A 57142-nucleotide genomic window follows, 5' to 3' on the forward strand; every position below is an offset into this window, starting at 1 on the left:
GCTGCTGACCTGGTGTCAGCCACGATGTCCGCCCACGAGCACAGAGTGCCCGGTCGGACAGCGCAGAAGCAAAGTCATCGTCATCCCCGTTTGGCGGCGTGGACGGGTGGCAGTCACTGCGGTGGTGGGTACGGACCGTATCCTCCCGGCGGTCCTTGCTGACCGGGGGGTCCCGGTGGGTAACCGGACTGACCGGCTGGGTAACCGGGTTGCCCCTGCGGATAGCCCGGCTGAGCAGGTGGATAACCGTCCTGCGGCCCCGGGTACGGCGCCTGTCCGGCAGCCCCAGGCCCACCAGCCATCGGCCCGCCCGACCCCGGCATCCCGCCTCCCGGACCCATCGGCGCACCCGGACCCATCGGCGCACCTGGACCAAACGGTGCACCCGGACCCAGCGGCGCGCCAGGCCCGCCCGGACCCATCGGTGCGCCAGGTGGGAAGGAGCCGCCCGCGTACTGCGGCGCAGCCTGAGCAAACGCCGGCATCGGCGGGAACGGCACGCTCGGCCGTCGCTCCCGCAGCTCGTCGAGCAGCTGCTTCTCCGTCTGCAATGCGTCCGGCCCGATCACCTGTCGGACGATCTTGTCTCGCAGGTACGCCAGTTCGGTCGCGTTGTGCTGGAACGCCTTCGCTGCCGCTTCCGCCTGCGGACCGTACCGCCGCGCGTTCTGCCGCAGCGCCTTGCGCCCGCGCAGCGTCGCTATCAACGGCACGTCCTGTGGCACCAGCCACCCGAACCGAACATAGTCATACAGCCGAGACGCGATCATCTGCCCCTCCCGTGATCGCATCACCAGCGCGAACACGACCAGGCAGATGAACAACGGCACCATCAGGCACAGGTACGCGACGATGAAGCCCCCGCCGCCCGCCCAACTCGCGGAGGCGTTCCATGACGCGTGTGCCAGCACCGCCGCCAGGTACCCGACGACGGGCGCGAGGAAGCGTACGACGGTACTTCGGTGTCGTATGGCGACACCTATCCCGATCGCGGTGAACGACGTGAAGAGTGGATGCGCGAACGGCGAGATCACGCCGCGGATGATGAACAGTGCGAACGCCCCACGCAGGCCCGCGTCGCTACCGGACTCCTCGGAGAGCGTGTTGAAGACGCGGCCGTAGTACAGGATGTTCTCGGTGAAGGCGAAGCCGACGCCCACCATCCCGGCATACACGAGGCCGTCGATGATGCCGTCGAACTCCTTCCGCCGGACCAGCGCCAGCAGAAGGATCACGGAGCCCTTGGCGAACTCCTCCACCGGCGGCGCGACGAAGACCGCGGACCGGTCGCCGCCGACGCCGGTCTCGGCCAGCCGGTGCGACACCTCGGTGTTGATGAAGATCGCGGCCAGCGTCGCGATGAAGGCGCCCCAGCAGAGCGCGAACACGATGTACTTGGTCGGCTCCGGCTCGTACCGATCCAGCCAGAGATAGAGCGCGATCACCGGGATGACCGGGACGAACGCGAACACCAGGCCCCAGGTGAAGCCGCCCGCGCCGGTCGACTTGGCCACGATGCCGAAGATCACCAGACCCGCGATCGCGAACACCACCGCGATCACGATCCCGATCAGCACGCCTTGGTTGCGCCGCTGGCCGGGGACCGGATGGCCGCCGAGAACGTTCGGCTGCGGGTACGGTCCGGCGGCCGAGTACGCCGACCCCGCCGCGGGTTGCGGCGCGCCTGCCGGGCCTGGTGAGGGGTAACTCATGCCCCGAAGCCTAGTTGGGGTCCCGACCAACCGGCAGAACCACCCACTCAGCGTTACCGGGATGGAACGACAACCCTGTACTTCGCTCCCACTCGAACCGCCGTGATTCCTAACCCGGAGGCGCGATCACCCGCTCATCTGAGAGACTCTTCCGTGCCGTACGCCCCCGTAGCTCAGCTGGATAGAGCGTCGGACTTCTAATCCGTTGGTCGCAGGTTCGAGTCCTGCCGGGGGCGCTGCGCAGCTGGCCAGGTCACACGCTGGACCGTTTCTGGGTGATCAGTACGTCGATGCCGTCCAGGATCCGGTCGAGGCCGAAGGTCACGTCCGCGTCGTGGATCTCGTCGCTGTATTCGTTGCCGGCCATCATGGACGCCAGGATCGAATATCCCAGTTCCTGCAGCCGAGGCTCGAGGAATCGGGTCACCGCGGCAGGCTGGACCGAGGTCGTGGCGCTGTCGCGCACATCGCGACGCGCGCTGGCGATCCGCCGGGCATAACCGTCCAGCAGCAACGCGCAGGCCAGGCCTTCGGAGGGACTCAGCCCGGCGCCGGTCAGCACCTTCAGAATCGCCTCTGCCCAGCCGAGCAGATTCGGCGTCATCGGCGCCCCGCGGATGGGTAGGTCGCAGAGCCAGGGGTGTACGTCGCATCGATCGACCATCGCCTGCGTCCAAATGGCCGCAGCGGCTCGCCAGTCCGGCGCATCGGCGACGCGGTCCGGTGGTGCACCCCAGGCTGCGTCACCGATGAGCACCAGCAGCTCGTCCCGGGACCGGACGTACCTGTAGATCGCGTTGGCGGTCAGCCCGATCTTCTGGGCGAGCTTGGGCATCGACAAGGCGGCGAATCCGTCGGCATCGGCCAGCTCGAGGGCCGCGTCGACGATCTGCTCGACGCTCTGCGTCGGCTTCCGTCCGAGCCGGTTCGACTTGGCGGGCGCGCCCCACGCCAAGGCGAGTCCCGGGGGCAGGTGCGCATCGTCGGTCAACGACATCAGGTCGACTCCTCGGACAACTGGTTTGACTTCGTGTGCACCTTACACTTTATATTAGTGGGACCCACACACAAATATAACTGAGGATGCGATATGAAGCAGCGACGCCCGTGGATCAACCGTTCTCGCCGGCTCGGAGTACTGCTGACCGCGGCGTTGCTCTCGAGCTCGGCGGCAGCCTGCGGAGGAGCGGCCGAGGCCGGCACAAACGACCGCGGTACGCCGGAGACGCCCGCGAAGACCGTGGTCTCGACCGACGCCGGCGCAGTACGCGGCACGCTCACCGCGGATGCCCGGCTCTTCCAAGGAATCCCGTACGCCGCACCGCCGGTCGGGCAGCTCCGCTGGGCATCGCCGCAACGGACCGCGTCATGGAGTGGCATCCGGGACGCCACCAAGCCCGGGAATCGCTGTGCCCAAGCCGAAGGGCTGATCGATCCGGCCAGTACTACTGAGGACTGTCTCTATCTCAACGTCGCGACGCCACGCGACAGCGGCGTACACAAACTGCCGGTCATGGTGTGGATCCACGGCAACGGCTTCATCAGCGGAGCCGGCAGCCTGTACGACGCGCAGCGGCTGGCGGACAGCGGTCAGGTCATCGTGGTCAGCCCCAACTATCGGCTGGGGATCTTCGGCTTCCTTGCGCATCCGGCTCTCGACCACGGCCAGGCGAAGCAACTCTCCGGGAACTTCGGCCTCGAAGACCAGCAGGCCGCGTTGCAGTGGGTCAAGCGCAACGCCGCGGCGTTCGGCGGCGATCCGGGCAATGTCACGATCTTTGGTGAGTCCGCTGGAGGCACCAGCGTCTGTTCCCACCTGGTCGCGCCAGGATCAGCAGGACTGTTCCAAAAGGCGATCCTCCAGAGCGCCCAATGCACCGGCCAGAAGTGGTCGCCTGGACCGCCGACCTGGTTCCCGCTGCCACGGTCCGAGCGCGAGCAGCATGGCCTCGAGGTCGCGGCCAAGGTCGGCTGCTCCAAACCGGCCACCGCTGCAGCCTGCCTGCGGGCCAAACCCACGGCCGAGCTCGCCAAGTGGTCTGACGACGGGGTCGGATCAGGACCCACCGTCGGTAGTGGCCTACTACCTCTCAGCCCGGATCGAGCCTTCGCAACCGGCCGCTACAACCACGTGCCGATCATCCAAGGGACCACGCGGGACGAGCATCGCCTGTTCACCGCGGCGATCGAAACAGCAACCGGTGAGGTGACGACCCCGGCCAGCTACAGCGAACAAATCCACACACTGTTCGACCAGTCGGACGCGGCCCGGGTCCTGGCCCGCTACCCCGTCGCGAGCTTCCATTCGGCCGGCGAGGCCTTGTCGGCCGTCGTCACCGACTGGGCGTGGGGCTGCACGGTTCTCGACCGAGATCGCGCACTCGCCGCGCAGACTCCGCTGTATGCGTACGAGTTCGCCGACGAGACCGCTCCGTGGTTCACCACGCTGCCGAAACCCAACTTCCCGACCGGCGCGTTCCACGGCGCCGAACTGCAGTACCTCTTCACCGACGCGCAACTCCCCGGCCCGAGCACACCGGCACAGAAACAACTCTCCGCGACGATGATGAGCTACTGGACCCAGTTCGCCCACACCGGCAACCCGAACGGCCCCGGCCTACCCCAGTGGCAGCCCTTCCAGAACAAGTCCCACGTCCAGTCCCTCGCCCCCACAAAGATCACCCCAGCCAACCTCGCCCAAGAACACCAGTGCACCTTCTGGAACTCAATAGCCAGCTGAGGCTCTCAGGGAGTTCCTAGCGACTTCTCAGTTCGTTCTCGGGGCGATCCGTCCTTCCCGTTCGTCCAACCGGTACGTACGGGAAGGACGGGTCGCTTATGCATTCAGCGGTTGTTGAGGGTGTGTTGCGGGGGCGGGAGTTGCGGTATGCGGTTGAGGCGGTGGTGGTGTTGGCGGGGGTGCCGGGGGCTGGGAAGAGTACGTTTTTGCGGCGGGTGTTTGCGGGTGGCGACGGCGTGCGGGTGTTCGACTCAGCGCACGTTCGTGAGCGGTGGATGCCTGTGCTGGGAGTGGTTCCTTATGTCTTGTGGCGGCCGTTGGTGCATCTCGTGTACTACGTGAGGCTGCTGAGCGGGATGCGTCGCGGGCTTGGGCCGATGGTTGTGCACGATTGCGCCACTCGGCCGTGGGCGCGGCGGCTGATTGGGTGGCGGGCTCGGCGGGCCGGGCTGCCGTTGCATCTGATCCTGCTCGATGTGCCCGGCGACGTGGCGCGGTCGGGGCAGTGGAAGCGCGGACGCGTCGTACGGCAGGGCAGCATGGCGATGCATTGCCGAAGATGGCCAGAGCTCGTCGCGAAGGCGGTCGACGATCCTGGGTACGTCGTACCTGGAGCCGAATCTGCTCTGGTTCTGAGTCGTGGGGAGGCCGATCGGATCGCCCGGATCAGCTTCGGATCAGGAATTGTCGGTGGCTGCTGATTGAGTCGATGCTCTTGATGGGGAGGAGTGCGGATGAAGGTACGAGTCGAGCGTGAGGTGCTGGCCGAGGCGATCGGATGGGTGGCGCGGCGGTTGCCCAGTCGGCCGAGTGTGCCGATCCTTGCCGGGATGGTGGTGGACGCGGCCGACGGGCAGGTGACGTTGTCCGGGTTCGATTACGAGAGCTCGGCGCAGGTGAGCGTTCCGGCGGAGGTGGCCGACGAGGGTCGGGTCCTGGTGTCCGGGCGGCTGCTGTCGGACATCTGCCGGAGCATGCCTGGGGATTCGGTGGATCTGAGTGGCGAGGCGGCTCGGGTTCAGGTGAGCAGCGGGAGTTCGCGGTTCGTGCTGCAGACGTTGCCCCTCGACGAGTATCCGGCCTTGCCCGCGATGCCGCAGGCGAGCGGAGTGGTCGACGGGGACGCGTTCGCGCGAGCGGTCGCTCAGGTGGCGAGCGCGTCCGGTCGGGACGACACGCTGCCGGTGTTCACCGGGATCCGGATCGAGATCCGCGGGGCGACGATCTCCCTGCTGGCGACAGACCGGTATCGGCTTGCCGTACGGACGCTGCCGTGGGAGCCGATCGATCCCGCCGCGGAGACCAACGTGCTCGTCCCGGCGAAGCTGCTGGGCGACGTGGCCAAATCGATGAGCGGTCACGAGCTCACGTTGTCGCTCGGCTCGACCCGGACTGGGGACGGCTTGATCGGGTTCGAGGGCGGCGGGCTGCATGTGACCAGCCGGCTGATCGACGGCGAGTTCCCGAAGGTTCGCAGTCTGATCCCGGCCGAGAATGCGATCACCAGCACGGTGACTGTCGACACCGCCGCGCTCGTCGAGGCGGTCAAGCGGGTCGCGCTGGTGGCCGAACGATCAGCGCCCGTGCGGATCACGTTCGCCGACGCTACGGCGACACTCGACGCCGGCAACGGTGAAGAAGCACAGGCCTCGGAGTCCGTCGAGGTCACGCTCACGGGCGACCCGGTGACGACCGGCTTCAAGGCCGGCTACCTGCTCGATGGGCTGGCCTCGCTGGGCACACCTATTGCGCACTTCGCCTTCACTGTGCCGACGAAACCGGCCAACCTGATCGGTCTTCGCTCCCCCGACGAGACACCCACGGCAGAGTCCGCCTACATCCTGATGCCCATGCGTCTGCCCACCTGAGCATGGATGAGGACCTGATTGCGGCGTACCTCGCGCGGCGAGATCCGGTCGAGCGGCCGGTGGACCGGATCGTGCTGATGGGGTCCGCCGTCGTCGAATCGATTGGGGTCGCCGCAGAGGCATACCGCGCGTACAACAAGCCGCTCATCGTGAGTGGCGGGATCGGGCACTCGACGCACTACCTCGAGGACGCGGTCCGACGGCGCGGACTGGACGTCCAACTCGGTCGCCCGGAGTCGCACGTGTTCCGCGACCTGCTGATCGAGGCCGGCGTTCCACAGCACGACATCGTGGTCGAGGACCAGTCCACCAACTGCGGCGAGAACGCGGAGTTCACTCGCCGGCTGATCGACAGTCCGCAGGCGCTGCTGCTGATCCAGGACCCGACGATGCAGCGTCGTACGCATGCCTGCTTCGAGCGTTCCTTCAGCACGCTGCCAGGGACAACCTTGATCAGCCACGCTCCAGTCATCCCTTGGATCAGTCCCGACCACGTGAGCGCCGGACCGGAGGCACCCGAGATCTGGAGCCGCGAGCGCTTCCGATCACTCCTCCTCGGCGAGATCCATCGTCTCAGTCCAGACGTGTACGGCCCACGCGGCCGCAACTTCATCGATCACGTCGAGGTCCCCGCCGAGATCGTTGCCTCGTACAACCGTCTGGTCGCGGCGGGCAGCGTTACTCGCTGAGGAAGTACTCCGTCAGCACTCGAGCCATCGTCTCCGGCGGGAGAGTGTGGAACGTGCCGTCATGCCCCTCCGCCTGCGCGTTCGGCAACGCGGCCGCGGTCTGCTTGACCGAATCCTTCAGCCACTCCGGACTGGTGTTGCTGTACAGGGCAAGCGTTGGCACGTCGATCGAGGACAGCAGTTTTGTCGGTACGGCGCTGTCGCCCAGCTGCAGACCGTCGTATACCAAGGTGTGCGCGATCGCCTCCATTCCGGCCCACATCGGCGTCTGCCGGATCTGGTCGACCACCTCCTTCGGCTGCCCCACGGCCTCGACCATGAACAGCTCGGCCGCTCCGCCAGGGTTGCCCGCGTCGACGAACTCCTGCAGTCGCTCGATATACCGGTCCGGCGCCGGCGGTGCTCCCTCGACCCGGAACGGCGGCTCCAGCACCGCCTGCTTCTCGAACGGCAGGCCGGCCTGAAACAGGACCATCGACCCGGAGGAGTACGCGCAAGCGAACCGCGCGCCGGTCGCCGAGCGAACCGCCTCGAGGTCCTCCCACTCACGCTCGATGGCATACGGCAACGTGTCTCCCGAGTCGCCACGACCCCGCCGGTCGTAGTTCACCACCGTGAACGTAGACGCCAGCGCCTCGGCGTCGGCGACGTACCGAGACCGCTCCGTGAATCCACCAGCGACCAGCACCAAGCCCGGGCCGCTCCCGTAGACGTCGTACGCGAGCTCGGTCCCGTCCTTGGACACAACCTTCTCCATCACAGCTCCTTTGTCAGAGAGATCTCTGCCCATCCGTCGAACGGATCCGCGCCCGACAGACACCCTGTGACTCACATCACAACACGCCGAGATCTTCCAGCGAGCACCGCAGCTCACTACAGTTGGTTTATGTATACAGACGACTGCACACCGGACCGGATTCGTTGATGCTGCTCCGACAGCTGGAGTACCTCGTCGCCCTCGCCCGGGAGAAGCATTTCGCCCGGGCCGCGGATGCCTGCTACGTCTCGCAGCCGTCGTTGTCCGCCGCGATCCGCAAGCTCGAGCAGGAGCTCGACGTACCGATCGTGCGCCGCGGCCGCCGGTTCGAGGGCCTGACGCCCGAAGGTGAGCGAGTACTCCTCTGGGCCCAGCGCATCCTGGCCGAACAAGATGCGCTCCGCCACGAGTTGTCAGTGATGCGCGGCGGCCTGAACGGCACGCTCCGGCTCGGCGCGATCCCGACCGCGATGCCAGTGGTCTCGCTGCTCACCACACCGTTCTGCGCGCGCCACACGAACGCCCGAGTCACCCTCGAGTCGCTGTCGTCGCGCGATATCACCCACAAGCTCGCCGAGTTCGAGCTCGACGTCGCGATGACGTACCTCGACGACGACACCCTCGGCCAGGTCCGCAAGACCCCGCTGTACGAGGAGCGCTATCTGCTGCTCACCCCGAAGCACTCCGAGCTGGCCGACGTACCGATGGCGACGTGGGCACAAGTCGCCGAGCTGCCGCTCTGCCTGCTCTCCCCCGACATGCGCAACCGCCGGATCATGAACGGCTACTTCACCGACGACGGTGTGACCGCGACGCCGGCGATCGAGAGCGACACGGTCTCCGGGCTGTACAGCCACTTGCACGGCAACCATTGGTCGACGGTGATCTCGCACGCGTGGCTGCACATGTTCGGCGTACCGGACGGGATGCGCGTCGTACCGCTGAAGGGTCCCGACCATGGGCCGCGGGTTGGTCTGGTGATCGCCGCGCGCAGTCCCGAGCCGGTGCTCGCGCGTGCGCTGCTCGATGTCGCGCGGCAGGCCGGCGTACACAAAGCTCTCGACGATCTACTCGATGTGCACTTGATGGGTTCTGGCTATCTCGACATAGCGAGCAAGTCTTTGACCGTCGGTCCTTGACCCGGCGATGGTGGAAATCCGTTCAGGACAAGGAGATTCTCCATCATGGCAAAGATTGTGTGTGTGCTGTACGACGACCCGACGACGGGCTTCCCGACGTCGTACGCCCGTGACGACATCCCCACCATCGAGAGCTACCCCGGCGGTCAGACCGCGCCGTCGCCGAAGGCTGTCGACTTCAAGCCGGGCGCCCTGCTCGGCAGCGTGTCCGGTGAGCTCGGCCTCCGGCGATTCCTGGAGGAGCAGGGGCACACGCTGGTCGTCACGTCCGACAAGGAGGGTCCTGACTCGGTGCTCGATCGCGAACTCCCGGATGCCGATGTGGTGATCTCGCAACCATTCTGGCCGGCGTACCTGACCGCCGAGCGGATCGCGAAGGCGCCGAAGCTCAAGCTCGCGATCACCGCCGGCATCGGCTCGGACCACGTCGATCTGGACGCGGCGATCGCGAACGGCATGACAGTTGCCGAGGTCACCTATTCGAACAGCATCAGCGTTGCCGAGCACGTGGTGATGATGATCCTCGGACTGGTGCGCAACTACATTCCGTCGTACCAGGTCGTCGTCGACGGCGGGTGGAACATCGCGGACTGCGTCGAGCGCTCGTACGACCTCGAGGGGATGAATGTCGGCACGGTCGCGGCCGGCCGGATCGGGACCGCCGTACTGAGGCGGCTCGCGCCGTTCGACGTGAAGCTGCACTACACCGACCGACACCGGCTGCCGGAATCGGTCGAGCGCGAACTCAACCTGACCTTCCACCCGAGCGCCGCCGACATGGTCCCGCACTGCGACGTGGTCACGATCAACGCGCCGCTGCACCCGGAGACCGAGGGACTGTTCGGGGATGAGCTCCTCGCGACCATGAAGCACGGGAGCTACCTGATCAACACCGCGCGGGGCAAGATCGCCGACCGGGACGCGATCGTCCGGGCGCTGGAGAGCGGGCAGCTGGCCGGGTACGCCGGCGACGTCTGGTACCCGCAACCCGCGCCGGCCGACCACCCGTGGCGGACCATGCCGCACCACGGCATGACCCCGCACATCTCCGGCTCGTCGCTGTCCGCCCAGACCCGGTACGCCGCCGGCACCCGGGAGATCCTGGAATCGTGGCTGGGCGGTACGCCGATCCGCGACGAGTACCTGATCGTCGACGGCGGACGGCTCGCCGGGACCGGGGCGCACAGCTACTCGACCCGGGTGTAAGCGGGATCACGTGAGACGCGGGCATAACCGGTGAGTACGCCTGGTTGAATGTATACAGAAGCCAGAATTCAAGGAAGGGTTGACATGATCTTCACACGTAGGTTCGGTGCTCTGGCGGCTCGCCCGCAGTTCCCGGATGCCCCGGAGCTGCAGCAGGAGCTGAACACCCCGGTCGACCTGGACGCGGAGCTCGCCAAACTCACAGACGAAACCGACCCCGTTCACGCCGACGAGTCGGCCGCCTGATCCAGCCAAAACATGGCACTTGGTAGACTGTCTACCAAGTGCCATGCTGTATCGGGAAGGGACCTCATGACGACGATCAGTGCAGGGCCAGGGGCGGGTGCGGAACCGGCCGGCGTGCGGCATGTCAAGCGGCCGACGCCGTTGCGGGAGTCGGTCTACGAGGCCCTCACCGAGATGATCATCGACGGTACGCTCGAGCGCGGCCGCCACCTGGTCGAGGTCGAGCTGGCCGGCCTGCTGGGCGTCTCCCGGCAGCCAGTCCGCGAGGCCCTGCAGCGGCTCAACAACGAGGGCTGGGTAGACCTGCGACCCGGTTTCGGCGCGATGGTGCACGTGCCGGCCGAGGACGAGGTCGACCAACTGCTCGCGGCCCGTGCGGCCCTCGAGTCCGAGTCCGCGCGACTCGCAGCCCGGCACGCGACGAAGGACGACGTCGCGAAACTACGGGAGCTCTGCAAGGTCGGTACGGCGTACCAGGAATCCGGTGACATCGACGGCACCGTGCGTACGAACGCCGAGCTGCACAGCTTCATCACCCAGATGTCCGGCAACAGGTTCCTGGTCGACTTCGCAGCCCAGGTGGATCGACGGGTCCGCTGGTACTACACGCCGGTCGCCCCGGTCCGCGGCGCCGCGTCCTGGCGCGAACACAACCGCCTGGTCAAGGCGATCAGCGACGGCGACGAGGACAAGGCCGCCCAGATCATGCGCGAACACACCGAACACACCCGCAAGGCCTACCACGACCTCCAGGCCGCCGCAGCCCCCACCGAGCCCACCGAGGACACAGCTCCCCGCCGCCGACGCCGTACGACCTGACCACCACCCGAAAGCATTCGAGGGGATATCCCTTCGAACTGTGCCTTCTCCTCTGGTAGACCAAGGGAGAAGGCACAAGCTCAACGGATATCCCCTCGAACGTCAGGCGACGCGCTTCTTGCGGGCTCGGCCGGTGGCGGCCTTGCGGGCTTCTAGGGATGCCGCCAGGTGGACGTACTGCTCCACCGTGCGGCGGGCGTATTCGTTGCGGTCGAGGATGCGGGGCCACCAGTGGCGGCCTAGTTGTTCGTGCATCCAGAGGAAGCCGATCGCGAAGCCCATGCTGAGCAAGGCCCGGAACGCGAGGAACTTCCACGGTTCCGGCGGTAGGCCCGGCGTACCGGCCACTACCCATTCGGTCACGACCGCGTGCACCATCAGGGCGAGCGGGAACCCGATCACCCAGTAGACCGCCGCCGGCGCGAACACTCCGGCGGGGACTTTCCGGAGTGCGACCAGTACGGCGTACCCGGCACCGAACAGCATCAGCGGTACGCCGAGTCCGAGACCGGTCAGCACTGCCCAACCGACAGGCTGGCCGACGAACGCGCCCAGTCCGCCGGCGATGAGCCCGGCCGCGGCACCGACCGAGATGGCCGGAACCGAGAACTCTGCAAGCTGCTTCGGGTCTGCCACCTCAACCCACCGCCACGCCGAAGCGGAACAGGCAGTAGAACAACATGCCGAGATAGAACACCGCACCGAATCCGATGATCACGTTCCGCACCGGACCCGGCCGGATCTTCTTGGGCAGCAGCATGTTGTTGGTCAGCAGCAACACAATGCAGTACGCACCCATCGCGAACGTGGACAGGAACGCGAGCGTGTCCAGGATCCCGGCCGGACCGTCGGCCGGGCCGAAGAGCAGGATCAGGATGCCGAACAGGATCACGCCCCACAGGAACCCGGCGTACAGACGCGACATCGAGAACCGTTTGGCGCCCGGTACGAAGTAGTACGTCATGTCCGCCTGGCCGCGGGAGAACGAGTCGAACAGACCCAGGGTCGCGTTCAGCCCGATCAGCGCGATGAAGGCGAAGAACAACGTCCCGAGGATCGGCGAGCCGGCCGATGCGAACGCGTCCGACATCGCCTTCAGCGCCGCATCCCGGTCACCACCCTCGATCAGCGAAGCCACGTTCGGGTTCTGCCGGGCCGCCGACATGGCCAGCACGGTGAACGAGATCGTCACCAGCATGGTGATGCCCCAGAAGAGCAGGATCGCGTCGAACGTGACCCACTTGCGCCAGCCCTTCCACTTCGCCATCTCGGCCGGGTCCTCGGTGTCGAACATGAACCCGCGCGACGGCATCGTCTCCGCCTCGCCCTCGGTCCGCAGACCCCGGATGTTCGGGATGTGCGCACCCATACCGGCGCCGCTGTCGCGCAACTGCAGCGTGTACCACATCTGCTGCATACCGGATGGTCCGGCGAACGCGATCGAACCGACCACGACCGGGAACCAGGTCGACGTCATCGCCTCGTGCGGGAAGTACCCGAACGCGAACATCCCGGACAGCGTCCGGCCGAGGTCGTCCCAGTTGCCGACGATCGCCGCGATCACCGACGTACCGACGACCAGCACGCCGATCAGCAGACCGAGCAGTTTCTCGAGGAAGTTGTAGATCACCGACAGCAGACTGAACAGCACACCGACGAACACCAGAGCCACGCACGCGGTGACCTGCCAGGGTATGCCGGTGATCTCCTCGAACGCGGCCGCGCCGGCGGACAGATGGCCCGGCCACATGTAGATCAGGATCGCCGCCGCGTAGAAGAACCACATCAGCGGTTTGAAGACCCGGGCCGCGCCGAAGAAGATGCTCTCCCCGGTGGCCATCGCGTACCGCGCCATCTCCAGCAGCACGAACGCCTGCAGCGTGACTCCGACCATGAACAACCAGCGGATGTCCGGCCCGAACACCAGGACGAGCCGGGGCCACATGTACGACTCCCCCATGCCCACGCCCAGTGCGACCAGGAAGACGGTCGGACCGAGGATGTGCATGGACGGTGGTGCGTCCGGAAGCTTCCGGATCGGCATCGGTTCGAGCCTGCCCGCTTTCCAGACCTTCTCGGTCACGGCTGCCGCGGCCGGCTCTTCGGGAACTTCTGAGGTCTTGCTTGTGACGTCCAAGGCGGACTCCTTAGTTCGACGCCAACTAGCGGATCAACATCCCCCGCAGACTGCTTCCTCCAATCAACTGAGGCCGAGCGGACCGGCGTTCCTGGCCCAGCGGTACTTCGCACCGAGGACCTGGACCGGGGTCTCGGTGGTGTACGGATACGCGACCACACCGTGGTCGAACAGGTACTGACTCGCTTCCTCGACCTCGACGTCACCGGACAGCGAGGCCACCACCGGCTTGTCGATGCCCTTGGCCCGGAACTCCTCGACCACCTCGGCGACCAGCTTCGCGAACACCATCGGCGGCGTCACGATCGTGTGCCAGTAGCCCAGGATCAGGGCGTGGATGCGCTCGTCGGACAGCCCGAGCGCGACCGTGTTCCGGTACGTCGACGGCGGCTCGCCACCGGTGATGTCGACCGGGTTGCCGGCGGCACCGAACGGCGGGATGAACTTCCGGAACGCCGCGTCCAGATCGTCCGGGATGTCCATCAACGTCAGGCCGTTGTCCACGCAGGCGTCCGACAGCAGTACGCCGGAACCGCCGGCGCCGGTGATGATCACGACGTTCTCGCCCTTGGGTGTCGGCAGCAACGGAATGCCGCGGGCGTACTGGAGCATCTCGTTCAGTCCCGGCGCCCGGACCACCCCGCTCTGCCGCAGGATGTCGTCGTACACCTTGTCGTCGCCGGCCAGCGCGCCGGTGTGCGAGCTGGCCGCGCGGGCGCCCATGGAGGTACGGCCGGCCTTCAGTACGACGACCGGCTTCTGCTTGGACACCCGGGCCGCCGTCTCGGCGAAGGCCCGGCCGTCTTTGAGGTCCTCAAGGTGCATGGCGATCAGATTGGTGTTGTCGTCGTGCTCGAAGAACGTCAGGAGGTCATCCTCGTCGATGTCGGCCTTGTTGCCTACCCCAACGATCGCGGAGACCCCCATCCGGCTGGACCGGCTGAAGCCGAGGATCGCCATCCCGATCCCGCCCGACTGCGAGGACAGGGCAACGGAACCACGGACGTCGTACGGCGTGCAGAACGTCGCGCAGAGGCTCTCGGGCAGGTAGTAGTAGCCGTAGATGTTCGGTCCCAGGATGCGGACGTTGTGTTTGCGGGCGATCGCGACGACCTCGTCCTGCAGCGCCTGCTCGCCGGTCTCGGCAAACCCGGACGGGATCAGGATCGCGCCCGCGACGCCCTTCTGCCCGCACTGCTCGAGCGCCCCGGCGACGAACTTGGCAGGTACGGCGAACACCGCGACATCCACGTCGCCCGGTACGTCGGTGATGCTGGGGAACGCCTTCAGCCCGAGGACCTCGCCGCCCTTCGGGTTGATCGGGTAGATGTCCCCGGCGTACCCGCCGTTGACGAGGTTCTTCATCACCGAGTTGCCGATCTTGCCGTCCTCGTTGGACGCTCCGATCACCGCCACCGCGCGCGGCTTCATGATCCGGGTCATCGCGGTCAGGATCTCCTCCTGGCTGTACCGCTCGACCGGCTTGCCGGCCTCGGCGTCCACGATGATCCGGAAGTCCACCGCAGTGGCGCCGTCCGGGCCGGCCAGCACCGGGTTCAGGTCGACCTCGGCGAACTGCGGGAAGTCCGTGACCAGGTCCGACAGCCGCTTGATCAGATCGCCGACCGCGTCCTTGTCGACCGGCTTCGCACCGCGGACGCCTTCGAGCATCTCGTGCGCGCTGATCCCGTCGACCATCGCACGGGCCTCGTCGGCGGTCAGCGGAGCAAGGCGGAACGTGACGTCCTTGAGTACTTCGACCAGGACGCCACCCAGTCCGAACGCGACCACCTTGCCGAACGTCGGGTCGGTGACCGAACCGACGATGACCTCCTGCACGTCGCCGCCGGTGACCAGCATCTTCTGGACCTGAATGCCGACAATCTCCGCATCCGACTTGTAGGCCTTCGCATTGTCGACAATCCTGTTGTACGCCGCCTTCGCGGCATCGGCGCTGTCCACGCCAACCACCACACCGCCGGCCTCGGTCTTGTGCAGGATGTCCGGCGAGACGATCTTCAGTACGACGGGGAAACCGATCTCGGTCGCGAGGCCGGCGGCTCCCTCGGCAGTCGTGGCCAGCCCCTCGCCCGGCGTCGGGATGCCGTACGCATCGGCGACCTGCTTGGCCTCCGGCGCACTCAGCGACGTACGGCCGTCCGCCAGAGCCTGGTCGAGGATGGCCCGGACTGCTGCCTTGTCATAGGTCATTGCAGTGGTCATTGCGGGGGCTCCACTTCAGATCACGCCGCTGGCTTTGAGTTCGGAGAGCTCGGCGGTGTCGATGCCGAGCGAGCCGTAGATGACCGAGTTGTGCTCGCCGAGCCCGGGTGAGGTCTGTACGTCGACCGGCGAGTCGGACAGCTTGATCGGGCAGCCGACAGTCTTGAAGCTGCCGCGCTGCGGATGCTCCACCTCGACCACCGCACCGAGGTCGGCGAGCGTCTCGTCCGCGATCAGCTCGGCCGTCGACATGATCGGCCCACACGGCACGTTCAGCGCGTTGAGCTTGTCCATCACCTCGAACTTGCTGTGCTGCTCGGTCCACTGCTCGATCAGCGCGAACATCTTGTCGAGCTTGTCCAGCCGCGCGGCCGGCGTCGCCCAGTCCGGGTCCTCGGCCAACTCAGGCTTGCCGATCAGCTCGGCGATCGGCGCCCACCCTGGCGGCTGGACGATCACGTAGATGTAGTCGTTAGGCCCGCCCGGTGCGCACCTCAGCGCCCAGCCGGGCTGACCGCCGCCGGAGGCGTTCCCGGACCGCGGCACCTCGCCGTTGAAGTTGTCGTTCGGGTACTCGGGCAGCGGTCCGTGGGTCAGTCGCTGCTGGTCACGTAGCTTGACCCTGGTCAGGTTGAGCACGGCCTCCTGCATGGCCACCGTCACGCGCTGGCCCTTGCCGGTGCTGGTCCGCTGGAACAGCGCGGCGAGGATGCCCGCGACCAGGTGGATCCCGGTGCCGGAGTCCCCGATCTGCGCACCCGTCGCGGTAGGCGGTCCGTCCTCGAACCCCGTCGTACTCATCGCGCCGCCCATCGCCTGGGCGACGACCTCGTAGGCCTTGAAGTTCTCGTACCGGCCGGGTCCGAAGCCTTTGATCGAGGCGAAGACCAGTCGCGGGTTGATCTCCTGCAGGCGTTCCCAGGTGAAGCCCATCCGGTCGATGGCGCCGGGGGCGAAGTTCTCGACCAGGACGTCGGAGTTCTTCACCAGGTCGATGAAGATCTCCTTGCCGCGCTCGGACTTCATGTTCAGCGTGATGCTGCGCTTGTTGCAGTTGAGCATGGTGAAATAGAGGCTGTCGACGTCGGGGACGTCGCGCAGCTGCTGGCGGGTGATGTCACCGGTCGGCGCCTCGAGCTTGACCACATCGGCGCCGAGCCAGGCGAGGATCTGGGTGCAGGACGGTCCGGACTGCACGTGGGTCATGTCCAACACGCGAACACCATCGAGGGCCTGAGACATGGCGGGGTCCTCTCACTTGTACATGGTCTGGTTCATGGTTCCGGGGGCATAGGCGTCCGGGTCGACCCAGACGTTGATCAGCGACGGCAGCCCCGATTCGCGGGCGCGCTGCATGGCCGGCCCGATGTCCTTCGGGTCGCGGACCTCCTCGCCGTACCCGCCGAGCATCCGGGCGAACTCGTCGTACTTCACGTCGCCGAGGGTGTTGCCGATCCGGCCGCGGTCGTGGCCGTACTTCGCTTCTTGGCCGTAGCGGATCTGGTTCATCGAGGAGTTGTTGCCGACGACACCGACAAAGGGAAGCTTGAAGCGGACCAGCGTCTCGAAGTCCCAACCAGTCAAGGAGAAAGCGCCGTCGCCGAACAGTGCGACGACTTCCTTGTCGGGTCGCGCGTACTTCGCCGCGAGTACGAACGGGATGCCGACGCCGAGCGTGCCGAGCGGTCCGGGGTCCATCCAGTGGCCAGGTGATTTGGGTTGTACGACGCCACCGGAGAACGTGACGATGTCGCCGCCGTCGCCGATGTAGATCGAGTCCTCAGTGAGGAACTCGTTGATCTCGTGTGCGAGCCGCAGCGGGTGGATCGGGTTCGCGTCGGACAGCTGCCGCGGCAGCCGCTTCTGGTACGCCGCGTCTTCTTCGGCACGCAGTTCCGCGAACCAGGCCTTGCGATCCGTCTTCTGCAACCGACCGGAAGCTGCCTGGGTGACCGCGGCCAGGATCGCACCCGGGTCGCCCACCAGGCCGAGGTCGATGTCGCGGTTCTTGCCGACGGTGCGGTAGTCGAGGTCGATCTGGACGACGGTCGCGCTCTTCGGCAGCCGGCGCCCATACCCCATCCGGAAGTCGAACGGCGTACCGACGATCAGGATCAGGTCGGCGTTGTTGAAGCCGTACCGCCTGGACAGGTGGAAGTGGTGCGGGTCGCCGGGCGGCAACGTGCCGCGGGCCGAGCCGTTCATGAAGGCCGGGATGTCGAGCGTGCGGACGAAGTCGACGGCCGCGTCGCTTCCGCGGGACGTCCAGACCTGCGTGCCGAGCAGTACGACGGGCTTCTCGGCCCGGACCAGTAGGTCGGCCAGCGCCTCGACGCTCGCCGGGTCGCCGATGCTCTTCGTCGATGCCCGGTAGCGGCCGGACTCCGGCACCGTCGCGGACTCTACCGGGACCGAGTTGTCCAGGATGTCGCGCGGGATCTCCAGGAACGACGGGCCGGGTGCGCCGTTCAGCGCCTCGCGGAATGCCATCGACACCATGTCCGCGACCCGGGCGGTGTGCGGCACGGTCGCGGCGAACTTGGTGATCGGCGCCATCATGTCGACATGCGGCAGGTCCTGCAGGGATCCCATCTTGTGCTGGTTCAACGCGCCCTGGCCGCCGATCAGCAGCATCGGGCTCTCGGCGCGGAACGCGTTCGCGACGCCGGTGACAGCGTCCGTGGTGCCCGGGCCGGCCGTGACGACGGCGCAGCCGGGCTTGCCGGTGACCCGCGCGTACCCGTCGGCCGCGTGCGCCGCGACCTGCTCGTGGCGGACGTCGACCACTGCGATGCCCTCGTCCACGCAGCCGTCGTAGATGTCGATGATGTGCCCGCCGCAGAGGGTGAAGATCACGTCGATTCCCTCGGCCTTCAAGGCTTTCGCGACGAGGTGACCACCGGAGATCGTCTCCGGCTCCTTCACGTGGGCGGCGGGCTGGGTCTCCGACACTGTCTGCGCCATCTGCAGTCATCTCCTCGGAAGGCCGTCGTACGGCTTGGTCTGTAGATTGCATACCGTATGGTGTAGTCGTAGTCTTATCCCACGCGACCGTGGTTGTCCAGAGTTCGCGTCGAGGAGAAATCCCTTATGGCGTTGAGGAAACGCACGCTGCCAGGCACTGCTTCACCAGGCTCCTCAGCTGTACGTCGCTTGCTGCCCGGGCCGTGACTGCGACGGCTTCGGCCGCATGTTCTGTCGCGACGAAGGTTCGATAGAACGGCTCGCCCAGCACCGGCAACCAGAACCGAGCTGCTCCCCCGGGTCGCCTCTCCGAACCAAGGAGGTGCAGCGCGGTCCGATGTGCGGCGGCTAGTCGGTGCAGCTCGTCGCCGGTGAGCTCACCGCTCGCCAACGCTGTAGACACGCAGAGCGCGACCAGACGAGCGGAGTGCTCGAAGCCCGCTGCGCTCGTGTTCATAAACTGTGGCGCCAGCGGTAGTAACTCCCGGCGGCCGGCAGGGCTGCTGTGGTCGTGCGCTGCCCGTGCGACCGCACTGAGCACTGGATGCACGCTCGCAGGACGGTCGGTCCACGGTTCGCCGGCCAGGCGCGACACCAGCTCCATCACGCATGGGTCGGCCCGTTGGACCTTCGCGTAGCCGTTCACTCGCCCGACACCGGCGTACCGAGTTGCGGCCGCACGGGGAGGGCTGGGCGGCCGGGTTGTTTGAGTAGCCGCACACTCAGCGCGGTCAGTACGCCGAGCAGGCCGGCGCCGAGAAACAACGGTCGATAGCCGAAAGCGGCCACTACCGATGCGGCGACTCCGATGCCGACCAGGCCGCCCGCGGCCTTTGCGGAGTACAGGATCGCCTGGTTCTGCAGGAGGCTGTTGTCGCCGAAGAACTCGAGGACGAGGTTCGCCATGATCGCGTAGAACGCACCGCCGCCGAGCCCGGCGAACATCGCGCACACCACGAACGCCCAGCCCGCATCGGCGATCACCAGGCCGACGTGCGCGAAGCCTTCGATCATCAGTACGGCGGCCAGCACCCGACGCCGGCCGAACCGGTCCGACAGGTGACCGGCGACCGACCGACCGAGACCGTTGACCGCGGCAAGCATTCCGGCGGCTGAGGCAGCCACGCCTATCCCCAGCCCGGTACTGACCCCGTAGCTGACCACGAACCCGATGCCGAACAGCGACAACGCCGCACTGATTGCCAGGAGCAACCACATCAGCGGCAGCGCGCCGGTCCGCATCGCCTCGCCGGGACGGTACTGCCGGACCGCGGGCGCGTTGTGCGGGATGCTGCGGTTCAGCTTCCGGTCGATCGCCCACGCCTGCGCGTCGATGTCCGCGGGCCACCAGTGCTGCGGCGGATCCTTCAGCATGCCGCCGGCCACCAGCACCACCAGGACTGCGACCAGGGCAGTCAGATCGAAGACAATCGGCTGATTTGATCTGAGGATTGTCAACAATGCGATGCTCGGTACGGCGCCAACCGCGAAGCCGCCCGTGACGAACCCGATCGTGGCGGTCCGCCGATCCGGGAACCACCGGGCCGACGTAGTGATGCAAGCGGCGTACACAAGTCCCGCGCCGATGCCGCCCAGGAGTGAGTAGCCGAGGACGACCGCGGGATAGCTGTCCGCGTGGGCGAGCGCGACGAGGCCGACTGCCGCGAGCAACCCGCCCGCGATGACGAGCTGCGTCGGCGTGGCCCGTCGTACCCGCTGGATCCAAGCCGCGGGGATCGCGATCAGGGCCTGGCAGGCGACGAAGATCGCCAGCAACCACAGGGTTTGCGCGGTACCCCAGCCTCGGCCGAAGCCGAGGGCGGCCGTGCCGAACGAGTACTGCAACGGGCTGATCGCGACCATGCAGGCCCAGGCCGCCCAGAGCTGCCGGCGCCGCGAGTGCCCGGTCAGTTCACGGGCGTCCTCACCGATTCGGTACCGCCGGCCGTAGACGTCACGTACATCCCGGGGCGTGGAATTCATGTCGCCTCCTGACTACTGCATACCGTATGAGATCTGTGGTACCTCGCTCAGTCGGCGCTGTCCAGACCTGAGGTGTTGCGGACTGACTCTTGTGACCAGATTGCATACCGCATACAGTCGTCTGCAGACTTGAAGGAGGCGGACGTGGATCTGATGGAGTACCAAGCCAAGGAGCTCTTCGCCCGGCACGGCGTCCCGGTGACGCTCGGGCGGGTGATCGATGATTCCGCTGACGCGGCGGCCGCAGCTGCGGAGCTCGGTGGTCGCGTGGTGGTGAAGGCGCAGGTGAAGACCGGCGGCCGCGGTAAGGCCGGCGGCGTGAAGCTTGCCGCCACGCCGGATGAGGCGGTGGCAAAGGCGAGCGAGATCCTCGGGATGGACATCAAGGGGCACACCGTGCGCCGCGTGCTGCTCGCGCCGGCCGCGGACATCGCTGACGAGTACTACTTGTCGTTCCTGATCGATCGCGCCAACCGCGAGTACCTCTGTATCTCGAGCACCGAGGGCGGTGTGGAGATCGAGGAGGTCGCGCACACCAACCCAGACGCGATCGCGAAGGTGCCCATCGATCCGGTGGTCGGTGTCGACGAGGCGAAGGCCGCCGAGATCGTTGCGGCGGCTGGGTTTCCGGCCGAGGCAACCTCGGTCGTACGGCGCCTGTGGGACGTGTTCATCGCGGAGGATGCTTCGTTGGTGGAGGTGAATCCGCTGGTCCGGCTGAGCGATGGGTCGTTGGAAGCTCTCGACGGCAAGGTCACGCTCGACGACAACGCGGCGTACCGGCATCCGGATCATGCCGGGTTCACGGATCACGCTGCTGGTGATCCGCTGGAGGCCGCGGCGTTCGAGAAGGGCTTGAACTACGTCAAGCTGGACGGATCGGTCGGCATCATCGGCAACGGTGCGGGACTGGTGATGTCGACGCTCGACGTGGTCGCGTACGCGGGTTCGCAGTACGGCGTGAAGCCGGCGAACTTCCTCGACATCGGCGGCGGTGCTTCGGCCGAGGTGATGGCGAACGGGCTCGGGATCATCCTGTCCGATCCGCAGGTCCGCAGTGTGTTCGTGAATGTGTTCGGCGGGATCACCGCCTGCGACGCGGTCTCGAACGGCATCGTCCAGGCGCTCGAACTCCTCGGCTCGCGGGCCGACAAACCGTTGGTCGTCCGGCTGGACGGGAACAACGTCGAGGAAGGTCGCAAGATCCTTGCCCAGGCCAACCATCCGCTGGTGACCGTGGTCGACACGATGGACGGCGCCGCCGCGCTGGCTGCGGAGAAGGGACTCTAGAGATGGCCATCTTCCTGACGGAGAAGAGCCGGGTCGTCATTCAGGGCATGACCGGGTCCGAAGGACAGAAGCACACCAGTCGGATGCTTGCCGCCGGCACCGAGGTGGTCGGCGGCGTGACGCCCGGCAAGGGCGGTCAGTCGGTCGACTTCGCGAAGCGCTCGATCCCGGTCTACGGATCGTGTGCCGACGCGGTGAACGCAACGGGCGCGGACGTGTCGGTGGTGTTCGTGCCGCCGCGGTTTACAAAAGGCGCGGTTCTGGAGGCTGTCGATGCCGGCATACCGCTGGTTGTAGTGATCACCGAGGGCGTGCCGGTGCACGACACCGCCGCGTTCTTCGCCGCCGCGGAGGCCAACGGGACGCGCGTCATCGGCCCGAACTGTCCGGGCATCATCAGCCCGGGCCTCGCGAACGCGGGCATCATCCCCGCGGACATCGCGGGACCGGGGCGGATCGGTCTGGTGTCGAAGTCGGGCACGCTGACGTATCAGATGATGTACGAGTTGCGGGACTTCGGGTTCTCGAGCGCGATCGGGATCGGCGGCGATCCCATCATTGGGACCACCCACATCGACGCGCTGCAGGCGTTCCAGGACGACCCGGACACCGACGCGATCGTGATGATCGGTGAGATCGGTGGTGACGCCGAGGAGCGGGCGGCCTCGTTCATCAAGGAGAACGTGACCAAGCCGGTCGTCGGGTACGTCGCCGGCTTCACCGCACCGGAGGGCAAGACGATGGGCCACGCCGGCGCGATCGTCTCCGGCTCGTCCGGGACAGCAGCAGCCAAACAGGAAGCCCTGGAAGCCGCCGGCGTACGCGTCGGCAAAACCCCCACCGAAACCGCCGACCTACTCCGCACCGTCCTGACACCGACCCCATCCGCTCCCCCGACCGTCGCCTCGCTCCCCTAACGCCGGCCCGTCCCGCCCCACCTCCCCTGTCCGCCTGAGGGGTCAACCCCTGAGTTGGTCGGTTGCGGACGCAGAATCTGCCTCCGCAAGCGACCAGGTGCGGGGTTGACCCCTGAAACGGACAGGGGCGGGCGGCTCAGACGGGGCGGGGGCGGGTCAGGTGGAGCGGGGTGGGGCGGTGCTGTGGCGGATTACTAGTTCGGTGGGGATGGCGATGGGGGCAGGGTGAGGGTCTGGGTCGTCGAGGTCCGCGAGGAGGGCGTTGACGCTCCGGTGCCCGATCTCCGCGAACGTCTGCCGCACAGTGGTGAGAGGCGGCCAGAAGCACGCCGCCTCTTCCATGTCGTCGAAGCCGACCACACTGACGTCGTCCGGCACCGTACGGCCGCATTCGTGCAGCGCGCGCAGAAGACCAAGAGCCATCTGGTCGTTGGCCACGAAGACCGCCGTCACCTTGTCGTTCGCCGCAAGCTCGCGGCCCACCTCATAGCCGGACGTCGGCGACCAGTCCCCCACTAGTACTGGCGGTACGTCGCAGCCGCGCTCGATCAACGTCTGCTCCCAGGACCGCCGGCGTCGGTCTGCGGAGTACGACGTGCGCGGACCGGCGAGATGCCAAACGGTCTCGTGTCCCAGCTCGAGCAGGTGTTCAGTGGCGAGCCGCGCGCCTTGGGTCTGGTCGGCGTCGACCACCGGGTAGCCGTAGTGAGAGCTCGCGTCGAGTACTACTACCGGCAGGCTGGTCGGCAGCTGTACGTCGTCCAGCACATGCGCCTCGTTCAGTACGACGACGCCGTCGACGGCCTGCTCACTCAGCCGGTTGAACGCCTCGGTCACGGCACTCTGACTGGCCTCTAGAACGGGCCGCAGGTTGACGGAGTAGCCGCGGGCGGTCGCTGCGGTGGCGATCGCGTCCAGCGTGCGCGTCGTACCGAAGGTGGAGAGCTCGAAGACGATCACGCCGATACTGCGGAACTGGCCACTGCGGAGTGCGCGCGCCGCGCCGTTCGGGCGGTAGCCGAGCTGCCGCATCGCGTCCTGGACTCGGGCACGCGTGACTTCGTCCACGTTCTGCCGGCCGTTCGCCACCCGGGACACCGTCTGCCCGGACACCCCGGCCAACTGCGCCACATCGGCCATCGACGGACCCCGCCGTCGCCGCCCTACCGATCCTTCCACCGGCATTGCCGCCACCTCCCGTATGGCTCGCAGTTTATGCATGTTTGCGTCAACACAGGTGCGAATCCGGCGGGTTGAGTAGTGCTTTTGGCCAGACCCACCTGGGTCAGGAGGTGACGCCGACCTTTTGGGAGAGCAGGTCGGTGACTGCGTGGACGGCGCGCAAGGTGGGCGCCGGGGTGCCGGTCAGGTCGGCGAGTTCGACTACCGCGGCGAGGATGACGTCGAGTTCGAGTGGCTTGTCCTTCTCGAGGTCCTGGAGCATCGACGTCTTGTGCTCGCCGACGCGTTCGGCGCCGTCGAGCCGTTTGTCCACGGAGATGTCCGGGTGGCATCCGAGGGCGGCGGCGATCGCGAGCGACTCCTCCATCATCATCCGGACCATCTGGCGAGTGCCCTGGTGGGTAGCGATCTCGACCATCGTCGCCCGGGCCAGCGCGCTGATCGGGTTGAACGCCGCGTTACCGAGCAGCTTGATCCAGATGTCGTTGCGGACGTCCGCCTCGACCGGGCACTTCAGCCCGCCCGCGATCATCGCCGTACTGAAGTCTTCGCACCGCTGCGACGGGCCACCCGCCGGCTCGCCGATCGAGAAGCGGGTGCCTTCCAGATGCCGTACGACGCCTGGGCTTTCCAACTCGGTCGAGCAGTAGACCACGCAGCCGACCGCCCGGTCGAGGTCGATCACCCGGGTGACCGAGCCGTCCGGGTCGACCGATTCGATCCGGCGGCCTTCGTACGGGCCTTTCAGACCGTGGAAGTACCACCAGGGGATGCCGTTCTGCGCCGCCACGACGACCGTGCGGTCGTGCAGTAGCGGCTGGAGCAGTGGGCCGGCGCTCGAGTAGGAGTTCGCCTTGAGCCCGAGGAAGACGTAGTCGACCGGACCGATCTCGGCCGGGTCGTCCGTGGCCGGCGTACGGGCCTCGAAATCACCGCGTGGACTGAGCACCTGCACGCCGTTCGACCGGATCGCCTCCAGGTGCGCGCCGCGGGCCACCAGGTGGACCTCGGTCCCGCCACGGTGCAGCGCAGCACCGACGTACGCACCGATCGCACCGGCGCCGAGAACCGCAACTCTCATGGGAGCCCTGCCTTCCGAGGAGGCTTGGTATACGGCATACAGTAGGCCGAGGCCTAGATGGGGTCAAGATCACAGAAGTTCGGTCAGCACCGATGAATCGGGGCCGGCCCGGCAGTAAGTACGGGTGTGAATCACTCGACCGAAGGAGCAGAGACCATGGGCCACGTCATCGTCACCGGATTCGTCAGCCTCGACGGCATCGTCACCGACCCCGACGGCGCCGGCGGCACACCGGCCGGCGGCTGGATGTTCCGGCACGGCCCCGAGACCGTCGCCGGGGACAAGTTCAGGATGGGTGAGCTGATGGACAGCGGCGTACTGCTGCTCGGCCGGACAACCTGGGAGCTGTTCAGCCGGCTCTGGCCGAACCGCACCGACGAGTTCTCGACCCAGATGAACAAGATGGCCAAGGTGGTCGCGTCGCACTCGCTGACCGATCTCTCGGCCTTCCCCAACTCGACGCTGATGAAGGGCTCGCTGACCGGCTACGTGCGGTCGGAGCCGCGGACGGTCGTGGTCACCGGCAGCCTGAGCGTGATTCGGGAGCTGCAGGCAGCCGACCTGGTCGACGAGTACCGGCTGATGACGATGCCGTCGATCCTCGGCAACGGCGAGAGGATGTTCGGGCCGTCGGACACACCGGTCGACCTGCGGCTGGCCTCGGCCGTGCAGACCGGCGGTGCGTCACTGGCGACGTACGTGCGTTGACCCTGGGCTTGGCAGGATGGCCGGATGATGGTCTGGATCGGCGGGGCGCCAGGGGCTGGGAAGTCGACGATTGCGCGGGGGCTTGCGCGGCGGGGTGACCTGCCGCTGCACCCGATCGATCTGTGGACCTACGCGCACCTGGACCGGATGCCGCCGATGCGGCCGCTGGCTGAGGATCTGGCCGAGGGTCCGGAGTACGCCGCCGAGGCCTTCGTCCGGATCGCGCGGTTGCGACTCAAGCTGCTGGTCGCGGACGTGCAGGAGCGCTCGCTGGGCGACGTACCCGCGCTGGTCGAGGGGCCGCAGCTCTTCCCGTCGATGGCGGACGGTGTCGAGGCTGCGGTGTGGTTGGTGCCTGACGGCGAGCAGACCCGGCGAGCGCGGGAGGAACGGCTGGCACGGGTCGAGGATCCGGCCGGTCGCGCTCGATTGGAGGGCCTGCTCGCGCGGGACGCCGTACTCGCTGATCGGGTACGGCGGGAAGCCGCCGAGCGGGACCGGGTCGTCATCGAGGTTCCGGCCGATCCGGATTGGGCGGCCATCACGCAGGCGGTCGAGGATGCGTTGGGTCCGCTACCCGGGCTGCAGCCGGGTGAGGAATTGAGTCGGCAGCGTCAGTACGAGAACCTCGCCGCGTGCCGGCAGGGGCGGTTGTGGCAGGCGGACATCGGGCTGGCCGAGTTGCCGGCGTACCCGTTCGCTTGTGAGTGCGGCACGTCCGGGTGCGAGGTCACCTGGTCGGGGACGCCTGACGAGTACGACATACGGCGTGGCGATGGGTGGCTGAGGGGTCATTCAGCGTGCTAGGCTCAACGACGGTTGCAGTTTTGCAGTTCCACGTTCGTGTCGAAGCGCCCGCGGATTGTAATCCGCCGGGCGTTTTGTCGTATCAGGAGAAGAAAAAATGGCTTTGGGAACAGTTAAGTGGTTCAACGGCGAGAAGGGCTTCGGCTTCATCTCCCAGGAGGACGGCGGCGCCGACGTTTTCGTGCACTACTCGGCGATCCAGACGCAGGGCTTCCGCTCCCTGGACGAGAACCAGAAGGTTGAGTTCGAGATCGCTCAGGGTCCGAAGGGCCTCCAGGCGGAGAACGTCCGCCCGGTCTGAGTCACCTGACTGCAGGCCCGGCCAGTCACTGGTCCGGGCCTGTTGTCACGTGGTCCACAGGTACTCACCGTCGGCCAGCTCGTCCGTTCGGTGCAGACCTATCGCGGTCGCGACAGCGGCCGAAGCAGTGTGTTCCGGGTTGATGTGCGCGATGATCCGCTCGACCCGCTGGGTCCGTAACCAGGTGAAGAGTCCCTGGGCGGCCTCCTTCGCATAACCCCGGCGTTGCCACGCGGCGCCGATGACCCAGGCGATTTCCGCCGTACCGTCGATGATCGTCGCTTGGACGTAGCCGATCAGTTCGTCGTCGTGCTGGATCACCCAGTTGAGCCAGTGCTCGTTCGCACGGCCTGGTCCGGCCAGTTGGCGCGCGTACCGCGCTTCCAGAGCCTCCTTGGTCGGCGGCTCGCCACCGGTGAACGTGTAGAGGCTCGGGTCGGCGAGGACCTTCGCCATCACCCCGGCGTACTCCACCTGCAGCGGCAGCATGACGAGGCGGTCCGTGCGGTACTTCGCAATCACCGCGCAAAGGTAACGCCGTTTGCCGGTCCGGCAACATCACGTGGGATGGCCCGGTCGCTGGGACCAGACTGTCGGCATGATCGAGATCGATTGGGCTGAAGAGGCGGGGCGGTTGCGGGCGTCGGCCGCGGGTGAGGCCGACTGGAACGCAGCAGTGGCCCGCAGTCTGGTGCGGGACGGCGACAAGGTGCTGGCTGACATCGGCTGCGGTGGCGGTGGGATGGCCAAGGCACTGGCGGAGGCTCTGCCGGGTGCGACTGTGGTCGGTGTCGACGCGGATCCCGACGTACTTGAGCAAGCACAACAGCACACTGCTGGACTGGTTCGGTGTGAGCTGGCGTCGATGGACGACGGTGCGAAACCGTTGCGTCGGGCAATCGACGCACCGGCCGACCTGATCTGGGCGTCGGCGTCTGTGCACCACGCTGCTGACCAGCAGGCCGCTGTGGACGTACTGGCGTCGTTGCTGGCACCAGGTGGTCGATTGGCGCTCGCTGAAGGCGGACTGCCGACTCGGCACCTGCCGTGGGACCTCGGGATCGGCGAGCCCGGGCTGGAGCTCCGGCTGGACCTGGCGCAGGACCGGTGGTTCAAAGTGATGCGGGAGTCGCTGCCGGGGTCGGTGCCGATGCCGTACGGGTGGACCGAGGCGTTGACCCGGGCCGGGCTGAGCGACGTGACCACGCGGAGCGTACTGACCGAGACGCCGGCGCCGCTGTCGACGGAACGGCTCGACGGGGTCGTGCGTGGGTTCCGGACGCGGATCGAGCGGATGAGTGGTGCGGGACACGGTCATGGTCACGTTGTTGCTGGGGATGGGGAGTGGCTGGATCCGGAGGACCTGGCGGTCTGGAAGGAGCTGCTCGACCCGGACGGTCCGCATTTCCTCGGACGGCGCCGCGACCTCGCCGTACTGTCCGTCCGCAGTGTTCATCTGGGGCACGCGCCGCGCTGACAGGGCACGCCGCCGCAGGACTGTCGGCGGCTCGCCGTAGGGTGGGTGCCCATGAACGACCGGCTGGTGTGGATCGACTGCGAGATGACCGGCCTCGACCTGGCCAACGACGCCTTGATCGAGGTTGCGGTTCTGGTCACCGACTACGAGTTGAACGTGCTCGGAGACGGGATCGACCTGGTGATCGCGCCACCACCGGCCGCGCTCGAACAGATGGGTGACTTCGTCCGCGACATGCATACCGCGTCCGGGCTGCTCGAGGAGCTCGCCAACGGCATCCCGCTGGCCGATGCGGAGCAACAGGTGCTCGACTTCATCACGTCGTACGTGAAGGAGCCCCGCAAGGCTGCCCTCGCGGGGAACTCGGTGGGCACCGACCGGACGTTCCTGGTGCGCGACATGCCGCTGGTCGAGTCCCACCTGCACTACCGCAACGTCGATGTGAGCTCGATCAAGGAACTGGTCCGGCGCTGGTACCCGCGCGTGTACTACGCGACGCCGCCGAAGACCGGCAACCACCGTGCGCTGGCCGACATCACCGAGAGCATCGCCGAACTGCGGTACTACCGGGAGACGGTCTTCGTGCCGCAGCCGGGGCCTGATTCGAGTACCGCTCGGGCGGCTGCCAGCCTCATCGCAGCGCCGGTGTCGGACAGTCCAACGGGCGCCTGACCTGCGGATCGGGACTCGATTTCTGGTCCCGAGAGTTCATCGCTATGATTGCTCAGCCGTCGCGGTTCGGACGGCAATGGTGGGTGTAGCTCAGCTGGTAGAGCACCTGGTTGTGGTCCAGGTGGTCGCGGGTTCAAGTCCCGTCACTCACCCGAAGGCGATAGGCGACGTGTGCCCACGGAAAGCGTGGGCCTCGTCGCCTTCGGCATTTTGTGCGGCTGCGCTTCGCTTGCCGCGGGCGGGGGCTCCGCCACCCGCACCCCCCTTCTGCCTTCGCTTCGCTCGGCGTCCGTGGGCTGGGTCCGCTAGTTGGCTCGGCTGCGGTGGCTGGGTTTGGCGGTTGGCTTGGGGCTCGGGGGCTGTTGGGGGATGGGAGGATGCTTTCGTGAAGGGTTCTGGGAGTATGTGGTTTGGGTATGGCGTCGTTGTTGTGGTGACGTTTGGGGTGGGGTTTTTGGGGTTTGCGGTTTGGGTGTTGGCGAAGGTGTTCTGATCCTTCTGTGACCTGGGCTGTCTGTCGGTGCGTCTCTTGGGGTGAGGCATCGACGAGAGGGTGTGGATGAGATCTACGGAGGAGTTCGAGGAGTTCGCGCGAGCCGGGATACCACGTTTGTATCGGACCGCCTGGTTGCTGACTGGGGATCGGCATCATGCCGAGGATCTCGTGCAGGACACGCTCGCCAACTTGCTGCGGACCTGGCAGCGGATCGACAACCCGGCTGCTTATGCGCGGACCGCGCTGGTGCGGACGTACATCTCTCAGCGTCGCCGGAAGAGTTGGTCCGAGCGGCCTACCGGCGAGCTTCCTGAAGTAGTGGAGCGGCCGGGAGATCCCGAGTTGCGGATGGCGCTGCAGAGCGCCCTGGCCGAACTGGCGCCGCTGGATCGCGCTGTGCTGGTGCTGCGGTTCTTCGAAGATCGCAGCGTCGAGCAAGTGGCGCTCGATCTTGGCAAGAACACCAGTGCGATCACCACTCGCACCGCCCGGGCCCTGGACCGCCTCCGCGCGGTTCTCGGCGATGGCGCCGCCCAGCTGATCGCGCTCTGAAACCGAGGAGAACCCCATGAACACGCAGTTGACCAACCTGATGCAGCAGGCCACCGAGAACCTCGAGCCGGTCACGCCGGACCTGCTGGAGCGCAGCGTCGCCCAGGGTCTCCGGCAGCGCCGCCGCCGTACGACGCTGCTCACCGCGACCGGTGCCGGCGCCGTGCTGGCCACCGCCGGCCTGATCGCCGGCGGGATCCACCTGCTCGGCTCCCCCGCGGATGCCGCGGCCGCAGGCACCCCGGTGCCGCTCACCAAGCCGTCCGCGTCCATCAAGCCATCGGCCAAGACTCCCCCGGCCAACGCCGGTCAGGTCACCCCGAAGCAGACGCTCGCCACGCTCCGGACCCTCCTCGAGGCCTCCCACCTCAGCCTGTCGAAGTCCGAGACGTGGGGCGGTGGCGACTTCGTCGGCGCGGCGTACGTGGCCAACGACGGCAAGGGCGCCGCTCGCGTCGACGTCATGATCTCGGGCGGCGGCGAAGGCAACCCCTGCGTGCCGGTCCGCCAGGGCTGCACCACCCTGTCCGACGGCTCGGTCCTGTTCACCTCGAAGAACAACCCCGAGTACTCCGACGGCCGCCAGGCGCAGTACGGCGTGGTCAGCAACTACGTCGTCCTGTTCCGTCGTGACGGCCGCAACATCAACCTGACCAGCTACAACGCCCCGGCCGAGAAGGGCCAGCAGCACACTCGGCCCAAGCCGATCCTGTCCGTCGACGAACTCACCACGCTCGCCAAGAGCAAGGCGTGGAAGCTCCCGCCGGTCTCAGCCGCCAAGCCCACCACCAAGTAGTGCACGCGTGATGCCGTGCGCCCCGGGGGTGCACGGCATCACCCATGTCCGGCTTACTTCACCGCGAGTACGCCGTGAGTCACGAGCTCGACTCCGATCGCCAGGGTCAGGAAGCCGATGATGCGGCTGAGCGCACCCAGGCCCGTCGGCCCCAGCTTGTCGACCAACGGCGTACCGAAGCGGAGCAGAAGCGCGATCAGGCCGGCGATCACCACCGACGCGACGATCACGCTCAACCGGTTGGTGATCCCGGGATGGCGCGCGGTCAGTGCGATCACCACGCCGATCGCGCCCGGACCGGCGATCAGCGGCAGCGCCATCGGTGAGAACGACACGTCCGGCTTCGCCACTCCGTGCGTCTTCTCGTCGTCGGTCAGCGTCTGACGGGCCACGATCATCCCGAAGCCGGAGTGCGCGACCACCAGACCGCCGGCGATCTGGAGCGCGGGCAGGCCGATGCCGAGCCCCTCCAGAACCAGCGTGCCGAGCAGCGCGAATACGGCCAGGATCCCCAGCACGTAGACACCTGTCATCAGCGCTTGGCGGTTCATCGCGGCGCGGTCGACGCCGCCGGTCATGCCGGCGAAGGTGGCCAGCGCTCCGATCGGATTCGTGATCGGCAACAATGCAGCCAGCGCCGAAACCGCAACGTGTACGGGCTCCACGGTCGGGAGCGTACACCTCCCGACCGGCCACGAAAGTACGCCCTCTAAGCCGGCGGCTCGACGTACCAGCTCGGCAGTTCGCCCGGCTCGAGCTTCGTGCCGTCGCCGGGGCGGGAGAGGGTGAGGATCGCCTGCTGGATCTCCCGACGGGCGTTCAGTGCGTCCTCGATCGCGTACAGCCTGGCGGCGACCTCGGACTCGACATCGTTGCCGGTGACGTCGACCGCTGCGACCAGGAAGATCCGGTCGGCGCCGACCCACTCCATGTGCAGGAACGTCACCCGCTCGATGTCCTTGTGCTCGAGCAGTGCGCGCAGTACCCGGTTCCGCGCGAGCGGCGTCACCGCCTCACCGGTCAGGAAGTCCATGTTCCGGCTGATCAGGAACAGCGCGACCACGCCGAGCAATACGCCGACCACGATCGAACCGACCGCGTCCCAGGCCGCGTTGCCCGTCAGCTGGTGCATCAGGATCGCGAGCGCGGCGATCAGGATGCCGATCAGCGCGGACAGGTCCTCGACGAAGACGGCCCGCAGGACCGGGTTCGAGGTGATCTGCACGTACCGCCACGGCCGCAGCATCCGCTCGAGCGCGCCGGCCTTGGTCTGCCGCAGCGCCTGGCTGAACGAGATCCCCTCGAGCACGAACGAGACCCCGAGGACGGCGTACGCCCAGCCGTACGACGCTCCGTCCGCCTCGCCGTGCTGCAGCGACTGGATCCCGTGCCAGACAGAGACCGCTGCACCGACCGTGAACAGGCCGAACGCGGCGAACATCGACCAGATGTAGCCGACCCGCCCGTACCCGAGCGGATGCGTCCGGTCGGCCGGCTTCCTGCCCCGCCGCTCGCCGACCAGCAGGAAGATCTCGTTGCCGGTGTCGGCCCAGGAGTGCGCCGCCTCTGCCGTCATCGAGGCAGATCCGGTGATCACCGAGACGACCGTCTTCGCGACCGCGATCAACAGGTTCGCCGCCAGCGCGACCAGCACTGTCAGCAGGCTCTCGCCCCCGGCCTCGTCGTCCGCGCTGCTCACAGCACGACAGTAATCCCTGATCCCTGCCGCTCACCGCAACTTCGGCTCAGGTCGCGCGGATGACGAAGTTCTTGCTGAGCCCGGCCTGGAAGCGGCCGCACTTCGGTAAGGACACGCGGTAGATCACGTTGCCGACGTACGGCGGCTGGGCCAGCACTGTGAACCGTCCGCTCCGCCGGACGGCGGCCTGGCTGACTCCGCGCCACGCCGTCGCGCCCGACAGGCGTTGCAGCACCACCGGGCAGTCGTGAGCGGCCACGCCGACCACCGTGCCGTTGACCGGCACGACCGTGCCGACCGGAGCGGTCGTCCTGGACGGCGTCGCGGCGACGATCCCCGGCCGGCTGACCACCCAGCCGAGCCCCGCGGTGTCGAACGCCCGGCCGCGCAGCCGCACACAGTTCCCGGCGTCCCCGGCAGCAGCGGGATAGGTCCGCTCGGCGATCCCGCCGGTGTTGGTGAGATAGCGGTCCCCGTCGTGCTCGACGCAGAGGTTGTCCCAGGTGATCTGGACGTTGATCCGGCTGCCGTACGGCTTGCCGGTCGCGGCGTCGGTGATCGCGACCCGGGCCTTGTACGCCGAACCGAACGGCACCACCTTGGGGATGATCGAGACGCCGATCCTCGGCAGGTGGGAGCCGGTGACGGTGATCGCCGGACCGTCGAAGGGGGTCTGGGTCGTCATGCTGCCGTCGGACCCGTCGATGACGGAGCCCTGCAGCACCCCGGTGACCTTGAACGTCCCGTTCGCCGTCGAAGGCACGTACAGGAAACCCTTCCAAATACCCTTCTCGAGGGTCCCGGAATCCCGCGTGAGAAGCGCCGCGGCCATGTAGGTCAACTGCCCGGTGCCGCCGGTACGATCCAGGAACACGTTGAGAAAAACGTCGTCCGAGACAGTATTCGGATACCCACCGGCCACGGTCACCGGGACCGCCACGGTGTTCAGCCCTGAGACCGCGACCGCGGTCCGTCCGAGCGTGACGCTCGTGACCGTCAGCCTGGGATCCGCCGAACTCGCGCGCTCCGGTACGGCGGACGCGGCGGGCGCCATCACCGCCGCGAACACCAGCGAAACCCCCGCGACCAACGCCGCCCACCCTTTAACTCTCAATTCCGCTGCGCCCATTTCCGCAGAATGGCAGATAAATCCACCGCCGCCTATCGCACAACCCCTTTATTTATTGCCGGAACCTAAAATGGCGCCGGCCCACAACAATCCCGGCACAATCACCTGCCGATCGCAACTTCGGTGCCCGGACGCGCATCGTGACACGATGGCGAGGTGTTGCTCTTCACTGGTGCGGTGGATGGCGGTGACGAGGCGCTGGAGCTCGCCATCGGTCATGCGTTGGTACGGCGTGCGTCGGCCGGAGAGCTGACGGAGGCGCTGCGGGTCTATCGGCCGCCGGCCCCGGTGGTGGTGTTCGGCCGGCGGGACACGCGGCTCGCGGGATTCGGAGCCGCGGTGCTTGCGGCCCGGGCGGCCGGCTTCGAGCCGTTGGTGCGGGCGGTCGGTGGACGTCCGGTCGCGTACACGACCGAGGCGTTGGTGATCGACCATGTCAAGCACGAGCGGCTCGCACCGGACGGGATGGAGACGCGCTTCACGCAGTACGGCTCGCTGTACGCCGAGGTGCTGCAGACCCTCGGTATCGACGCGCGGGTGGGACCGGTGCCAGGCGAGTACTGCCCGGGCGACTACAGCGTCAACGCCCGCGGCGCAGTGAAACTGGTCGGCACCGGGCAACGCGTCGTACGCAACGGCTGGTTGTTCAGCGCACTCGTCGTGGTGGGCGACGACGACCGTCTCCGCCCCCTGTTGACCGACGTCTATCGACACCTGGAGTTGCCCTTCGACCCGGCGTCGGTCGGCTCCCTCGCCGCGGAGGTGCCCGGGCTGGGCGTGGACACCGTCCAGCACCAGCTCCTCACTGCGTACGGCGCATCCGCCGCTGAGCCGATCGACGACGCCACCGTCGAAGTGGCGAAGTCGCTCGCTGCGGATCACCGGGTGCTTTAAGGCGACAAGCAGCGCGAGGGCAGTTCGAACCAGCGGAGGTGGTCGAAGTCGGTGTTTACCTGGCCCTCGGCGTCGGAAGGGCTCTCCTGGCAGGTGGACAGCAGGTCGCGGGCCTCGGCGAGGTAGTCGTCGAGGGCGGAATCGGGGGCCGTGTGCTCGTGGCGCGGGTACCTGAGTTTGCCGTCGGCGTCGTACCCGACCTGGGACAGGCGCATCGGCGGCTCGACCGGGCCGCGGTGGTGCCGCCACAGACCGTTGGCCGGGTTGAAGCGGTAGTCGCCGAGCAGGCGCCAGCCGTCGCGGGCGACGAGTTTGACGGCCTCGACGACGTACGCGAAGACGGCCTCGGAGATGAAGTAGTTGAAGTTGACCCGCACCCAGCCGGGCTTGATGCCCTCGCAGCCGTGCACGATCTCCTCCTCGAACTCGTGTGAGCGGGCGAGGTCGATGCCGAGCAGGGTGTGACCGTATGGGCCGGCGCACGAACAGCCGCCGCGCGACTGGATCCCGAACAGGTCGTTGAGCAACGCGACCACGAAGTTGTGGTGGAGGTAGCGGCCGGAGGGTGCCTTCACCACGAACGAGACGATCGACAGCCGCTCGGCGTCCAGGTTGCCGAGGATCTGTAGGTTCGGCTCGGTCTTCCAGGCCTCGACCGCTCTCCGCAGGTACGCATCCTCGTGCGCGCGGATCACGTCGATCCCGACGGCCTGCTTCAGCTGGAACGCCAGGCCGGCGCGGATCGACCCGATGATCTCCGGCGTACCGCCCTCTTCACGATGCACCGGATCGTCCAGATACCGATGCTCGAGCGGGTTCACATACGCGACCGTGCCACCACCCGGTACGTCGGGCACGCGGTTGCGGAGCAGCTCCCGCCGGGCAACGAGTACGCCGGGAGTGCCCGGGCCGCCGATCAGTTTGTGCGGACTGAGGAAGATGGCGTCCTTGTACTCGAGCGGGTGGTCGCCGTACATCTTGATGTCCACGTACGGCGCCGCCGCAGCGCAGTCCCAGAACGACAGAGCGCCGTACCGATGCAGGAGGGCTGACACCCGCTGGGTGTTGCTGACGATGCCGGTGACGTTGCTGGCGGCGGAGAACGAGCCGATCTTGAGCGGTCGATCGGCGTACTCGATCAGGCGCTGCTCGAGCTGCGGGATGTCGATGTGGCCGTCGGCGTCCTGGCTGATCATCACCACGTCGGCGATCGACTCGCGCCAGGGGAGCTCGTTGGAATGATGCTCGTACGGCCCGATGAAGACGACCGGGCGCTGGTCCGGCGGGATCTGATCGGTCAGGTGATAGGTGTCGTCGAGCGCGGCCGGGATCCGCAGCCCCATGATCCCGATCAGCTTGTCGATCGCGCCGGTCGCGCCGGATCCGCAGAAGATCAGCGCGGTCTCGTCGTCGCCGCCGACGCTGTTGTGGATGATCCGGCGAGCGTCCTCACGCAGGCGGGTGGTCTGCAGACCGGTCCCGCTCGACTCGGTGTGCGTGTTCGCGTACCGCGGCAGGACCTCGTCGCGGATGAAGTCCTCCAGGAACGTCAGCGCACGGCCGGACGCGGTGTAGTCGGCATACGTCACCCGGCGAGGACCGTACGGCCCTGGCATCACCTGGTCGTCACCGATCACCGACGCCCGGATCCGCCCCAGCAGCGGCGAGTCCGGCGGCAGCTCCCCCTGCGTACTCATGCCTCAGAGTAAGGCGCGGGAGTGATCTTCGTCGCCTACCTTCGTCGCGTCTGTGGATAAGGTCGGTCGCAGTCGATGGCGAGGAGTTGGGATGACGTTTTCCGGCGAGCTGTGGGACCGCGGTGCCGCCTCTGTGTACGACGAGATCGTCCGGCACCCGTTCATCACCGGGCTGACCGACGGGACGCTCGACCACGACGCGTTCCGGTACTTCATCGTCCAGGACAGCCACTACCTCCGCGCGTACTCACGGGCGCTCAGCCTGGTCGCGGGGCGGGCGCCGGACGAGGACGCGGTCAGCATGTTCGCGCTGCACGCCGCCAACGCGATCGCCGTGGAGCGTTCGCTGCACAGCTCCCTGCTGGGGTCACTGGGGCTCACCACTGCGGATGTGGACGCAGCCGGATCCGGTCCGACAACAACGGCGTACATGTCCTATCTGACGGCTGTCTGCGCCACAGGTACGTACGCCGAGGCCGTGGCCGCCGTACTGCCCTGCTACTGGATCTACCGCGACGTCGGGCGGGAGCTGCTCAAGCGGTCGTCACCGGACCCGCTGTACCGCCAGTGGATCGAGACGTACGGCTCGGAGGAGTTCGACGAGGTGGTCGAGTCGGTCCTCGCCGTCACGGACGGACTGGACGTGGGGGCTGCGGAGCGGCAACGTTGTCACCAGCACTTCGCGATGACGTGCCGCTACGAATGGATGTTCTGGGACGCCGCTTACCACAAGCTCGATTGGCCGGTGGGTTGATGGACTTCTACGACGTCGTCATAGTCGGCGGTGGGCACAACGGCCTCGTCGCCGCCACGTACCTGGCCCAGTCCGGTCTGTCCACGCTCGTACTGGAGCAACAGCCCCACACCGGCGGCGCAGCGGTCAGCGAGCGCGTGTTCCCTGGGGTGGACGCCCGCCTGTCCCGGTACTCGTACCTGGTCAGTCTGCTGCCCGACAAGGTCGTCGCCGACCTGGGTCTCAGCCTGGACCTCCGGTCGCGCGCAGTCGCGTCGTACACCCCGGTACGTCGCTCTGGCCGCGACGTCGGCCTGATGGTCGAGCGTCCTGAGGGCGCTGCCACCCGTGCGTCGTTTGCTGAGCTGACTGGGGGCGACGCGGAGTACGCCGCGTGGACCGACTTCTACGGTGCCGTTAGCTCGCTCGCTGCTGCTGTGGCGCCCACTCTGCTTGAGCCACTCCAGTCCGCTTCCGACCTCCGCTCTCACGTCGACGGAGCGCTCTGGGAGGAGGTGGTGGAGCGGCCGCTCGGTGAGACCATCGAACGCCGTTTTGCCGACGACACCGTCCGCGGTGTGGTGGCGACGGACGCCGTGATCGGGACGTTCGCCGGCCTGCACGACACGTCGCTGATCCAGAACCGGTGCTTCCTCTACCACCTGATCGGCAACGGAACCGGTGAGTGGCGGGTGCCTGTTGGTGGCATGGGCGCGGTCACAGATGCGCTGGCGGCGGCTGCTCGGCGTGCGGGGGCCAGACTGGTTACGAATGCCTCAGTCACCTCCGTTCAGGTCGACGGAGTGCGCGGATCGGTCACGTGGCTCGGTGGCGATGGCGAGCGGTCGGTCGACTGCACCTGGGTGCTCTCCAACGTCGCACCGTCGACTCTGGCTGCGCTGCGTGGTCAGACCGGCGTCGAGAAGCCAGAGGGGTCGCAGCTGAAGATCAACCTGCTACTGCGTCACCTGCCGGCGCTGAAGTCAGGTGACGACCCTCGGCGTGCGTTTGCCGGCACGTTCCACATCGACGAGGACTACACCCAACTGGAGTCGGCCTACCAGTCCGCGGCCTCCGGCGTCCTGCCACCGACGCCTCCCTCCGAGGTGTACTGCCACTCCCTCACCGATCCGTCGATCCTGTCCCTGCAATTGGTTGCCTCCGGCCACCACACACTGACCGTCTTCGGCGTCCACTTCCCGGCCCGATTGTTTGCCTCCGACAACGATTCGGCCCGTGCCCTCGCGACCCAACGCGTGCTCGCCGGACTGGAGTCGTACCTGGCCGAGCCGCTGGAGGACTGCATCGCCCGCGACGCCGACGGCAACCTCTGCATCGAGGCCAAAACGCCGTACGACATCGAGGATTCCGTCGGCATGCCCGGCGGCCACATCTTCCACGGCGACCTCCAGTGGCCCTGGGCCACCGACGCGGGCGACGCCGGCCGCTGGGGCACCGAAACCGACGTCGCGAACCTGCTGATCTGCGGCGCCGGCGCCCGCCGCGGCGGCGCCGTCTCCGGCCTCGGCGGCCACAACGCCGCCATGACCATCCTCACCCGCTAACCGATTTCGCATCTCCCCCGCCGCCCTGCTACGATCCTCTTCGTTCGAAAGCAATACCAGCGCCGCTAGCTCAATTGGCAGAGCAGCTGACTCTTAATCAGCGGGTTCGGGGTTCGAGTCCCTGGCGGCGCACAAAAGCCCAGGTCACGCGAGTGCCCTGGGCTTCGGCATGTCCGACGCGGACCCTTTACGGGCCCCTTTGACCGAAGAGGTCTTCGCTGCGACCTCCCACGGGCGACTTCAGGTCGGCCTTGGCTCCTTCATCCGGTCGTGACTGTGCGTCACATCACATCGATTCGCAGCATTGCCGACTTCTCCGATTCGCCTCCACGGCAAGCGTTGAGCTTCCAACCATCGCACCGGTTGGAGGCATGACATGGCGAGACCACCACTGCCCATCGGAACCTGGGGAAGCATCTCTATCAGCGTCGAAAGAACTGACGCCAAGGGCAAGCCTGCTGCATACCGCGCCAAGGCGAAGTTCCGCGACCACGACGGGTACGTCCGTCCGGTGTCGGCGTTCGGCAAAACCAAGACCGCCGCCGAGCGAAGCCTGATGAAGAAGCTCCAAGACCGCGCCAGGACGAACCAGTCCGGCGATCTGACCGCGATGCACAAGATCAACTACCTCCTCGACCTCTGGGAGAAGAAGTTCGAGGAAATGGTCGCCGACGGCACGCGGTCACCCACTTCCCTCGACACCTACCGACGTGCCCTCAAGAACCACATCCGCCCAGCCCTCGGCGAACTCCGCATCGGCGAAGCCAACACTCCACGCGTCGACACCGCGCTCGCCAAGATCAAGAAGAAGGCCGGTGCACCGACCGCCAAGACCTGCCGCGCCATCCTGTCCGGAGCCATGAGCCTCGCCGTCCGCTACGGGGCCGCCTCCGTCAACCCGGTCCGCGAAGTCGAGTCCATCGAAGCCAAACCCAAGAACCAGCCCCGAGCCCTGACAGCTGAAGAAGTCACCCTCCTCCGAACGAGCCTCACCGCAGACGAACGAGCCGTCCACGCCGACCTTCCAGACCTGGTCACCTTCATGCTCGGCACCGGAGTCCGCATCGGCGAATCCCTCGGAGTCCTCTGGTCTCAGGTCGACCTGGAAACCAGAACCGTCGAGATCACCCATACCATCGCCCGCATCCCCCGCGAGGGCCTCCTCCGCAAGATCACCAAGTCGAGAGCCGGCGAGCGCGTCCTCAGCCTGCCAAGCTGGGCAGGCTCCATGCTCCGGGCCCGTCACGCCGCCGGCATCCGCCTCGACGACCCCGTTTTCGCCGACACCCTCGGCGGCTTCCGCGACCCCTCCAACACCCGCCGCGCCATCCGCACCGCGCTCTCCCCCGTCGGCAGCATCGCGCGCCGCGACTTGGGCCTCACCCTCCGAGCCTTTCGCCGCGAAGCCGGCATGACCCGTAAGCAGGTCGCCGCAGTTCTCGACTGGCCCCAAACGAGGATCGAGCTCGTCGAAACCGGCCGCATCAAAGTCGACCATCAACTCGTCGCCGACCTCGTCAAGACCTACAGCACCACCTTCGACGACTCCCCAACGCTCCTGGCCGAGATCGACGCAGCCATCCAACCAGCCGAGTCCGACAAACTCGCTTGGATCCGCTCCCACGCCCTGCGCAAGACCACCGCCACCGCCCTCGACGAAGCGGGGCACACCGCCCGGCAGATCGCCGACCAACTCGGCCAATCCAAGGTCTCCATCACCCAGGACGTCTACCTGGGCCGACGAGCCGCCAACCCCGCTGCCGCCGAAGCCCTGGAGCATGCCTTCGACGACCCTGATCTCCCCTGAAGTCAGGACGGAGTTCGGCACCTGATGCCCCTTGGTACTCCTGCCAACGCCGCTAGGCGTGGTGTGGCAGTCTGGTCGGGTGACGGATGCGACGCTGGTTCAACTCTTCGACGATCTGGCTGATCGGACACGCAATCCACTCATCTCCTACTTGGGCACGCGTGATGACCGGGGAGACTGGGGCGACGAGCCGCCGAGCGATGCTGATCTATTGGCAGAGCGGCGTCTCCTCGGCGCAATTACCCTCGCGGCGATCTCCATCATCGATGAATGCATCGCCGACATGCAGACCATCGGCGCAGCCGAAATGGATTCTGACGCCGAGCTGGATCCCGAGACCTACGCCGACACGTTCGTCTGGGACTACTTCCCACCTCGGTTCCGGGCCTCGTACGACCCGCAGTTCTTCGCCAAGGTCCTGGTCTCCGTGGTCAAGGTCAGCCATGATCTCGCCAACCCCGCGGCGGGCCGGCCTGCCTGCATCGCCGAGGAGATCATTGTCAATGCCATCTGCAAGTACGCCTACGCCTTGATGGACGAAGCGGGTCTCGACTACGACGCGGACCTGGAAGAACTACTCCTGGACGACGCGGACTTCGAGTTGCTGTTCAGCAAGGACATGGACGGCGTCGAGGACGACCCCGCGATGCAACGCTCCCTCGGGATGTGGCTTCCCCCGGTCGAAGGCTGGTTCACCCCATTCAACAGCGATCGGGTCGTGCATCCCTACGCCGAGACCAATGCAACGACCCCGCCCGTGCATGACCTCTTCCACCTGCTGGACTCGGACGAACTGCACGCGATGACCCGCGAGACGAACGTGGTAGATGCGCCCGCTCCGATCACGGGGCTTCCGCCAATCAGCGAAGTCGTGCATCTCGCCCGTCAAACGACGATCGCGGACCCAGCGACCTGGTTGGCTGACGACTCCGATGCGGAATCCAGCTACAGCGCACTGATCGAGATCTCCCAGCTTGCGAAGTCTGGTTGGCTGACTTGGGAGCCACATGAGTCGGCAGACGTCGTGCGCTCCGACGCCGTGGTCCGCTTTGCCCCACACCGCCACTACCCAGTTGGACCAGACCAACCGTGGGGCGAAGTAGCGATGACCAGTGGCGTCATTATGCACATCCCGTTGTCAGCAATCGTGTCCTACCGACCAGACCCCGCGATCTATGAGCGGTGGAACTCGATGTGATTCTCACCAGAGCCTGAGGACGGTCTTCGTCGACTTTGAGATCACCACAGTGGGATCGGCCGGCGAAGGCGAAGTACATCGATCCGCACCGACTTGAGGCGTTAAGCGCTGGCCATCGCATCGACGCGCTCAAGCACCCCGATCATCCCATCGTGCGAAGCGTATGGACGTGCCAAGGATGCCATCGCCTGCAGCCGATCGGCAGCCCGAACTGAGTCGGTAGCCAGGGCCATGTCAACCGCCTGATGCCCGGCTGCGGCGGCACGGTCCGGCTGGGCGTCGAGGACGTAGCCGGTGGTGATGCTGATCGCATCAAACGTGCGGCTCCGCTCCTCCCCCGCACCTCTCGTCGCGTACGAGCGTTCAGCATGATCGATCGCCCGCTCCGCAAAGCGGTTCCGATGTTCGATGTGTGAGGCGAGGCAGCCATAGATGACCCCGGAGATTCCATCAAGGTCCGCCGGCGCAAGAAAGAACCGAGCCCACGATGGGACCTTGCTTTCGTCGACCCGCCCGAGTTCGTCCTGAGCACGCGCGAGTGAGTCCGACACTCTGTCCGCAGCGCCCAGCATTGCGTACGCCCAGGCCTCGTTGGCATGTAGGACAGCGACAGCCGCGAGGTTTCCGCTGTCCTGGGCAACGATCTGCCCGAGCTGCCATAGCCGCAGCGCCTCCTGCGCCCGGCCCAGGTGGATCGAGACGCGGCCAAGACGGTAGAAGCCACCGGCAATCAAGGCAAGCTCGTTGACTTCTCGGGCGAGGACAAGGCCAGCGGTCAGGTAGTGACGGGCCGCCGCGTGGTCGCCGAGATCGTGACTTGCCCACCCAGCGACCTGACACATGTCGGACAACGCGACCTTGAAGTCCCCCTCGGTCTGTTGCGTCTCAAACCTGCTGCCCAACATGCCACTCGCCCACGCGATGTAGCTGACTGCGGAGTCCCGGCAGGATCCGCCGCCACGCGTGGCATCGATTTGGCGGTGTTTATCGCAGACCGCGCGGACGAGATCGACGTGGGCTGCCGAAACCCGCTCAGGGGGGCCAGATGCGGCCGGATGCTTGACGGCTGCGTACTCGCTCAACTCTGCCGGAACTGGGCCAACCGCCAAGGCAGCCAGGGATCCGACGAACCCTGGGACGGCGGCGGGGTCGCGCAGTCTGACATCCGTCTTGGCGTCGCTAGTTGGCACATGAGATCCCACGCCCAGCAGGCCGCGGTCGATGCCAAAGCCATCCGCGATACGTAGCAGTACGTCGTACGACGTCACCAGCTGCTTGCCCTGGGAAATGCTTCGCACTCGGGTTTCCGTGAGACCTGACGCAGCTGCGAGCGCGCTCCTGCTGTAGCCGCGATCCCTCAGGAACAGGAACAGCGTCTTGATGTCCTGCTCGGCCAGGCAATCCCGCAATGGCCGTCCCCCGTGCACGCCCGAGGTCCACCAGTGCGGATCTGGCCGTACCACGTGCACGTCTCACCCTCCTCTGCTACTCGGTTTGGATACGATGAGCGAACCATGGCTTCTTCGCGTGGGACACCTGTTCGAACGTCGAGAGTGGTGAAAGCGGTGAAGGAGCGAACGAGAAAGTCGAGCGCTGAACCGCGCCGCAACGCCAAGCTCGCGGCCGTCATCGCCGAGGCAGATTGGTCGCATGCGCAACTCGCGCACGCAGTTGGTCGAGTCGCCTTCGAAGCCGGTAACGAACGCCTCGTCTCGGTGGGCAGGTCTCACGTCTCCCACTGGGTCGCGGGGTCGACGCCATCTGGTGACGCGCCGGCAGTCCTGGCTGAGGCCCTTTCCCGACGCCTTGGCAGGGTCGTCACTGTCGCCGAGATCGGCCTGTCCGGTCCGCAGCCGCCTGTAGCACTGGATTGGTCCGCAGATACGCTGACGACGCTCGCCGATCTGGGAAGAGGCAACGTGGACATCGAGCGCAGGTCTGTCCTGCGAGCCGCTGGCTACTCTGTGGCCGCACTCGCAGTGCCCTCACAGGCCTGGTGGGACACGATGGCGCGCCGTGGAGCCCAGCGCTCTGCGCGGACCGGCCGGTTGATCGGCGCAGGTGACCTGGAAGCGATCCGGGAGATGGCGGCCATGTTCACCCGGCTCGATCAGCGCCGTGGGGGCGGGCACGCGCGCACGGCTCTGGCGCAATACCTGACCTCGGATGTCGCCAGCGCGCTGAGAGCTGCCCACTCCAGCGCTGACATTCGCCGGGATCTGTTCTCCACCGCCGGCGAACTTGCGTACCTCAGTGGTTGGATGGCATTCGACAATGCCGAGCACGCGACCGCACAGAAGTACTTCACAGTCGCCGTCCAGCTCGCGGCCGAGGCCGACGACCCACCGCTGGCTGGCCACGTTCTGCGTGCGATGGCTCATCAGGCTGTCGATCTGGGCCACCCACGCCAAGCCGTCCAACTCGCGAAGGCGTCGTTGGACGGGCGACGGTCAACCCTGGCAAGTCCCCGCGAACGGGCGTTGCTCGAGGTCGTCCATGCCAGAGCGCTGGCGGCCGATGGCGACGGCAGTGCCGCCGCGAAGGCTCTGTTGCGTGCTGAGGACAACCTTGCCAGCGCTACCAAGAGTGATGACGAACCCGGTCGGGTGTTCTTCTTCGGCGAAGCCAGCCTCGCCCACGAGACCGCGTGTACCCTGCGCGACCTCGGCGATCTGACCGCGGCGACATCCGAGTTCAGGCACAGCGTTCGTACCCGCAAGGCGGCGACCTTCACCCGCACGCACGCTGTGACCCTGGGATATCTCGGCGCGGTTCAGGCTCGTCAGGGCGCGATCGACGAAGCCTGCTCGACCTGGTCGATGGCTCTCGACGTCATGGATGGCGTGCACTCCGGCCGGACGCGTCAGACCGTCGTCGACATGCGCGCGGCCCTGTCGCCGTTCCGAGCCCGCGGCATCCCAGCGGCGACTGAACTCGACCATCGGGCTTCCCGCTACCTCGCCTCCGCGGCGAGGTGATCACACCGCATTTATCGCCCGTCAACCTCGTCGATCGAAGGATGTCTCTATGACGCACCGCGCTCTCACGGTCGAACCCATCGCCCAGGTGATCGGTGGCCGGCGCGAACCTACCGATGACTACTGGGGCGGCACGCGCTCCATCCTGCGGATCGACAACGAGCGGTTCGACGAACAATCCACGGTCGGGCTGGATGCGTTCACTCACCTCGAGGTTGTGTTCTTCTTCCACCTCAGCGACCAGAGCGACCTGAACTTGGGCGCTCGCCGCCCCAGGGACAACCCGGCCTGGCCCCAGGTCGGCGCGTTTGGCCACCGGAACATGCGCCGGGTGAATTGGCTCGGGATCTCCCGCTGTCGCCTATTGAAGGTCGATGGCCTCGACCTTCACGTCGAGGATCTCGATGCCGTGGACGGCACTCCCGTTCTGGACATCAAGCCGTGGTTCGACGAGTTCGGCCCCCGGGGCGCGACCCACCAGCCGGCTTGGACCACCGACATGCTTGTCAACTACTTCGCGCCCACCAAATAGTCCGCTCAAAGATCTTTCGCACGAGCAATGTATCGAATCGCGGCGTTCAAACCCCGCGTCGACAGCAACCGACTACGCGGATGGGCGATGTCGTCAACTCCCTCATGTGCGAGCTCCGCACATCGCCGTTGGAACCACGGCCACGGCACGTCCAGACGATTAGCGATCGCTTCCAGCCTGCGTTTCGAGGACTGCTCGGTGACCGACGGCAGCTCGCGCGCTTGTTCAGCGCCATCGCGGGGCACCGCTCGGCACGACCATGGTGCGCTTGCATCGACGCAGCACAGACCCGAAGCACCAAGCCAGTTCGCGACGATCGACTCATCGCCGAGCACGGACTGCTCGACCTCTGCGGGCTCACACTCGGAATTCAGGGCCACTGCGATCCCGAACGACTCCATCAGCGCGGCCGCCAGCAAGAGCAGAACCCGCTCGTACGTCGGTGAGTCCGCAACGTCCGTTTCCAGGAGGTAGAACTCGCGCCGCATCCGCGGGAACCACCGCGAGGTACGACGAAGGTACTCGAACCTGTGTCGCCACAGCAGCCACGAGGTCGCATCCTCGCCGCATCTCTCCCGTGTCCATAAGCACGGCTGACCCGACAACCGCTCGAGATTGCGAGTGATATGCCGAGTGCACATCCAGGACTCCAGCCACTGTCTGGCGACCGGAGTAAGCGTAGGCACTTCGGCCGGTGGTATATCTGACAAGCAATGCCTGACGTCGGGCGCCAGCACTGCCTGAAGAGTCGAGAGTTGACCATCGTCTGCCAACAACGCCACGTCCGTGTTTGTCACTGCCCAGATGATGCCGACCGTCAGATCATCCACGGATGTTGCCGACGAAACTGGTTGCGGACCCGTTCGGCGTCCAACACGGTCAGCGAAGCGGCGGCCTTCCAGAATGCACAACTGCTGCTTGTCATCAACGACCACGACAAACGTACGACGGTCGGGCCGGTTCAGCACAACATCAGGTCCTGGAGCGACCATCAACCATCCGTCCCCCGGCGATACTGCCTCGCAACGATGAGCCTCGACGTCCACCCCGGAGAACGACCGGCCATCAGGGATACGCAGGGTATTGGACCTGGCTGCGGGCAGTTGGCCAGCCATGAGATCGATGAGAGACGTGACTTCCGGTTCCTTCGGCGCTCTGACACGTCGCTTGTTGAAAAAGCCGAGATCGGCCGGTTGTGGCTTCTGAAGCACACGACACAGAGCCGTCCGAACGTGGGCCGGTGGCCATGTATACAAACCACACTCCCAGTCAGAGATGGACTTCGCGGTGATGACACTCTCCTTGCCTGTGGCGTTGTAGATCTCTGCACTGACCCGGTCAGCCAGGCGGCGCTGTGTCATAGATCCTCGAGCTTTTCGCAGCAGCCTGTTCGGCTCCCGATCGACCATGAAGCTGATCCCTCCTTCTGTCGGAGGAAGGATGCCGTGAAGCCCCAGGGCATCGACACGGCATCAACAGACGTCCGAAAATGTTTCCCTCCCGGCCAAACGCCTGGAAATGTCCTAGGTTGGGTCCGTGGCTAACGAACGACTGCGCGCCGCGCTCGCCGAGCACAACCTGACCTACCTGGCGCTCGCCGATGAGCTGGGCGTCAACGTCAAGACGGTCGAGCGATGGGTCGCCCATGACTACATCCCGTTTCCCCGCAATCGCCATCGGTTGGCCACACGGCTCGGGCGGGACGAGGTCTACCTCTTCCCCACTGCAGTAACCGGCCAGCGCGCCGGCGCGGTGTCCGAGAGCGAGATCGTCCGTGTCTACCCTCAGCTGTCCGACATCTCGGCGGATGCGTGGCGAACGTTCTTCGAGTCCGGCGACAACGACATCGGCATACTCGTGTATGCGGGTCTGTTCGTTGCCGAAAGCACTCAGCTGCAACGAGTCATCCGCAAGAAGGCGAAAGCCGGCGCGAGTGTCCGGATCCTGCTCGGAGATCCCGATGACTCGCATGTCGCCGAGCGCGGGCGGGAGCAGGGCATCGGTGAGGCGTTAGCTGCGAAAGTCCGCAACTCCATGGTTCTCTTCAGTACCTTGGCTACAGTCCCCGGCATAGAGTTTCGGACCCATCGCACGATTCTTTACAACTCGATCTTCCGCGCTGATGACACTCTCTTGGTCAACACCCACCTCTACGGGCTGCCCGCCGCACAAGCTCCGGCGTGGCATCTGCGTAGGATCCCTGGCGGCCAACTCGCGGGCCACTACCTCGAGAGTTTCGAGCGGGTCTGGGAGAGTGCCCTGCCGATCGGAGAGCCATGATGCCCCGTCCGATCAACTACGACACTGGTTATCAGATCCAGGACCTCGTCTGAGCCCTTAGCCTCTGAAAGCGCGCAGCGAGTCAGCCTGCGACCAGATGGTCTCAAAACTGGCTAGATACGACCGGAAGATGTCGCCAGCCGGAGCACGTCGATAGTGGAAGACCGGAGACTCGGCGTCCGCGATCCCATGGGCGTGCTGGTTGACCAAGAGTTGGTCATCTGCGCGGTACAGCGAGTTGTAGAGGCCGATGTCGTGCAGTCGCATCTCGAATCCGTTGTACGGCAATAGTGGTTGAAGTAGTGACACCGCACGTCGCGCGTTCGACACCCTCATCTCGGTCTCCGCATCGAGGTCGCCAACTGCCGCTGTCGCCTCGCCTGGAGCCCACAGACCCACTCTCACTCGAGCACCCGCCGCGCACTTTTCGCGGAGGCAATGCACGAAGTTCGTGTCCTGGAGAAGGAACAGCGCGTCGTCGGCGACAATGCCGATCTCCGTGACGGCGGAGTCGAAGAGCGACAGCCAGAACTCGTGCATGACTGCCGCGCGACGAGGGTAGACGGCGACGAGATCGGGCTGACGAGCTCCGCTCAGCTCGGGCCACGCCACCTCCTCCCCGATGCCGAGCAGTTTGGTCAGGGTGGCGCGATGCCGCGCTTGCGGCAGCTGACCGTGCAGCCAGTTCCGCACGGTCTTCGGATCGACGGCCACTTCGGCAGCCACGTCCGTCTCAGTGAGGTTCGCGCCGTACATCGCTCGCCGAAGCACCTCGTTCACTATGCTCAACCTTGCCAGCCACTAGATGTCTATGGATGTCTGTTGGAAGGTAGCACGAAAATGTACATAAATGTCTCTCTGTTCGAGCGGCCACACCGGCTGCATATCCTCGATATCCGGCACGATCGGCGTATCTCGCCAGAACCATGGCCCGAACCTTCTGGATGACTTGGCGCTCCTCTTCCGAGTGCGTCGAAGCCACCTCGACTGCCAGGGCGTTCCCGTCGAGCTCTGCGACCTCGGGCCGGCGGCATCGGGAAGTGGTCGAACGTGTCCTCTACGCTGCAGGGACGCTAACTTCTACGGTGTGACGACTCTCAGCTGCGACGAACGCGATCGCCTCGACACGGCGCTGCATGAGATAGCTGCCGCTGCTGGCATCGACCCGACAGGCGCCCGACTCCTGCGCTACACCATGAACGCGGTGTTTTACGCGCCAACAGCGGACGTCGTACTGCGAATCGCACCATCCGACCACGTCCGCGAGGTCCGTCAAACCGCCGCGGTCGCCAGCCGATTCGCCGAGTTGGATCTGCCCACCGTTCGGCTTGCACCAGGCCTTAGGGAGCCGATCGAGACGTCGGCATGGACGGCAACCGCGTGGACTTACCTACCCCAACCTGCCGGTCACCGGCATGAGCTGGTGGACCTTGCCTCCCCGCTGCTGTCCATACATTCCATTCATCATCTTGAACTCGCCATCCCCGAATGGGACGTGATCGACCGCTGCGAGAATCGCGTGCGGAAGGTAGCGGATGCTACGGGCGAAGCCATGGACTACCTGCACGCATGGGCGAACCGTGAGCTCAATCTGTCAATCCTTCAGGTCGCCGATCGGCTACTGCAGCGCTGCACTGAGCTGCGTTCGACCATCGCAGCTGCCCAGTGGGCCTTGCCCGTCAGCGTCATCCACGGCGATGCACATGCTGGGAATTTGCTCAGCACGCCCCTTCGTGTGGTTCTGATCGACCTGGACTCAGTTCGCGTCGGCCCTCCAGAGTGGGACTTGGTCCCGGCTGCACACGGGGTGGGGCGGTTCGCCGACTCGTACCGAGAGTACGAAGACTTCGCGTCCTCGTACGGCTTCGATCTATTCTCCTCCCCCAATTGGCCAGTCTTGCGCGACGTGCGGGACCTCCAGCTGGTGACCAGCGTGATCGCGAGACTCCTTGGCCGGCCAGATGTCGCGGAGGAGCTCGGCCATCGCTTGCGCAGCTACTTCGCGAAAGATGACGCGATCTGGCATCGCTTCAAGTAGTCCGCCTGTACCACGCGCCCCATGGGGGTCCACGGTGGACCCCCATGCTGGGCTGATCAACCAGAGTCAACGCGCCGACACTCGGTCACCTAGCGCAATACCGCGCTATCTGTGACCCGGGCATGTCGCTCGTCTCACGGGCCCAACCCACCAGGCTCACACGGGAGGCATACGTGAAAGGCTACTTGGGCATGTTGGCTCACCTCGACGCGCTACCGGCGATGCTGGGCACCATCCCCGGCTGGGACAGTACCGTCGTGATCGGGGTCATGACCGTTGTTGCCGCGAGCACCTACGTACACATCGTCCGCGCGATCGACGACGAAATCCGAGGCGCGTGATGCACGGGGATCGCCTTGAACCGGTGCACTGGGTCAGGGTTTGGTTCGGGCAACACGTGGTCGCTAGCTACACCGCCCCCGCCAGCCTCGCCGACCGGTATGCCTCCTCGATGCAACGCCGATTCGCCGGCCTGCGGGTGACCACGGATCCACTGCCGCCGACGACCGAGTCCGCGCCCGCAAAAGTCCGATCCTGACGCCCAAGTTGAACGCGACTGGCCAGGAGATCGGCATCGAGGCGGCCCGCCAACCGGTCAGGCTCCGACTGCGGGACAAATGTCCGAAAATGCCGAACGACACGGTTTTCCTGTCCAGGTCGAAGCAGTGAGTCTTGAGCCACGGTCGATGACAAGCCACCGGAATGAACCAGGGAGACGGAATTGATGCGCCGCGGGGAGCTGTACCGGTATCGCGATCCATCCGGAGTCAGCGGTACCGGCGTCGTTGCCCTACTCGTCGAGTTCCCACCGAACGAGGACGGCCATCAGTGGGTAGCTGTCAAGTGGCTCGGCCACAACCCATACATCGCTTTCTGGCCGGGCATCGGCGATCTCCTGGAGACCCACGGCCACCTCGGCGAATCGGAGATTCGATGGCTGGATCCCGATCCGTTCGATCCTGAAGGGGATCCGGCGCTGACTAACACCGGTCTGTACCCCCTCTAGATCGGCGTGGCCGGCGTGTGAACCACACCTCCGCGTCGGTCACGCCCTTCCAATCCTCGTCGTGCACCCGGCGAAGCCCGGACCCTGCCACCGTCTCCCTTTCTGTGGCAGGGTCCCGACAAACTCGGAGGACGTCAGTGCAGTGGACCGATCTGAAGTACGGAGACAGAGTCCACGCCTCCTGCCACGAGCCGAGCAAGTCTTCAGGTGCGACCCCCGAACCTCCGGCAGGTGCGAATCATCTCCTGACCGCCGCGCGAATGCGCACGGTCTCGCGCAGTGCGCCTGGGCGACCGATGAGCCGCAGTGAACTCGCCCAGCGCGTAGCCGAGCTGCTGTATGCGGTCAGTACCAAAAGGTACCCGATCACCGGCCATTACATCGCGAAGCTGGAAAGGGGCGCGGTGTGGTGGCCGTGCGAGGAATACCGCGCAGCCCTCTGCCTCATCCTCGGCGCAAGGGATGACTCCGAGCTCGGGTTCCGCTCGCGGAGAGGTTGTCGACCGGCGCCCCCGCCGGAGCCACTCGATTGAACTTCTACTCCTCATCGCCGTGCTCCAAGAGGTCGACCCACTCGATCACGACGCTGCGTCGGTATCGCACGTAGCGGCCGACGCGAATTCCCTGTGGTCCGTACTTGTGGGTCCGCCAGGCGTAGAGGGTGCGTTTGGGCACCTTGAGGTATGCCGACACCTGGTCGATGTCCCACAACGGATCAGTTGCCTCTGGGACTGACACCGTTGCCTCCTCCCTCGAGCAGCGGAGCTGGCCTGGGCGTAGGTGCCCCAGACGCTCGCTCGTGCTCCGCCTTGAGAACACTTCGAACGTGCCGCATGCTCCAGCCGAGAATCTCCGCGGCCGCCTCAGCGCTACCGCACACTCTGGCCAGCCCAGCGGCCTCTGCAGCTGTAGCCTCCTCAGCGTCTCGAACTCGCTCGTCGTGCCGCTCCGCCGCGAGCAACCTCGTTTTGATCGCCCGCTCCAGCGCGGCCTGCGCGCGAGTCGCACGCGCGGTTGCTGCTTCGATGCGTGACTGGCGTTCGCGCGCCCTTCGTAGGGCCGCCACTCTTGAATTGGTCATTCGTCGGGCTCCGTCACAGCTCGGGACCATCGAAGGGTCGGTCAGCTGCTGTCTCGTGGCGGTTCGGCAGAGTGCCGAGAGACAAATTGCGCAGCTTCGGGCGCCGGGAGCTCAAGTCGCCGCGATGAAGCTGGCGATCAACTGAGCCGATCAAGCGTCGCGCGACCGACACGACCCGCGCACCAGTCCGCTCGATGATCTTCTCCGGTTCGCGCTTGTTGACCTGCGCAGCCCAATTGGCGATGTACCGGAACGAGGATCCGCCGGTCGCCCACCCGTGGTGTGCCATCAGTAGGTAGGAGACGGACTCTGCCTCGATCTCCTTCATCCCGCGGCACACCACGCTCTCAGGCGCAACGATCTCTCTCGGGTCGTGCATGCGCAAGTGTGCTACCTCGTGGGCCAATCGCGCGACAGCCGTTACCTCGTCCAGACCGCTTCTGATCACCACAGTCTGCTTTTGGAAATTGGTAAATCCTTCAAGGCTCGCATCGCCCACGTTGGTTTCCACGAGCGCGTAGCCGGCAGAGCGGACTTCGTGTTCGAGTGCCCGCCAGACATCACCGGCCGATGCACCGCCTCCGGACGGCGCGGCGGGCTGAGTAAGCACCGGACCATCGGTCTGGGAGATGTCCCAGACCGATGCGACCTTGAATCCGACAAGTCGTCCGCCACCGCGTGCTTGTCTGGCGCGCTCAAGTTCGAGCTCCGGCCGGCTCGCCTCGAGCGTCAGTCGTCGGCCGCGTTCAAGGATGACGGGCGCCAGGACGCGGATCTCCCGGTCCTGCTGGCTGTTCTGGACTGATCGTCCGAGCTTCTGCCAGATGTCGGATCTGGCGACTTGGCTTGCGTACGGCATCTGGAGTGTGATCAGTACGACGTTCCTGAAGCTGTAGTTGCGAAGAGCAACTGAAGCATCGAGCCATCTGACCCATTCGACGCCCGAGCTGTGTTTGCGGATCTCCGAGTGCAGTGCGTCGCGCAGATCCTCGGGGGTGACTCTTGGGCGCTCCATCAATCCTCCAAGTTGAGTCTGGGAAAGCTCAACGTTCGGGACCGCTTGGATCGCAATTGGTGTCCGAAAACAGTGCGTCGTACGTCGGCGGCGCCCAACGCCAGCGCGACTCGTGCACGATCGGCGGTCCGCTGAAGTGCTCAGGTCCGTACGGGCGTCGCAGGGTGGATGTTCCAGCGATGCTCCGTGCAGCGTCAGCGGCGATCGACAATTGCTTGGTCAGCTCCGCCAGGTCGGCGGTCAACTGGTCGAAGCACGATGCCAGGTTCGTCCTTACCCACGATGGCTGCGGATACTTAAGTCGCCAGACACCAGGTCGGCTGTGGAATTCAGGATCTCGCTTACCGAGTTCAAGCTTCGGGACGAACAGCTGACCTCGAACGATCAGCCACGCCACGGTCTTCTGCTGCAGCTCTGCCACCCTGACCGCCGAGTGCATCAGCTCGTCGACAACATCGTGAGCAACCGCGACCGCTCCGCTGTCGACGAGAAGCTCCCTCCGATCCTTCAGCCGCTTTCCGTCGGAGACCCATCCGCGGAGCTCCTGAAGCAATTCGATGAACGCCGCCTCGGCTGCTGCGTCGCTGCGCCCGCCCATGTCAGAAACGCGAGTCCGCAAGGAGTCCATCACATGCCGGGTGGTCGAACCCGCTGTCCGCAAAGCCCGCTCCAGTTCGCGGGTCGCCTCGGAGCTCGCGGCCGTCTGGTTCAGGAGCCCGGTGAGATGACGGCTATAACCGAGGACCGTACGCAGCTGGGCTGTGGTCGACCGGAGGTCGCGGGCCAGTACGCCGCCTGGAGATGTCGCGTCGTGCAACGATTGCCAGCGGGCGGCCAGCAAGGCAACGCGAGAGCCGCTGCCGACAGGTGCGCGCGGCAACGTTGTCGCCAACCCGATCAGCGGCCCCAAGTCCGACGAACCGGATGCGCGGTGGAACTCGAGCTCCTCGATCACATCGATCAGGTGGTTCAGCAGCAGTTGGCTCGCTTCAACATCGCGCATCTCGGGACTGGCGAGCCTCGTGACAGCCGCCCGGGCAGCCAGACCGGTGATGGACGCGAGCTCCGATCGAGCCGCCACCAGCCACCGGTCCTCGAACGCGCTGCTGGTGCTTATGTTCTGCGATGCCAGAAGGTCCGCTCCAGCGCCGAGCGACCGCGCGAGTACCGCGAGCGGACCCTCCGCCCTGCCGCCGTCAGCATCCCTGAAATCTTCTACTGACAACTCAAGACGAAGCCAGCGGAAGTGATGGCGCGCTGCGGTCAGCGTTGCCTGCCAGCCGGCGGCCAGGTCCGTTCTGTCGCCAACGGCCAGGTTGCATGCGGCTATCGCGTCTCGTCGCGCGACCCGGAGCATGTCCTCATACGTCGTACGCATCCTGGACCATCCGGACGTCCGCGGCCGCCGACCTCAAAGCATCAGCCAGAGCGAGGCGCCAGCTGAGCTGCTCGATCGAAACATCGAGCTGGTCGATCTCGCCGGCAGCCTGCTCGTAGAGCTCAGCGGGGTCACCGTCCAGATCACCGTCGTACGGCTGGTACGGCGCGCCGAGCAACTGAAGAGATCGAAACCGGCTGAACGCCGTCATCGCCCATCGCCCACCAGGGGCCTTCGCCTCCAACGCCTCGACAATCGCCTCGGCCTCGACGACCAGCTCGCTCACGCGGCTTGGTACCTCGATGTGGTTCATTGAGACTCCTCTCCTCACAGGGGAAGATGTGCCAGAACTGCCGCTCCTCGACGGGCTCCGGCCGAATCTGTGGACAACTTCGTCTCTCACTGGCGCGGCGAGAGACGTCGCAGAGGTTCAACGTTCGGGACCGTCCCGAGCCTGTGCGCGAGAGCTCGCCACGCGCCCAGCTGGCCGACGGGCCGGGCGCGTCCAGGCACAGACCGATCACACTTCTTGCATCCGAGGCGTTTCTGTCGCCGAAACGACTAGATGCGATCTGCCTTCCGCCCCAGCGTTGAGCCTCCATGGACCTCAACGTGAACAGCTCTGAACGCAACAAGGACCGAGCGTGTGAGCACTGCGCCGCGTTCTTCATCGCCCGTCGTTCCGACCAACGGTTCTGCTCGGATCGTTGCCGCCTGCACCATTGGCGCTTACAGAAGTCCGCGACCAACGCGGCCGCGGAAGAGCGCTCCTCGATCGCATCACACACTCAGACGATCCGGAAGATCCTTCTCGGACTGATGGATGCCAGCCCACGGACCGTCGTTGCCGGACAGCTTCGGGCGGCCTTCGCCGAGCTGGCGAAACTCGATCAGGCGATCTTGCGTCTTCAGCGTCAGAACGACGTACCAGAGACAAGCGATCTGGCAGCCGATGCGCCACCAGAGGATCGCGGCACCCCGTGCTGAGCATCCACCGATTGACGGCCGGCGACGGCTACACATATCTGCTCAAACACGTCGCGCCCGGCGACGTGGACCGGCGCATGGCAACACCGCTCACTGCGTACTACGCAGCATCCGGCTATCCGGCAGGCAGATGGTTAGGGCGCGGGCTAAGCGGCCTTAGCAAGGGAGAGTTAACCGCTGGAACAGAGGTCACCGAGGAACAGATGGCCGCGCTGTTCGGGCGAGCAGAAGACCCGATCACCGGGACAACGCTCGGCGAGCCATACCGTACCTACAAGTCACCGAACGAGAGCGTCGCGGACCAGATACGCGCTCTCGATCCGACCCTGCCGACCGCACTGCGCGAGCTCGAGATCGAGCAGATACGAAAGACCGCGGCGCGCAAGAAGACCAAGCACGCCGTTGCCGGCTTCGACCTGACGTTCTCCCCGGTCAAGTCAGTCTCGGCGATGTGGGCCACGGCCGACGTAGGCGTGCAGGAACAGATCGTCCTGGCACACCACGACGCGATCCACAACGTACTCGAGGTCCTTCAGGACCAGGCAGTGTTCACCAGAACCGGCCACGATGGCGTCGCACAGCTCGACACCCGCGGCGTTATCGCAACCGCGTTCGACCACTGGGACACCAGGAGCGGCGACCCGCAACTCCATACCCACGTCGTCGTCGCCAATCGCGTTCAAGCAGACGACGGATGCTGGCGCACAATCGATGGCAGGGTTCTGTACGCCGCGGCCGTGGCCTTGTCCGAGGTACACAACACGCTTCTGGCCGACAACCTGAGCCGTCGGCTCGGCGTCGCCTGGCAACTCCAGGATCGTGGAGAACGCCGATCGCCAGCCTTCGAAATCGAGGGGATCCCGGAGGAACTGATCCGCGAGTTCTCCTCACGCACTGAGCAGATCGAGGCGAATCTCGCCACTCTACTGGAACACCGCGCCGACGATTCCGCGCCGCCAGGTCGACGTGAGATGTACGTACTTCGGCAACAAGCAACTCTGATGAACCGGCCGGCGAAACACCTGGCGAAGCCGCTCGCCGATCTGATGCGCAGCTGGCGTGAGCGCGCCGAGCGGGTCACACACAAACAGGCCGCTGCCATCATCGAGAAGGTCCTCGACTCAACAACCGACCGACCACTCACCGCGGCCCATCTGAGTGCCGAGACAGTCCACGCGTACGGCGCGACGACAGTTCTGGCATTGCAAACGAAGCGTGCAACCTGGACACGGTGGAACCTCCTCGCGGAAGCCTCCCGCCAGACCCGCCTCCTCCGTCTCGCGACCACCGAAGACCGCCTTCAGGTGCTCGAGGCAATCGTCCATGACGCGGAACAACAGTCGATCAGCATCTCTCCGGCAGCGACCTTCACCACACCAGAACGTCGCGCAGACGGAAAGAGCGTCTTCACCATTCACAACGGCGAGATCTTCACGTCGCCGGTGATCCTAGGAGCCGAGAGCCTGCTCCTTGACCTCGCGGCGAAGCTCGACGCCCCGACCATCTCCGACCGTCGCCTTACGACCTCGAGCCTCAGCGACGACAAGATCCAGGCACTCCAGCGGATCGCGCAGAGCGGTCAGACAGTCGAAGCGCTCGTCGGACCGGCCGGCAGCGGCAAGACCAGCCTTCTCGCTGCCCTCCGCGTCAGCTGGGAGGCACAGCACGGCGACGGATCCGTCATCGCCCTGGCGCCCTCCTCCGCTGCAGCGACCGTGCTGTCGGACACCCTGTCCCTGCCCGCAGATAACCTCGCCAAGTGGATCCACGAGACCGTCGGCGTCGCCGCCGGTCAACGCAACCGATGGATCAGCGAACTCGAACGAGCAGCACAAGCAGCTGAGACAACCGGCCGCCGACGACGCCACCGACGAATCCTCGCCGAGCTGGCTCGCGCGTACGCCGATCGCGACCGATGGCACTTCCGCGAGAACCAGCTGGTGATCGTCGACGAGGCGTCCATGGCCGGCACGATGGAACTCGCCACCCTCGCTCGCGAAGCCGACAAGGCCGGCGCCAAGCTCCTCCTGGTCGGTGACGACGCCCAGCTCGGCGCCGCGGATGTCGGTGGCGCCTTCCGCCTCATCGCGCGCGACACCAACGCGGCCGAACTCAGCGACGTCTGGCGCTTCTCCAACCAGTGGGAACGTGAAGCCAGCCTGGAGCTCCGCAAGGGACATCCACAGGTCATCAACCTTTACGACGATCACGATCGACTCTCACACGGTTCACTTGAAGACATGGAGGACGCTGCCTATCTCGCCTGGCGACGCGACTCCAACGCTGGCAAGACCAGTCTCCTGATCGCCGCGGACAACGCCACCGTCGCCCGCCTCAATGCCCGGGCGCGACTCGACCGAGTC

54 protein-coding genes and 3 tRNA genes (1 of these 57 running past the window's edge) are annotated in these 57142 nt (G+C 66.2%); 33 read left to right on the plus strand and 24 right to left on the minus strand.

Annotated elements, in window-relative coordinates:
• Nucleotides 1–113 precede the first annotated feature (113 nt).
• Entirely contained in the window at nt 114–1712 is a 1599-nt protein-coding gene (locus tag EV650_RS14700; protein WP_134119280.1) for a PrsW family intramembrane metalloprotease, read from the minus strand.
• Between the two features lie 162 nt (nt 1713–1874).
• Here EV650_RS14700 and EV650_RS14705 point away from each other — a divergent pair.
• Nucleotides 1875–1948 (plus strand) — tRNA-Arg (locus EV650_RS14705).
• Nucleotides 1949–1965: 17 nt separating this feature from the next.
• On the opposite strand, the gene EV650_RS14710 is transcribed toward EV650_RS14705, so the two are convergent.
• Complete coding sequence (locus EV650_RS14710) at nt 1966–2709, minus strand: TetR/AcrR family transcriptional regulator (RefSeq protein WP_134119282.1); 744 nt, start codon at nt 2707–2709, stop codon at nt 1966–1968.
• Nucleotides 2710–2802: 93 nt separating this feature from the next.
• On the opposite strand from EV650_RS14710, the gene EV650_RS14715 reads away from it, so the two are divergent.
• The 4 genes from EV650_RS14715 (at nt 2803) to EV650_RS14730 (ending at nt 7009) form a co-directional block, all read left to right on the plus strand.
• A complete protein-coding gene (locus EV650_RS14715) occupies nt 2803–4452 on the plus strand; it encodes a carboxylesterase/lipase family protein (protein ID WP_134119284.1) in 1650 nt (549 codons plus the stop codon).
• Nucleotides 4453–4550: 98 nt separating this feature from the next.
• Nucleotides 4551–5153: an AAA family ATPase gene (locus EV650_RS14720; protein WP_134119286.1), complete on the plus strand. Its 603-nt coding sequence runs from the start codon at nt 4551–4553 to the stop codon at nt 5151–5153.
• A 33-nt stretch (nt 5154–5186) separates the two neighbouring features.
• Nucleotides 5187–6320, plus strand: a complete 1134-nt coding sequence (gene dnaN, locus EV650_RS14725; protein WP_134119288.1) for a DNA polymerase III subunit beta — start codon at nt 5187–5189, stop codon at nt 6318–6320.
• Nucleotides 6321–6322: 2 nt separating this feature from the next.
• A complete protein-coding gene (locus EV650_RS14730; RefSeq protein WP_134119291.1) occupies nt 6323–7009 on the plus strand; it encodes a YdcF family protein in 687 nt (228 codons plus the stop codon).
• Here EV650_RS14730 and EV650_RS14735 read toward each other — a convergent pair.
• Entirely contained in the window at nt 6999–7766 is a 768-nt protein-coding gene (locus EV650_RS14735; protein ID WP_166678118.1) for an alpha/beta fold hydrolase, read from the minus strand. The two genes, EV650_RS14730 and EV650_RS14735, sit on opposite strands and share 11 nt — an antisense overlap.
• 167 nt (nt 7767–7933) lie before the next feature.
• On the opposite strand from EV650_RS14735, the gene EV650_RS14740 reads away from it, so the two are divergent.
• The 4 genes from EV650_RS14740 (at nt 7934) to EV650_RS14750 (ending at nt 11176) form a co-directional block, all read left to right on the plus strand.
• Entirely contained in the window at nt 7934–8905 is a 972-nt protein-coding gene (locus tag EV650_RS14740; RefSeq protein ID WP_134119295.1) for a LysR family transcriptional regulator, read from the plus strand.
• A 45-nt stretch (nt 8906–8950) separates the two neighbouring features.
• Nucleotides 8951–10111, plus strand: coding sequence for an NAD-dependent formate dehydrogenase (locus tag EV650_RS14745; RefSeq protein WP_134119297.1), 1161 nt, complete (start codon nt 8951–8953; stop codon nt 10109–10111).
• Nucleotides 10112–10195: 84 nt separating this feature from the next.
• Complete coding sequence (locus tag EV650_RS40350; protein ID WP_166678119.1) at nt 10196–10357, plus strand: hypothetical protein; 162 nt, start codon at nt 10196–10198, stop codon at nt 10355–10357.
• Between the two features lie 66 nt (nt 10358–10423).
• A complete protein-coding gene (locus tag EV650_RS14750) occupies nt 10424–11176 on the plus strand; it encodes a GntR family transcriptional regulator (RefSeq protein WP_134119299.1) in 753 nt (250 codons plus the stop codon).
• 102 nt (nt 11177–11278) lie between these two features.
• Here EV650_RS14750 and EV650_RS14755 read toward each other — a convergent pair whose 3' ends face one another.
• From EV650_RS14755 to EV650_RS14785, 7 genes are all read right to left on the minus strand, one after another.
• Nucleotides 11279–11812, minus strand: a complete 534-nt coding sequence (locus tag EV650_RS14755) for a hypothetical protein (RefSeq protein ID WP_134119301.1) — start codon at nt 11810–11812, stop codon at nt 11279–11281.
• A 1-nt stretch (nt 11813) separates the two neighbouring features.
• The gene (locus tag EV650_RS14760) at nt 11814–13313 is read right to left on the minus strand and encodes an Nramp family divalent metal transporter (protein WP_134119303.1); all 1500 of its coding nucleotides are present in this window, start codon (nt 13311–13313) and stop codon (nt 11814–11816) included.
• A gap of 63 nt (nt 13314–13376) precedes the next feature.
• Nucleotides 13377–15536: an acetate--CoA ligase family protein gene (locus tag EV650_RS14765; RefSeq protein ID WP_238174212.1), complete on the minus strand. Its 2160-nt coding sequence runs from the start codon at nt 15534–15536 to the stop codon at nt 13377–13379.
• A gap of 15 nt (nt 15537–15551) precedes the next feature.
• Nucleotides 15552–16778, minus strand: a complete 1227-nt coding sequence (frc, locus tag EV650_RS14770; RefSeq protein WP_134119305.1) for a formyl-CoA transferase — start codon at nt 16776–16778, stop codon at nt 15552–15554.
• 12 nt (nt 16779–16790) lie between these two features.
• On the minus strand, nt 16791–18500 hold the full coding sequence (locus EV650_RS14775) for a thiamine pyrophosphate-binding protein (protein ID WP_134119307.1): 1710 nt from the start codon (nt 18498–18500) through the stop codon (nt 16791–16793).
• A gap of 124 nt (nt 18501–18624) precedes the next feature.
• Entirely contained in the window at nt 18625–19146 is a 522-nt protein-coding gene (locus EV650_RS14780) for a hypothetical protein (RefSeq protein ID WP_134119309.1), read from the minus strand.
• On the minus strand, nt 19143–20483 hold the full coding sequence (locus EV650_RS14785) for an MFS transporter (RefSeq protein ID WP_134119311.1): 1341 nt from the start codon (nt 20481–20483) through the stop codon (nt 19143–19145). The genes EV650_RS14780 and EV650_RS14785 overlap by 4 nt, the downstream gene beginning before the upstream one ends.
• Before the next feature lie 144 nt (nt 20484–20627).
• Between EV650_RS14785 and sucC the strand changes: the two genes are divergently transcribed.
• Both sucC and sucD read left to right on the plus strand, forming a co-directional pair.
• A complete protein-coding gene (gene sucC / locus EV650_RS14790) occupies nt 20628–21773 on the plus strand; it encodes an ADP-forming succinate--CoA ligase subunit beta (protein ID WP_134119313.1) in 1146 nt (381 codons plus the stop codon).
• A 2-nt stretch (nt 21774–21775) separates the two neighbouring features.
• Nucleotides 21776–22690, plus strand: a complete 915-nt coding sequence (sucD, locus tag EV650_RS14795) for a succinate--CoA ligase subunit alpha (protein ID WP_134119315.1) — start codon at nt 21776–21778, stop codon at nt 22688–22690.
• Between the two features lie 156 nt (nt 22691–22846).
• On the opposite strand, the gene EV650_RS14800 is transcribed toward sucD, so the two are convergent.
• Nucleotides 22847–23830 carry a LacI family DNA-binding transcriptional regulator gene (locus tag EV650_RS14800; RefSeq protein WP_134119317.1) on the minus strand — a complete coding sequence of 328 codons (984 nt, stop codon included), beginning with the start codon at nt 23828–23830 and terminating at the stop codon, nt 22847–22849.
• Between the two features lie 145 nt (nt 23831–23975).
• Nucleotides 23976–24953 carry a 2-dehydropantoate 2-reductase gene (locus EV650_RS14805; RefSeq protein ID WP_134119319.1) on the minus strand — a complete coding sequence of 326 codons (978 nt, stop codon included), beginning with the start codon at nt 24951–24953 and terminating at the stop codon, nt 23976–23978.
• 156 nt (nt 24954–25109) lie between these two features.
• On the opposite strand from EV650_RS14805, the gene EV650_RS14810 reads away from it, so the two are divergent.
• The 3 genes from EV650_RS14810 to EV650_RS14820 all read left to right on the plus strand — a co-directional run bounded on the left by EV650_RS14810 (nt 25110) and on the right by EV650_RS14820 (nt 26769).
• A complete protein-coding gene (locus tag EV650_RS14810) occupies nt 25110–25661 on the plus strand; it encodes a dihydrofolate reductase family protein (RefSeq protein WP_134119321.1) in 552 nt (183 codons plus the stop codon).
• Between the two features lie 24 nt (nt 25662–25685).
• Nucleotides 25686–26468, plus strand: coding sequence for a P-loop NTPase family protein (locus EV650_RS14815; protein WP_238174213.1), 783 nt, complete (start codon nt 25686–25688; stop codon nt 26466–26468).
• A gap of 97 nt (nt 26469–26565) precedes the next feature.
• Complete coding sequence (locus tag EV650_RS14820) at nt 26566–26769, plus strand: cold-shock protein (protein ID WP_130445359.1); 204 nt, start codon at nt 26566–26568, stop codon at nt 26767–26769.
• Nucleotides 26770–26814: 45 nt separating this feature from the next.
• On the opposite strand, the gene EV650_RS14825 is transcribed toward EV650_RS14820, so the two are convergent.
• A complete protein-coding gene (locus EV650_RS14825) occupies nt 26815–27291 on the minus strand; it encodes a GNAT family N-acetyltransferase (RefSeq protein WP_238174214.1) in 477 nt (158 codons plus the stop codon).
• 76 nt (nt 27292–27367) lie between these two features.
• Between EV650_RS14825 and EV650_RS14830 the strand changes: the two genes are divergently transcribed.
• The 5 genes from EV650_RS14830 (at nt 27368) to EV650_RS14850 (ending at nt 30762) form a co-directional block, all read left to right on the plus strand.
• Nucleotides 27368–28246, plus strand: coding sequence for a class I SAM-dependent methyltransferase (locus EV650_RS14830; protein WP_134119323.1), 879 nt, complete (start codon nt 27368–27370; stop codon nt 28244–28246).
• A gap of 51 nt (nt 28247–28297) precedes the next feature.
• Nucleotides 28298–28918, plus strand: a complete 621-nt coding sequence (gene orn, locus EV650_RS14835; RefSeq protein WP_134119325.1) for an oligoribonuclease — start codon at nt 28298–28300, stop codon at nt 28916–28918.
• 79 nt (nt 28919–28997) lie between these two features.
• Nucleotides 28998–29070 (plus strand) — tRNA-His (locus EV650_RS14840).
• Between the two features lie 407 nt (nt 29071–29477).
• Nucleotides 29478–29966 carry a SigE family RNA polymerase sigma factor gene (locus EV650_RS14845; protein WP_134119327.1) on the plus strand — a complete coding sequence of 163 codons (489 nt, stop codon included), beginning with the start codon at nt 29478–29480 and terminating at the stop codon, nt 29964–29966.
• 16 nt (nt 29967–29982) lie between these two features.
• Nucleotides 29983–30762, plus strand: a complete 780-nt coding sequence (locus tag EV650_RS14850) for a hypothetical protein (protein WP_134119329.1) — start codon at nt 29983–29985, stop codon at nt 30760–30762.
• Between the two features lie 53 nt (nt 30763–30815).
• Here the strand turns inward: EV650_RS14850 and EV650_RS14855 are convergent, their stop codons facing one another.
• From EV650_RS14855 to EV650_RS14865, 3 genes are read right to left on the minus strand one after another with little or no spacing between them, the layout of a single operon-like run.
• The gene (locus tag EV650_RS14855; protein WP_134119331.1) at nt 30816–31427 is read right to left on the minus strand and encodes a MarC family protein; all 612 of its coding nucleotides are present in this window, start codon (nt 31425–31427) and stop codon (nt 30816–30818) included.
• Between the two features lie 44 nt (nt 31428–31471).
• Complete coding sequence (locus EV650_RS14860) at nt 31472–32461, minus strand: cation diffusion facilitator family transporter (RefSeq protein WP_202874507.1); 990 nt, start codon at nt 32459–32461, stop codon at nt 31472–31474.
• Between the two features lie 46 nt (nt 32462–32507).
• Nucleotides 32508–33590 carry a hypothetical protein gene (locus EV650_RS14865; protein ID WP_134119332.1) on the minus strand — a complete coding sequence of 361 codons (1083 nt, stop codon included), beginning with the start codon at nt 33588–33590 and terminating at the stop codon, nt 32508–32510.
• 156 nt (nt 33591–33746) lie between these two features.
• On the opposite strand from EV650_RS14865, the gene EV650_RS14870 reads away from it, so the two are divergent.
• On the plus strand, nt 33747–34484 hold the full coding sequence (locus tag EV650_RS14870) for a lipoate--protein ligase family protein (RefSeq protein WP_134119333.1): 738 nt from the start codon (nt 33747–33749) through the stop codon (nt 34482–34484).
• On the opposite strand, the gene EV650_RS14875 is transcribed toward EV650_RS14870, so the two are convergent.
• Entirely contained in the window at nt 34481–36181 is a 1701-nt protein-coding gene (locus tag EV650_RS14875; RefSeq protein ID WP_134119334.1) for an aminotransferase class V-fold PLP-dependent enzyme, read from the minus strand. The two genes, EV650_RS14870 and EV650_RS14875, sit on opposite strands and share 4 nt — an antisense overlap.
• Nucleotides 36182–36272: 91 nt before the next feature.
• Between EV650_RS14875 and tenA the strand changes: the two genes are divergently transcribed.
• The 5 genes from tenA to EV650_RS14900 all read left to right on the plus strand — a co-directional run bounded on the left by tenA (nt 36273) and on the right by EV650_RS14900 (nt 41484).
• A complete protein-coding gene (tenA, locus tag EV650_RS14880) occupies nt 36273–36935 on the plus strand; it encodes a thiaminase II (RefSeq protein WP_134119335.1) in 663 nt (220 codons plus the stop codon).
• A complete protein-coding gene (locus EV650_RS14885; RefSeq protein ID WP_134119336.1) occupies nt 36935–38479 on the plus strand; it encodes a phytoene desaturase family protein in 1545 nt (514 codons plus the stop codon). The genes tenA and EV650_RS14885 overlap by 1 nt, the downstream gene beginning before the upstream one ends.
• A gap of 59 nt (nt 38480–38538) precedes the next feature.
• Nucleotides 38539–38611: transfer RNA gene (locus EV650_RS14890), tRNA-Lys, on the plus strand.
• Nucleotides 38612–38855: 244 nt separating this feature from the next.
• Complete coding sequence (locus EV650_RS14895) at nt 38856–40286, plus strand: helix-turn-helix domain-containing protein (RefSeq protein WP_134119337.1); 1431 nt, start codon at nt 38856–38858, stop codon at nt 40284–40286.
• A gap of 79 nt (nt 40287–40365) precedes the next feature.
• Nucleotides 40366–41484, plus strand: a complete 1119-nt coding sequence (locus EV650_RS14900; RefSeq protein WP_134119338.1) for a hypothetical protein — start codon at nt 40366–40368, stop codon at nt 41482–41484.
• A 101-nt stretch (nt 41485–41585) separates the two neighbouring features.
• Here EV650_RS14900 and EV650_RS14905 read toward each other — a convergent pair whose 3' ends face one another.
• Nucleotides 41586–42953 (minus strand): helix-turn-helix domain-containing protein, encoded by a 1368-nt coding sequence (locus EV650_RS14905; RefSeq protein WP_134119339.1) that lies wholly within the window; start codon nt 42951–42953, stop codon nt 41586–41588.
• Here EV650_RS14905 and EV650_RS14910 point away from each other — a divergent pair.
• Both EV650_RS14910 and EV650_RS14915 read left to right on the plus strand, forming a co-directional pair.
• Complete coding sequence (locus EV650_RS14910) at nt 42927–44462, plus strand: NsdA family TPR-like regulatory protein (RefSeq protein ID WP_202874508.1); 1536 nt, start codon at nt 42927–42929, stop codon at nt 44460–44462. The genes EV650_RS14905 and EV650_RS14910 overlap by 27 nt on opposite strands.
• Nucleotides 44463–44511: 49 nt before the next feature.
• The gene (locus tag EV650_RS14915) at nt 44512–44994 is read left to right on the plus strand and encodes an SAM-dependent methyltransferase (RefSeq protein WP_134119340.1); all 483 of its coding nucleotides are present in this window, start codon (nt 44512–44514) and stop codon (nt 44992–44994) included.
• 5 nt (nt 44995–44999) lie between these two features.
• Here the strand turns inward: EV650_RS14915 and EV650_RS14920 are convergent, their stop codons facing one another.
• Nucleotides 45000–46403 carry a hypothetical protein gene (locus EV650_RS14920; RefSeq protein WP_134119341.1) on the minus strand — a complete coding sequence of 468 codons (1404 nt, stop codon included), beginning with the start codon at nt 46401–46403 and terminating at the stop codon, nt 45000–45002.
• A 127-nt stretch (nt 46404–46530) separates the two neighbouring features.
• On the opposite strand from EV650_RS14920, the gene EV650_RS14925 reads away from it, so the two are divergent.
• A complete protein-coding gene (locus EV650_RS14925) occupies nt 46531–47274 on the plus strand; it encodes a helix-turn-helix domain-containing protein (RefSeq protein ID WP_134119342.1) in 744 nt (247 codons plus the stop codon).
• A 57-nt stretch (nt 47275–47331) separates the two neighbouring features.
• On the opposite strand, the gene EV650_RS14930 is transcribed toward EV650_RS14925, so the two are convergent.
• Complete coding sequence (locus EV650_RS14930) at nt 47332–48054, minus strand: XRE family transcriptional regulator (protein ID WP_134119343.1); 723 nt, start codon at nt 48052–48054, stop codon at nt 47332–47334.
• Between the two features lie 307 nt (nt 48055–48361).
• Here EV650_RS14930 and EV650_RS14935 point away from each other — a divergent pair, with 307 nt between their 5' ends.
• From EV650_RS14935 to EV650_RS14945, 3 genes are all read left to right on the plus strand, one after another.
• Complete coding sequence (locus EV650_RS14935) at nt 48362–49312, plus strand: aminoglycoside phosphotransferase family protein (RefSeq protein WP_166678120.1); 951 nt, start codon at nt 48362–48364, stop codon at nt 49310–49312.
• Nucleotides 49313–49485: 173 nt separating this feature from the next.
• On the plus strand, nt 49486–49653 hold the full coding sequence (locus EV650_RS40355; protein ID WP_166678121.1) for a hypothetical protein: 168 nt from the start codon (nt 49486–49488) through the stop codon (nt 49651–49653).
• A gap of 383 nt (nt 49654–50036) precedes the next feature.
• A complete protein-coding gene (locus EV650_RS14945) occupies nt 50037–50318 on the plus strand; it encodes a hypothetical protein (RefSeq protein ID WP_202874509.1) in 282 nt (93 codons plus the stop codon).
• 537 nt (nt 50319–50855) lie between these two features.
• On the opposite strand, the gene EV650_RS14950 is transcribed toward EV650_RS14945, so the two are convergent.
• The 4 genes from EV650_RS14950 to EV650_RS14965 all read right to left on the minus strand — a co-directional run bounded on the left by EV650_RS14950 (nt 50856) and on the right by EV650_RS14965 (nt 54105).
• Nucleotides 50856–51056, minus strand: a complete 201-nt coding sequence (locus tag EV650_RS14950; protein ID WP_134119346.1) for a helix-turn-helix domain-containing protein — start codon at nt 51054–51056, stop codon at nt 50856–50858.
• Nucleotides 51057–51412: 356 nt separating this feature from the next.
• Nucleotides 51413–52414: a hypothetical protein gene (locus EV650_RS14955; protein ID WP_134119347.1), complete on the minus strand. Its 1002-nt coding sequence runs from the start codon at nt 52412–52414 to the stop codon at nt 51413–51415.
• A 28-nt stretch (nt 52415–52442) separates the two neighbouring features.
• Entirely contained in the window at nt 52443–53792 is a 1350-nt protein-coding gene (locus tag EV650_RS14960) for a hypothetical protein (RefSeq protein WP_134119348.1), read from the minus strand.
• Nucleotides 53776–54105 (minus strand): hypothetical protein, encoded by a 330-nt coding sequence (locus tag EV650_RS14965; protein ID WP_134119349.1) that lies wholly within the window; start codon nt 54103–54105, stop codon nt 53776–53778. Before EV650_RS14965 ends, EV650_RS14960 begins: the two co-directional genes overlap by 17 nt.
• 299 nt (nt 54106–54404) lie before the next feature.
• Between EV650_RS14965 and EV650_RS14970 the strand changes: the two genes are divergently transcribed.
• Together EV650_RS14970 and mobF are read left to right on the plus strand one after the other, a co-directional pair.
• Complete coding sequence (locus tag EV650_RS14970) at nt 54405–54779, plus strand: hypothetical protein (protein WP_134119350.1); 375 nt, start codon at nt 54405–54407, stop codon at nt 54777–54779.
• Nucleotides 54773–57142: the 5' portion of a MobF family relaxase gene (mobF, locus tag EV650_RS14975; protein WP_166678122.1), read on the plus strand. Its footprint extends 1245 nt past the window's final position; the window shows 2370 of its 3615 coding nt (coding positions 1–2370); the start codon lies at nt 54773–54775; its stop codon lies beyond the right edge, outside the window. Before EV650_RS14970 ends, mobF begins: the two co-directional genes overlap by 7 nt.

The organism is Kribbella kalugense (assembly GCF_004365875.1).
Taxonomy (GTDB): Bacteria; Actinomycetota; Actinomycetes; order Propionibacteriales; family Kribbellaceae; genus Kribbella; species Kribbella kalugense.

What these genes read in the sequence shown, in the direction of transcription:
- EV650_RS14720 (WP_134119286.1), top strand. Translation starts at nt 4,551, where the DNA reads ATGCATTCAGCGGTTGTTGAGGGTGTGTTGCGGGGGCGGGAGTTGCGG.
- EV650_RS14740 (WP_134119295.1), top strand. Translation starts at nt 7,934, where the DNA reads ATGCTGCTCCGACAGCTGGAGTACCTCGTCGCCCTCGCCCGGGAGAAG.
- EV650_RS14895 (WP_134119337.1), top strand. Translation starts at nt 38,856, where the DNA reads ATGGCGAGACCACCACTGCCCATCGGAACCTGGGGAAGCATCTCTATC.
- EV650_RS14810 (WP_134119321.1), top strand. Translation starts at nt 25,110, where the DNA reads ATGGGCCACGTCATCGTCACCGGATTCGTCAGCCTCGACGGCATCGTC.
- EV650_RS14805 (WP_134119319.1), bottom strand. Translation starts at nt 24,953, where the DNA reads ATGAGAGTTGCGGTTCTCGGCGCCGGTGCGATCGGTGCGTACGTCGGT.
- EV650_RS14715 (WP_134119284.1), top strand. Translation starts at nt 2,803, where the DNA reads ATGAAGCAGCGACGCCCGTGGATCAACCGTTCTCGCCGGCTCGGAGTA.
- sucD (WP_134119315.1), top strand. Translation starts at nt 21,776, where the DNA reads ATGGCCATCTTCCTGACGGAGAAGAGCCGGGTCGTCATTCAGGGCATG.
- EV650_RS14785 (WP_134119311.1), bottom strand. Translation starts at nt 20,483, where the DNA reads ATGAATTCCACGCCCCGGGATGTACGTGACGTCTACGGCCGGCGGTAC.
- EV650_RS14745 (WP_134119297.1), top strand. Translation starts at nt 8,951, where the DNA reads ATGGCAAAGATTGTGTGTGTGCTGTACGACGACCCGACGACGGGCTTC.
- EV650_RS14850 (WP_134119329.1), top strand. Translation starts at nt 29,983, where the DNA reads ATGAACACGCAGTTGACCAACCTGATGCAGCAGGCCACCGAGAACCTC.
- EV650_RS14735 (WP_166678118.1), bottom strand. Translation starts at nt 7,766, where the DNA reads ATGGAGAAGGTTGTGTCCAAGGACGGGACCGAGCTCGCGTACGACGTC.
- EV650_RS14965 (WP_134119349.1), bottom strand. Translation starts at nt 54,105, where the DNA reads ATGAACCACATCGAGGTACCAAGCCGCGTGAGCGAGCTGGTCGTCGAG.
- EV650_RS40350 (WP_166678119.1), top strand. Translation starts at nt 10,196, where the DNA reads ATGATCTTCACACGTAGGTTCGGTGCTCTGGCGGCTCGCCCGCAGTTC.
- EV650_RS14765 (WP_238174212.1), bottom strand. Translation starts at nt 15,536, where the DNA reads ATGACCACTGCAATGACCTATGACAAGGCAGCAGTCCGGGCCATCCTC.
- EV650_RS14815 (WP_238174213.1), top strand. Translation starts at nt 25,686, where the DNA reads ATGATGGTCTGGATCGGCGGGGCGCCAGGGGCTGGGAAGTCGACGATT.
- EV650_RS14820 (WP_130445359.1), top strand. Translation starts at nt 26,566, where the DNA reads ATGGCTTTGGGAACAGTTAAGTGGTTCAACGGCGAGAAGGGCTTCGGC.
- EV650_RS14885 (WP_134119336.1), top strand. Translation starts at nt 36,935, where the DNA reads ATGGACTTCTACGACGTCGTCATAGTCGGCGGTGGGCACAACGGCCTC.
- EV650_RS14955 (WP_134119347.1), bottom strand. Translation starts at nt 52,414, where the DNA reads ATGGAGCGCCCAAGAGTCACCCCCGAGGATCTGCGCGACGCACTGCAC.
- EV650_RS14960 (WP_134119348.1), bottom strand. Translation starts at nt 53,792, where the DNA reads ATGCGTACGACGTATGAGGACATGCTCCGGGTCGCGCGACGAGACGCG.
- frc (WP_134119305.1), bottom strand. Translation starts at nt 16,778, where the DNA reads ATGTCTCAGGCCCTCGATGGTGTTCGCGTGTTGGACATGACCCACGTG.
- EV650_RS14915 (WP_134119340.1), top strand. Translation starts at nt 44,512, where the DNA reads ATGACGCACCGCGCTCTCACGGTCGAACCCATCGCCCAGGTGATCGGT.
- orn (WP_134119325.1), top strand. Translation starts at nt 28,298, where the DNA reads ATGAACGACCGGCTGGTGTGGATCGACTGCGAGATGACCGGCCTCGAC.
- dnaN (WP_134119288.1), top strand. Translation starts at nt 5,187, where the DNA reads ATGAAGGTACGAGTCGAGCGTGAGGTGCTGGCCGAGGCGATCGGATGG.
- EV650_RS14700 (WP_134119280.1), bottom strand. Translation starts at nt 1,712, where the DNA reads ATGAGTTACCCCTCACCAGGCCCGGCAGGCGCGCCGCAACCCGCGGCG.
- EV650_RS14920 (WP_134119341.1), bottom strand. Translation starts at nt 46,403, where the DNA reads ATGGTCGATCGGGAGCCGAACAGGCTGCTGCGAAAAGCTCGAGGATCT.
- EV650_RS14865 (WP_134119332.1), bottom strand. Translation starts at nt 33,590, where the DNA reads ATGGGCGCAGCGGAATTGAGAGTTAAAGGGTGGGCGGCGTTGGTCGCG.
- EV650_RS14750 (WP_134119299.1), top strand. Translation starts at nt 10,424, where the DNA reads ATGACGACGATCAGTGCAGGGCCAGGGGCGGGTGCGGAACCGGCCGGC.
- EV650_RS14730 (WP_134119291.1), top strand. Translation starts at nt 6,323, where the DNA reads ATGGATGAGGACCTGATTGCGGCGTACCTCGCGCGGCGAGATCCGGTC.
- EV650_RS14945 (WP_202874509.1), top strand. Translation starts at nt 50,037, where the DNA reads ATGCGCCGCGGGGAGCTGTACCGGTATCGCGATCCATCCGGAGTCAGC.
- EV650_RS14875 (WP_134119334.1), bottom strand. Translation starts at nt 36,181, where the DNA reads ATGAGTACGCAGGGGGAGCTGCCGCCGGACTCGCCGCTGCTGGGGCGG.
- EV650_RS14845 (WP_134119327.1), top strand. Translation starts at nt 29,478, where the DNA reads ATGAGATCTACGGAGGAGTTCGAGGAGTTCGCGCGAGCCGGGATACCA.
- EV650_RS14775 (WP_134119307.1), bottom strand. Translation starts at nt 18,500, where the DNA reads ATGGCGCAGACAGTGTCGGAGACCCAGCCCGCCGCCCACGTGAAGGAG.
- EV650_RS14830 (WP_134119323.1), top strand. Translation starts at nt 27,368, where the DNA reads ATGATCGAGATCGATTGGGCTGAAGAGGCGGGGCGGTTGCGGGCGTCG.
- tenA (WP_134119335.1), top strand. Translation starts at nt 36,273, where the DNA reads ATGACGTTTTCCGGCGAGCTGTGGGACCGCGGTGCCGCCTCTGTGTAC.
- EV650_RS14800 (WP_134119317.1), bottom strand. Translation starts at nt 23,830, where the DNA reads ATGGCCGATGTGGCGCAGTTGGCCGGGGTGTCCGGGCAGACGGTGTCC.
- EV650_RS14710 (WP_134119282.1), bottom strand. Translation starts at nt 2,709, where the DNA reads ATGTCGTTGACCGACGATGCGCACCTGCCCCCGGGACTCGCCTTGGCG.